Annotated in this window: 55 protein-coding genes; 29 read left to right on the top strand and 26 right to left on the bottom strand. The window is 72.1% G+C overall.

Translation table 11 applies throughout. From position 1 onward, the window contains the following. Positions 1-38 precede the first annotated feature (38 nt). Positions 39-995: a phosphotransferase family protein gene (locus tag HHX35_RS40070; protein WP_220506435.1), complete on the top strand. Its 957-nt coding sequence runs from the start codon at positions 39-41 to the stop codon at positions 993-995. A gap of 15 nt (positions 996-1,010) precedes the next feature. Here HHX35_RS40070 and HHX35_RS40065 read toward each other — a convergent pair whose 3' ends face one another. From HHX35_RS40065 to HHX35_RS40035, 7 genes are all read right to left on the bottom strand, one after another. Continuing rightward, a complete protein-coding gene (locus HHX35_RS40065; RefSeq protein ID WP_182903818.1) occupies positions 1,011-2,198 on the bottom strand; it encodes an alpha/beta hydrolase in 1,188 nt (395 codons plus the stop codon). Between the two features lie 46 nt (positions 2,199-2,244). Then, complete coding sequence (locus HHX35_RS40060; RefSeq protein WP_182903817.1) at positions 2,245-3,675, bottom strand: S41 family peptidase; 1,431 nt, start codon at positions 3,673-3,675, stop codon at positions 2,245-2,247. Then, entirely contained in the window at positions 3,672-4,733 is a 1,062-nt protein-coding gene (locus HHX35_RS40055) for an ABC transporter permease (protein WP_182903816.1), read from the bottom strand. Before HHX35_RS40055 ends, HHX35_RS40060 begins: the two co-directional genes overlap by 4 nt. Beyond that, positions 4,730-5,620, bottom strand: a complete 891-nt coding sequence (locus HHX35_RS40050; protein WP_182903815.1) for an ABC transporter ATP-binding protein — start codon at positions 5,618-5,620, stop codon at positions 4,730-4,732. The genes HHX35_RS40055 and HHX35_RS40050 overlap by 4 nt, the downstream gene beginning before the upstream one ends. Then, positions 5,617-6,009, bottom strand: a complete 393-nt coding sequence (locus tag HHX35_RS40045; protein ID WP_182903814.1) for a GntR family transcriptional regulator — start codon at positions 6,007-6,009, stop codon at positions 5,617-5,619. Before HHX35_RS40045 ends, HHX35_RS40050 begins: the two co-directional genes overlap by 4 nt. A gap of 80 nt (positions 6,010-6,089) precedes the next feature. Beyond that, positions 6,090-6,806, bottom strand: coding sequence for a MerR family transcriptional regulator (locus tag HHX35_RS40040; protein WP_182903813.1), 717 nt, complete (start codon positions 6,804-6,806; stop codon positions 6,090-6,092). A gap of 75 nt (positions 6,807-6,881) precedes the next feature. Further along, positions 6,882-8,138 (bottom strand): APC family permease, encoded by a 1,257-nt coding sequence (locus tag HHX35_RS40035; RefSeq protein ID WP_182903812.1) that lies wholly within the window; start codon positions 8,136-8,138, stop codon positions 6,882-6,884. A gap of 254 nt (positions 8,139-8,392) precedes the next feature. On the opposite strand from HHX35_RS40035, the gene HHX35_RS40030 reads away from it, so the two are divergent. The 3 genes from HHX35_RS40030 (at position 8,393) to HHX35_RS40020 (ending at position 10,406) form a co-directional block, all read left to right on the top strand. Next, positions 8,393-9,166: an ArsR family transcriptional regulator gene (locus HHX35_RS40030; RefSeq protein ID WP_182903811.1), complete on the top strand. Its 774-nt coding sequence runs from the start codon at positions 8,393-8,395 to the stop codon at positions 9,164-9,166. Further along, complete coding sequence (locus HHX35_RS40025; RefSeq protein WP_182903810.1) at positions 9,163-9,549, top strand: VOC family protein; 387 nt, start codon at positions 9,163-9,165, stop codon at positions 9,547-9,549. Before HHX35_RS40030 ends, HHX35_RS40025 begins: the two co-directional genes overlap by 4 nt. A gap of 149 nt (positions 9,550-9,698) precedes the next feature. Then, a complete protein-coding gene (locus HHX35_RS40020) occupies positions 9,699-10,406 on the top strand; it encodes a hemerythrin domain-containing protein (RefSeq protein ID WP_182903809.1) in 708 nt (235 codons plus the stop codon). Positions 10,407-10,524: 118 nt separating this feature from the next. Here the strand turns inward: HHX35_RS40020 and HHX35_RS40015 are convergent, their stop codons facing one another. From HHX35_RS40015 to HHX35_RS40000, 4 genes are all read right to left on the bottom strand, one after another. After that, positions 10,525-11,475 carry a sigma-70 family RNA polymerase sigma factor gene (locus tag HHX35_RS40015; protein WP_182903808.1) on the bottom strand — a complete coding sequence of 317 codons (951 nt, stop codon included), beginning with the start codon at positions 11,473-11,475 and terminating at the stop codon, positions 10,525-10,527. 100 nt (positions 11,476-11,575) lie between these two features. Continuing rightward, positions 11,576-12,802 carry an NAD(P)/FAD-dependent oxidoreductase gene (locus HHX35_RS40010; protein WP_182903807.1) on the bottom strand — a complete coding sequence of 409 codons (1,227 nt, stop codon included), beginning with the start codon at positions 12,800-12,802 and terminating at the stop codon, positions 11,576-11,578. A gap of 153 nt (positions 12,803-12,955) precedes the next feature. Continuing rightward, complete coding sequence (locus tag HHX35_RS40005; protein ID WP_182903806.1) at positions 12,956-14,200, bottom strand: RNA polymerase sigma factor; 1,245 nt, start codon at positions 14,198-14,200, stop codon at positions 12,956-12,958. Beyond that, positions 14,197-14,610 (bottom strand): YciI family protein, encoded by a 414-nt coding sequence (locus tag HHX35_RS40000; RefSeq protein WP_259405842.1) that lies wholly within the window; start codon positions 14,608-14,610, stop codon positions 14,197-14,199. The genes HHX35_RS40005 and HHX35_RS40000 overlap by 4 nt, the downstream gene beginning before the upstream one ends. A gap of 276 nt (positions 14,611-14,886) precedes the next feature. Here HHX35_RS40000 and HHX35_RS39995 point away from each other — a divergent pair, with 276 nt between their 5' ends. Then, complete coding sequence (locus HHX35_RS39995) at positions 14,887-16,443, top strand: alpha/beta fold hydrolase (RefSeq protein ID WP_182903804.1); 1,557 nt, start codon at positions 14,887-14,889, stop codon at positions 16,441-16,443. Between the two features lie 345 nt (positions 16,444-16,788). After that, on the top strand, positions 16,789-18,096 hold the full coding sequence (locus HHX35_RS39990) for an aspartyl protease family protein (RefSeq protein ID WP_182903803.1): 1,308 nt from the start codon (positions 16,789-16,791) through the stop codon (positions 18,094-18,096). 163 nt (positions 18,097-18,259) lie between these two features. On the opposite strand, the gene HHX35_RS39985 is transcribed toward HHX35_RS39990, so the two are convergent. Further along, positions 18,260-19,138, bottom strand: a complete 879-nt coding sequence (locus HHX35_RS39985; RefSeq protein ID WP_182903842.1) for an alpha/beta fold hydrolase — start codon at positions 19,136-19,138, stop codon at positions 18,260-18,262. 123 nt (positions 19,139-19,261) lie between these two features. On the opposite strand from HHX35_RS39985, the gene HHX35_RS39980 reads away from it, so the two are divergent. Further along, on the top strand, positions 19,262-21,295 hold the full coding sequence (locus tag HHX35_RS39980) for an AfsR/SARP family transcriptional regulator (protein ID WP_182903802.1): 2,034 nt from the start codon (positions 19,262-19,264) through the stop codon (positions 21,293-21,295). Between the two features lie 246 nt (positions 21,296-21,541). Here the strand turns inward: HHX35_RS39980 and HHX35_RS39975 are convergent, their stop codons facing one another. Together HHX35_RS39975 and HHX35_RS39970 are read right to left on the bottom strand one after the other, a co-directional pair. Continuing rightward, positions 21,542-22,405, bottom strand: coding sequence for a pentapeptide repeat-containing protein (locus HHX35_RS39975; RefSeq protein ID WP_259405840.1), 864 nt, complete (start codon positions 22,403-22,405; stop codon positions 21,542-21,544). Between the two features lie 213 nt (positions 22,406-22,618). After that, a complete protein-coding gene (locus HHX35_RS39970; protein WP_182903800.1) occupies positions 22,619-23,215 on the bottom strand; it encodes a TetR family transcriptional regulator in 597 nt (198 codons plus the stop codon). A 129-nt stretch (positions 23,216-23,344) separates the two neighbouring features. Here HHX35_RS39970 and HHX35_RS39965 point away from each other — a divergent pair, with 129 nt between their 5' ends. Continuing rightward, on the top strand, positions 23,345-23,752 hold the full coding sequence (locus HHX35_RS39965; RefSeq protein WP_182903799.1) for a nuclear transport factor 2 family protein: 408 nt from the start codon (positions 23,345-23,347) through the stop codon (positions 23,750-23,752). A 356-nt stretch (positions 23,753-24,108) separates the two neighbouring features. Here the strand turns inward: HHX35_RS39965 and HHX35_RS39960 are convergent, their stop codons facing one another. Beyond that, a complete protein-coding gene (locus HHX35_RS39960; protein ID WP_182903798.1) occupies positions 24,109-25,086 on the bottom strand; it encodes a cell wall metabolism sensor histidine kinase WalK in 978 nt (325 codons plus the stop codon). 267 nt (positions 25,087-25,353) lie between these two features. Here HHX35_RS39960 and HHX35_RS39955 point away from each other — a divergent pair, with 267 nt between their 5' ends. The 8 genes from HHX35_RS39955 to HHX35_RS39920 all read left to right on the top strand — a co-directional run bounded on the left by HHX35_RS39955 (position 25,354) and on the right by HHX35_RS39920 (position 32,323). Continuing rightward, positions 25,354-26,010 carry a TetR/AcrR family transcriptional regulator gene (locus HHX35_RS39955; protein WP_182903797.1) on the top strand — a complete coding sequence of 219 codons (657 nt, stop codon included), beginning with the start codon at positions 25,354-25,356 and terminating at the stop codon, positions 26,008-26,010. Between the two features lie 74 nt (positions 26,011-26,084). Then, positions 26,085-27,362 carry a cell wall metabolism sensor histidine kinase WalK gene (locus HHX35_RS39950; RefSeq protein ID WP_182903796.1) on the top strand — a complete coding sequence of 426 codons (1,278 nt, stop codon included), beginning with the start codon at positions 26,085-26,087 and terminating at the stop codon, positions 27,360-27,362. A gap of 209 nt (positions 27,363-27,571) precedes the next feature. Further along, positions 27,572-28,234 carry a DUF998 domain-containing protein gene (locus tag HHX35_RS39945; protein ID WP_182903795.1) on the top strand — a complete coding sequence of 221 codons (663 nt, stop codon included), beginning with the start codon at positions 27,572-27,574 and terminating at the stop codon, positions 28,232-28,234. Between the two features lie 48 nt (positions 28,235-28,282). Beyond that, the gene (locus HHX35_RS39940; protein WP_182903794.1) at positions 28,283-28,654 is read left to right on the top strand and encodes a YciI family protein; all 372 of its coding nucleotides are present in this window, start codon (positions 28,283-28,285) and stop codon (positions 28,652-28,654) included. 72 nt (positions 28,655-28,726) lie between these two features. After that, complete coding sequence (locus tag HHX35_RS39935) at positions 28,727-29,986, top strand: RNA polymerase sigma factor (RefSeq protein ID WP_182903793.1); 1,260 nt, start codon at positions 28,727-28,729, stop codon at positions 29,984-29,986. 80 nt (positions 29,987-30,066) lie between these two features. Then, positions 30,067-30,636 (top strand): transcriptional regulator, encoded by a 570-nt coding sequence (locus HHX35_RS39930; protein WP_182903792.1) that lies wholly within the window; start codon positions 30,067-30,069, stop codon positions 30,634-30,636. Next, on the top strand, positions 30,629-31,480 hold the full coding sequence (locus HHX35_RS39925) for an SRPBCC domain-containing protein (RefSeq protein WP_182903791.1): 852 nt from the start codon (positions 30,629-30,631) through the stop codon (positions 31,478-31,480). Before HHX35_RS39930 ends, HHX35_RS39925 begins: the two co-directional genes overlap by 8 nt. 54 nt (positions 31,481-31,534) lie before the next feature. Beyond that, the gene (locus tag HHX35_RS39920; RefSeq protein WP_182903790.1) at positions 31,535-32,323 is read left to right on the top strand and encodes a class I SAM-dependent methyltransferase; all 789 of its coding nucleotides are present in this window, start codon (positions 31,535-31,537) and stop codon (positions 32,321-32,323) included. On the opposite strand, the gene HHX35_RS39915 is transcribed toward HHX35_RS39920, so the two are convergent. Beyond that, positions 32,298-32,912: a helix-turn-helix domain-containing protein gene (locus HHX35_RS39915; RefSeq protein ID WP_182903789.1), complete on the bottom strand. Its 615-nt coding sequence runs from the start codon at positions 32,910-32,912 to the stop codon at positions 32,298-32,300. The two genes, HHX35_RS39920 and HHX35_RS39915, sit on opposite strands and share 26 nt — an antisense overlap. A gap of 117 nt (positions 32,913-33,029) precedes the next feature. On the opposite strand from HHX35_RS39915, the gene HHX35_RS39910 reads away from it, so the two are divergent. Together HHX35_RS39910 and HHX35_RS39905 are read left to right on the top strand one after the other, a co-directional pair. Further along, the gene (locus tag HHX35_RS39910) at positions 33,030-33,512 is read left to right on the top strand and encodes a cation:proton antiporter regulatory subunit (RefSeq protein WP_182903788.1); all 483 of its coding nucleotides are present in this window, start codon (positions 33,030-33,032) and stop codon (positions 33,510-33,512) included. Positions 33,513-33,521: 9 nt separating this feature from the next. Further along, a complete protein-coding gene (locus HHX35_RS39905; RefSeq protein ID WP_182903787.1) occupies positions 33,522-34,682 on the top strand; it encodes a cation:proton antiporter in 1,161 nt (386 codons plus the stop codon). Positions 34,683-34,756: 74 nt separating this feature from the next. On the opposite strand, the gene HHX35_RS39900 is transcribed toward HHX35_RS39905, so the two are convergent. The 3 genes from HHX35_RS39900 to HHX35_RS39890 all read right to left on the bottom strand — a co-directional run bounded on the left by HHX35_RS39900 (position 34,757) and on the right by HHX35_RS39890 (position 37,036). Beyond that, positions 34,757-35,578, bottom strand: a complete 822-nt coding sequence (locus HHX35_RS39900) for a cytochrome c oxidase assembly protein (protein ID WP_310739631.1) — start codon at positions 35,576-35,578, stop codon at positions 34,757-34,759. 10 nt (positions 35,579-35,588) lie between these two features. Then, a complete protein-coding gene (locus tag HHX35_RS39895) occupies positions 35,589-36,140 on the bottom strand; it encodes a DUF2243 domain-containing protein (protein ID WP_182903786.1) in 552 nt (183 codons plus the stop codon). 128 nt (positions 36,141-36,268) lie between these two features. Further along, on the bottom strand, positions 36,269-37,036 hold the full coding sequence (locus HHX35_RS39890) for a TetR/AcrR family transcriptional regulator (protein ID WP_182903785.1): 768 nt from the start codon (positions 37,034-37,036) through the stop codon (positions 36,269-36,271). 76 nt (positions 37,037-37,112) lie between these two features. On the opposite strand from HHX35_RS39890, the gene HHX35_RS39885 reads away from it, so the two are divergent. After that, positions 37,113-38,099 carry an ATP-binding cassette domain-containing protein gene (locus HHX35_RS39885; RefSeq protein WP_182903784.1) on the top strand — a complete coding sequence of 329 codons (987 nt, stop codon included), beginning with the start codon at positions 37,113-37,115 and terminating at the stop codon, positions 38,097-38,099. After that, positions 38,096-38,929: an ABC transporter permease gene (locus HHX35_RS39880; RefSeq protein WP_182903783.1), complete on the top strand. Its 834-nt coding sequence runs from the start codon at positions 38,096-38,098 to the stop codon at positions 38,927-38,929. Before HHX35_RS39885 ends, HHX35_RS39880 begins: the two co-directional genes overlap by 4 nt. Before the next feature lie 108 nt (positions 38,930-39,037). Here the strand turns inward: HHX35_RS39880 and HHX35_RS39875 are convergent, their stop codons facing one another. Then, entirely contained in the window at positions 39,038-39,481 is a 444-nt protein-coding gene (locus HHX35_RS39875; protein ID WP_182903782.1) for a helix-turn-helix domain-containing protein, read from the bottom strand. Positions 39,482-39,614: 133 nt separating this feature from the next. On the opposite strand from HHX35_RS39875, the gene HHX35_RS39870 reads away from it, so the two are divergent. Further along, positions 39,615-40,487 carry an aldo/keto reductase family oxidoreductase gene (locus tag HHX35_RS39870; RefSeq protein WP_182903781.1) on the top strand — a complete coding sequence of 291 codons (873 nt, stop codon included), beginning with the start codon at positions 39,615-39,617 and terminating at the stop codon, positions 40,485-40,487. A 96-nt stretch (positions 40,488-40,583) separates the two neighbouring features. Here the strand turns inward: HHX35_RS39870 and HHX35_RS39865 are convergent, their stop codons facing one another. Continuing rightward, entirely contained in the window at positions 40,584-41,051 is a 468-nt protein-coding gene (locus HHX35_RS39865) for a peroxiredoxin (protein WP_182903780.1), read from the bottom strand. A 48-nt stretch (positions 41,052-41,099) separates the two neighbouring features. Further along, positions 41,100-41,675 carry an RNA polymerase sigma factor gene (locus tag HHX35_RS39860; RefSeq protein ID WP_182903779.1) on the bottom strand — a complete coding sequence of 192 codons (576 nt, stop codon included), beginning with the start codon at positions 41,673-41,675 and terminating at the stop codon, positions 41,100-41,102. A 318-nt stretch (positions 41,676-41,993) separates the two neighbouring features. Here HHX35_RS39860 and HHX35_RS39855 point away from each other — a divergent pair, with 318 nt between their 5' ends. Beyond that, on the top strand, positions 41,994-42,698 hold the full coding sequence (locus tag HHX35_RS39855) for a Clp protease N-terminal domain-containing protein (protein ID WP_182903778.1): 705 nt from the start codon (positions 41,994-41,996) through the stop codon (positions 42,696-42,698). A 78-nt stretch (positions 42,699-42,776) separates the two neighbouring features. On the opposite strand, the gene HHX35_RS39850 is transcribed toward HHX35_RS39855, so the two are convergent. Beyond that, positions 42,777-44,210, bottom strand: a complete 1,434-nt coding sequence (locus HHX35_RS39850; protein WP_220506430.1) for a DHA2 family efflux MFS transporter permease subunit — start codon at positions 44,208-44,210, stop codon at positions 42,777-42,779. 79 nt (positions 44,211-44,289) lie between these two features. Here HHX35_RS39850 and HHX35_RS39845 point away from each other — a divergent pair, with 79 nt between their 5' ends. Further along, positions 44,290-44,859: a TetR/AcrR family transcriptional regulator gene (locus HHX35_RS39845; protein ID WP_182903776.1), complete on the top strand. Its 570-nt coding sequence runs from the start codon at positions 44,290-44,292 to the stop codon at positions 44,857-44,859. Positions 44,860-44,946: 87 nt separating this feature from the next. Continuing rightward, entirely contained in the window at positions 44,947-45,375 is a 429-nt protein-coding gene (locus tag HHX35_RS39840) for a glutaredoxin domain-containing protein (protein WP_182903775.1), read from the top strand. 6 nt (positions 45,376-45,381) lie between these two features. Here HHX35_RS39840 and HHX35_RS39835 read toward each other — a convergent pair whose 3' ends face one another. Continuing rightward, positions 45,382-48,429 (bottom strand): BTAD domain-containing putative transcriptional regulator, encoded by a 3,048-nt coding sequence (locus tag HHX35_RS39835; protein ID WP_182903774.1) that lies wholly within the window; start codon positions 48,427-48,429, stop codon positions 45,382-45,384. A 97-nt stretch (positions 48,430-48,526) separates the two neighbouring features. On the opposite strand from HHX35_RS39835, the gene HHX35_RS39830 reads away from it, so the two are divergent. Next, positions 48,527-49,480: a tyrosine-type recombinase/integrase gene (locus HHX35_RS39830; RefSeq protein ID WP_182903773.1), complete on the top strand. Its 954-nt coding sequence runs from the start codon at positions 48,527-48,529 to the stop codon at positions 49,478-49,480. Positions 49,481-49,507: 27 nt separating this feature from the next. Here the strand turns inward: HHX35_RS39830 and HHX35_RS39825 are convergent, their stop codons facing one another. Further along, on the bottom strand, positions 49,508-50,533 hold the full coding sequence (locus tag HHX35_RS39825; protein WP_220506429.1) for a LacI family DNA-binding transcriptional regulator: 1,026 nt from the start codon (positions 50,531-50,533) through the stop codon (positions 49,508-49,510). Positions 50,534-50,775: 242 nt separating this feature from the next. On the opposite strand from HHX35_RS39825, the gene HHX35_RS39820 reads away from it, so the two are divergent. From HHX35_RS39820 to HHX35_RS39805, 4 genes are all read left to right on the top strand, one after another. Next, the gene (locus HHX35_RS39820) at positions 50,776-52,044 is read left to right on the top strand and encodes an ABC transporter substrate-binding protein (protein WP_310739630.1); all 1,269 of its coding nucleotides are present in this window, start codon (positions 50,776-50,778) and stop codon (positions 52,042-52,044) included. Between the two features lie 69 nt (positions 52,045-52,113). Next, positions 52,114-53,040, top strand: a complete 927-nt coding sequence (locus HHX35_RS39815) for a carbohydrate ABC transporter permease (protein ID WP_182903771.1) — start codon at positions 52,114-52,116, stop codon at positions 53,038-53,040. 1 nt (position 53,041) lies between these two features. Beyond that, a complete protein-coding gene (locus HHX35_RS39810; RefSeq protein WP_182903770.1) occupies positions 53,042-53,932 on the top strand; it encodes a carbohydrate ABC transporter permease in 891 nt (296 codons plus the stop codon). Next, positions 53,929-55,371 (top strand): GH1 family beta-glucosidase, encoded by a 1,443-nt coding sequence (locus HHX35_RS39805; RefSeq protein ID WP_182903769.1) that lies wholly within the window; start codon positions 53,929-53,931, stop codon positions 55,369-55,371. The genes HHX35_RS39810 and HHX35_RS39805 overlap by 4 nt, the downstream gene beginning before the upstream one ends. Here HHX35_RS39805 and HHX35_RS39800 read toward each other — a convergent pair. Next, entirely contained in the window at positions 55,334-55,507 is a 174-nt protein-coding gene (locus HHX35_RS39800) for a hypothetical protein (protein ID WP_182903768.1), read from the bottom strand. The genes HHX35_RS39805 and HHX35_RS39800 overlap by 38 nt on opposite strands. Between the last annotated feature and the right edge of the window lie 362 nt (positions 55,508-55,869).

Below are 55,869 nucleotides of genomic sequence, written 5' to 3'. Positions count from 1 at the left end.
TTGATCGGCTTCGGGCGCCCCCGTCTATCGTCGGGGCCGTGCTATCCGACGTGCGGCTGCCTCAGGCCGAGACCCAGGAGCAGTTCATGGCCGTCCGGCGGGACGAGTCCCGTCTCGGCCCGGCCGTGTCGGCCCTGCTGGAACATCTCGGGCTCGGCGGCGAACGCGTCGAGCGCTTCGCCGACGGGTCGCTGCCGGTCTACGCGGTGGGCGACCGGCATGTGCTCAAGCTCTACCCCGAGGTCTACCTGCCTGAGGAATACGACACGGAGCTGACCGTCCTGCGGGCCGTCGAGGGACGCCTGCCGATCCCGACACCGCGAGTTATGGGGGCGGAGCATCTCGAGGGGTGGAGCTACATCCTGATGACTCGCCTGCGCGGCGAGAGCCTCGCCGGGGCCTGGCCGCACATCCCGCGAGACGACAGGATAGAGCTCGCCGCCGTCGTTGGCGAGACGCTGGCGGCGCTCCACTCCGTCTCCTCCCCCGCCGTCGACGCGGTCGTGGGCCCGCCCGACTGGGACGGCTTCATCCGTACGCGGCGGCAGGAGTGCGTGGCCCACCACCGGGCCGACGGGCTGGACGAGGTATGGCTGGCGCAGATCCCGGGCTTCCTCGACAGCGTCGAGCTCCCGCCGTCCGCGCCCGTGCTGCTGCACACGGAGGTGATGCGCGAGCACCTGAGGGTGGAGCGGGACGGCGACGGCTGGCGGCCGGCGGGCCTGTTCGACTTCGAACCGGCGATGCGGGGCGCGCGGGAGTACGAGTTCGCCTCGGTGGGGCTGTTCTTCTCCTGCGGAGAGCCGGAGATCCTGCGCCGTCTGCTCCTCGCGTACGGCTACCGCGAGTGCGACCTGGGCGAGGAGCTGAGCAGGAGGCTGCTGGCCTACGCCCTGCTGCACCGCTACAGCAGCCTCGCCTGGTATCTGACCCGGCTGCCCGCGCCGCCGCGGCCCACCCTAGACTGCCTGGCCGCGCACTGGTGGGCCTTGTAGGCCGGGGGCGCCGCGCTACCGGCAGGCCGCGGTGCCCGGGGTGCAGAACCGCACCTCGGGGTAGCGCGGAGACGGCTCGTCCAGCAGGGATTGCGGCTTGTGACGCAGGTGCCGGTCGAGGAACGCGCGGACGTACGTGCGGGTGATCTCCGTGGAGCGGGCCGCGGACAGGTCGCCCGGGACGGCGATGCCGAGAGCGCCCACCAGGAGCGGCACATCGGTGAAGGACTGGTGGTCGGCTCCGGGCAGGACGAGCCAGCGCTTCCAGCCGGTCAGAAGCTTCCAGTCGCGGTCCCAGGAGTTGTCGCGGCCCTCGGGCTGGTGTGCGGCCGAACCCATGAACAGGAACGGCCGCGTCAGCCCGCGCTTCGGGATCCGGGCGTAGGTGGTGCCGTCCATGTCGATCCCGGCGCGCACCCGGGAGTCCTTCAGCATGGCCGCCACGGCGCCGGCACCGCCGATCGACTGGCCGGCCATCGCGATCTCGGATGGGTCGATCAGGGAGGATCCCTCCCACTTCGCGTCCGGTCCGGTCAGCTGGTCGAGCACGAAGGAGACGTCGGCCGCGCGGACCCCGGCCACCTTCGTGCCGAAGCCGGGGTCGGTGTCGCTGTCGCACGCGACGCATTCGGCGACCCGCCCGTCCGGGAAGGTCGTCGCGTAGTTCTCGTAGGTGTGGTCGACGCCGGCCACCACATACCCCCTGCTGGCCAGTTCCTCGGCCAGGGCCGTGAGCGTGCTGCGGGGCATGGTGAACCCCGGCGACAGCACCACCAGGGGCAGGCCGCCTTCGCGCCCGGCCGGTTTCGCGTCCTTGAGGGCGTTGGTGCGGGTGCGGCTCAGCACGTCGTACGGCACGCCGGTCACCTTCTTGCCCTTCAGCGTGAGCTCGGACTCCTTGGCGGTCATGTAGGAGGCCCGCGGTCCCTCCCCCGCCTGGGCCGGATACCACAGGGTGACCATGAGCTCCCTGGCCTTCACTTCGGGCACCCACGGGTCGGGGCGGGAGGTGTCCTTCAGATACAGGGTGGTCGCGCCGACCGGATGGGGGCCGGTGGGCGCGGGCAGGGCCGCGGCGCCGGTGGGTGCGGCCGACGGGGAGGTCGCGGCGGCGACGGACCTGGGCGGGGCCGGCGCGGCGCAGGCGGCCGCGGCGAGGACGACCAGCCCGGCGACCGCCAGGTCCTTGACGGCATGACTCATGAAGCGGTCCGTCCTTTCATGCGGCACGTGCTCACGTGCGCGCCGGTCACTTGTGCAGCAGGTTCAGGGCCTCGTCGAGGGCGGGGTCGCGCCCTGCGGCGGCGTCCTGCGGGGTCAGCGGCACGTAGTGGTCGGGTGCCACGCCGACCCGGTCGATCACCTCACGGCTGGGCGCCAGGTGATGCGTCGACGGGAACGCCAGGGTGGTGTTGTCGCCGAGGAGGTACGGCCGCGCCGGGCCCGAGACGCCGCCCGCGGTTCGCGTTCCGACCAGCCGGCCGAGACGCAGGTCCTTGACGGCGGAGCTGAAGTGCTCGCAGGCCGAGGCGCAGCCGCGGTCGGTGAGCACCACCAGTGGCAGGCCGAGCAGCGCGACGCTGTCGTCGGTCCGCATGGGGTCGCACGTGCCGTCCGCCGCGCACTGGTAGGCCGTGACCTTACCGTGGGCGAACCCGCTCAGCAGCCGGATCGCCTCGCCGGGGCTGCCGCCGCCGTTGCCACGCAGGTCGAGCACGAGGCCGGTGAGCGTGCGGCTCGCACCCAGCCTGGAGATCGCCCGGAAGACCCGGTTCGCGGCGTCGGGCACGAACCCGCTCAGCCGTACGTAGGCGATGCCGTCTCGCAGCAGCTTCGTCGTCACCACTTGCAGGGTGGCCGGATCGGGCTGGTACAGCCCCGGCTTCAGCGTCACGGTCCGGCGCCGGCCGGTTTTCTGCCGCAGGATGTGGAGCCGAACCGCTCTGGCCTCCGGATATTGCGGGTACAGCGCGGCGACGGCGGCCGGGGTGACCTCTCCGTCGACGAAGGGCGCCGATCCGTTGACGGATTCGATGACGTCGCCGGGGCGCAGCCCCGCGTCCTTCGCCGGTCCGCCCAGGACGCCGGTGACGAACAGCGGGGGCAGGGCGGTTCCGGGGTCGATCCTCACCTGGGGGCCGACGTTGGCGCGCAGGCCCAGGCCGTACTGGTCGCCGTCGTAGAAGTCCGGCGGCCGCTTGCCGCCGTGCGTCCAGCGGGCGTGGTCGTCACCCAGACCGGCCACGATGGCCTGCAGGGTGGCGGCGGCGAGCTTCCCCTGGAGGCCGGCGTCGTCCGGCAGCCGGCTGGTGACGCGCCGGTAGGCCGCCTCGAACGCGGCCCAGTCTGCGTGACGGTCACCGGTCAACGCCGGCATCGTCGCCTCGGGCAGGTCCCGCCCGCCGCGGTTGAGCTCCCGGGTGAAGGCGGCGAATCCCGCGATCAGCAGTGAGCGGGCGTCCAGCGTGGCCCTGCCGTAGTAGTTGGCGAGGATGCAGAAGTACGCCTGCTCGACGACGTCGATCGTGGTGGGCGTCTCCGGTGGGGGATTCCCCTGGGGCTCGGCGCAGACGGACGATCCGCCGGCGGCCGTCGCGGCGGGCTGGGTGCGCGGCGGCGTCGCGGTGCAGGCGACCGCCAGGAGGAGCACGAGCCCGGCCGTCATGGACTTGGCGGTCATGACAGGCGCCTGCGGATCCACCGGAAACAGAGACCGGCGAGGCCGGCGGTGACGAGGACGTAGATCCCGGTCTCGATCCACTGGAGCGGCCAGAAGCGCTCGAACGGCTGGTAGATCGCCTCCTGCCGGTAGCCCAGCCGGTTGATCTCGGCGATGCAGGCGTCGAAGCCCTGTGCCGGATCCTGGGCCTGCTGGGACGGCGCGCACGGTCCTGACGTCATGGACACGCGAACGGTGACGGGGGCGCCGTCGCCGCCGACCACGTGTCCGGACGGATCGGTGAGGCGGCTGGACAGCACCCAGGCGCCCGTGTTACCGGGTATCGCCTTATTCAGGATCACTTGCGGAAACGCTTCGTCGCTGGACTTGTTGAACGAGTCCACGTTCTCCGGGGTGAGCTTGAAGGATGAGCTGACCGGAGGGAGGAGGTGGGGCCGGACCGTCAACGGCATGGCGATCTGAACCGCCGCGAAGACGGCCAGGGTGAGGGCCATGGCGGGCAGGGTGCGCCTGACGATCAGCCCCGCGGTCACGCCGAGCACGAACGCGAACGCCGCATAGGCCATGGGGACGATGGCGCGCGCGCCGAACACCAGGGGATCCATGAGCGTGAAGCCCGGCGCGGCGGACTTGTCGAGGGGGGCGGACCACCAGGTCACCGCGAGACTGCACAGCCCGGCGGCCGTCGCGGCGGCCAGGCCGGTGACCGTGAGCTTGACGGCCAGCCAGCGGGTGCGGGTGATGCTCTGGTTCCACACCAGCAGATGCGTGCCGGCCTCCAGCTCCCGGGTGATCAGCGGCGCGCCCCAGAAGAGACCGATCAGGGCAGGAAGAACCAGCACGACGACGGTGGCGGCCTGGAAGGGGGCCTCATAGTCGTCGAAGAACCGGGCGAAGAAGTGCGCGCAGCCGCCGTCCCGGGTGCAGGCGGTGATGCCGGCGGAGTAGTCGGAGGCCAGTTCCGGCCCGGTCAGTGCCAGGGCGACGGCGAGCACGACGAGCGCGGCGGCCGTCGTCGCGGCCGCGACGCGGAACTGGCGCCAGGTCAGCCAGATCATCGCTGCACCTCCAGGACCGGTCGCCCCTGGGCGGGAGCCGGCCCTTCCATGTAGGCCAGGACGAGGTCTTCCAGGGTGAGCCGGCTGACGGTCCAGGCGGGGTCGTGGATCGTGTCCTCGGTGCGGATGACGAACGTGCTCTGCCGGTCGGTGTGGCTGGCGGAGACGACGTGCTGACCGGCCGGGAGCCGGTCGGGGTCGCGGCGCGGGCCGGTGAGCCGGTGGTGGGTGGCCAGCAGGTCGTCCACCTGCCCCGCGAGCTGCACGCGCGAGCCGACCAGCACGATCAGGTAGTCGCAGGTCCGTTCCAGGTCGGAGACCAGGTGGGAGGAGAGCACCACGCTGAGCTCGTGCTCGGCGACGGCCTCCATCAGGCCCTGCAGGAACTCGCGGCGGGCCAGCGGGTCGAGCGCGGCGACCGGCTCGTCCAAGATCAGCAGCTCGGGCCGTTTGGCCAGGCCCAGGGTGAGGGCGAGCTGGGCGCGCTGCCCGCCCGACAGCTTCCCCGCCCGGTGCCGGGGATCGAGGCCGAGCCGTTCGACGCGTTCTCGCGCGAGCGCGGCGTCCCAGCCGGGGTTGAGCCGGGCACCCAGCCGCAGATGGTCGGCGACGCTCAGGCCCGCGTAGACGGGGGTGTCCTGGGCGACGAATCCGATCCTGGCCAGCTGCGCCGGGTCTCCCGTGGGACGGCCGCCGAGCACGGCGACGGTGCCCGAGGTCGGCGTCAGCTGGCCGGCCGCCAGCTTGAGCAGGGTGGTCTTGCCGGCGCCGTTGGGGCCCACCAGCCCGACGACGTGGCCGGCCGGGATGTCGACGGTGCACTCGCGCAGCGCCCATCGCTTGCCGTACTTCTTGCCCAGGTCCCGGGCCTGCAGGACGGCGCTCACGCGATGTCCTCCTGAGCGGCGGTCCGGAAGGTGGTCATGAACAGCGCCTCGATGCTCTCGTCGTCGAGGCCGGCCAGGCGGGCCTTGGTCAGCCATCGGCGCAGGTCCTGCCGCAGCCGGCCGTGCGCGGCCAGTGAGGCGTCGGCCAGCGTCCTGGTCACGAACGTCCCGACCCCCGGCCGGGCCGCCACCAGGCCCTCGTGCTCGAGTTCCCGGTAGGCCTTGAGCACAGTGTTCGGGTTGATCGCCAGCTGCGCCACCACGTCCTTGACGGTCGGAAGCTGATCGCCTTCACGCAGCAGGCCCAGCCGCAGCGCGTGCCGCACCTGCTGGACGAGCTGCAGGTACGGCGAGACGCCGGACCGGCCGTCCAGGTAGAACTCGATCATTACAACCTCTATTCATCTAGATTCCTAGCACTTTAGGTACGTAGATGTTAAGCGGTCGTAAGGATCACAGGATAGGTGTCTCAGCGCCCGGCGGCGCCGGTGACGTACTCGTGCAGGCGCGCCGATCCTTCCAGCATGGCGACGGCCGTGGAGGCGAGGGCGGCGCCGCGTTCGGCGAGGGCGTCGCGCAGCGCCTCGGTGCTGCCGGTGCGGCGCAGGCCGTCGAGCACGTCTCCGATCCGCGCCAGCGGATACCGTCCCTGCCGCAGCATGTGGATCATGCGGGCGTCGCGCACCTCGGCCGGGCCGTACCACCGGTAGCCGGTGCCGGGCTCGCGCTGCGGCGTCAGCAGCCCGGCGGCCTCCCACACCCGCAACGCCGAGGTGCGTACGCCGAGGAGGGCGGCCACCTCCCCGATGCGCAGGGCGGACCGCGGCGCGGCCGGGCCGCCGGGATCCTGCCCGGCCACCGCTTCGAGCGCCTCCCCCGTCGCCCGCAGGGCGAGCCGCTGCTGGTGCAGCGCGGCGTGGCAGGCGTCCACGAGGGCGAGCGCGCCCGTCAGGTCGCCGTCGTGCACGGCCAGCATGATCGTACGGGCGGCCTCCCACCCGTACCCCTTGGCCAGCGCCCGGTACGCGAGCAGGGCCTCGCGGTGCCGCGTGTCGAACCTGCGGTAGCCGGCGGCCGTCCGCTCGGCAGGCGGGAGGATTCCCGCGTCGGCGTAGTTGCGGATCTGCTGGGTGGAGACCCCTGCCTCCCGCGCCAGATCGACCGGGCGCAGCGCCCTGTGACTCACCTGTGGCTCACCGGACTTGAGGCTTCGGGTCGCATCCGCTCATGATAAGCGCCTGCGAGTCTCAAGTGCCGCTCGTCAGGTGACGGCCCGGCGCAGGGCGTAGACGGCGGCGCCTGCCGCCAGCACGGCGGCACCGGAGACCACCGAGGACAGCGGCAGGGCGAAGGCCAGGATCAGGCACCCGGCCAGGCCGACGGCGGGCACGGCACGCGGCGGCCGTCCCTCATCGCGGCCGAGGGTCCACGCGCCGGCATTGGCGATGGCGTAGTAGACCAGCACGCCGAAGGAGGAGAATCCGATCGCGCCGCGCAGGTCCGCCGTCGCGGCCAGGATCGCCACGACCGCGCCGACGGCCAGCTCGGCGCGGTGGGGCACCGCGAAGCGCGGGTGGACGGCGGCGAGCGCGTGCGGCAGGTGCCGGTCGCGTGCCATGGCGAGCGTGGTGCGGGACACCCCGAGGATCAGCGCGAGCAGCGAGCCGGTCGCGGCGAGCGCGGCGCCTGCCCGTACGACCGGGGCCAGGCCGGGCTGCCCGGCCTCCCGCACGACGGCGGCCAGGGGTGCGGCCGCGTCGCCCAGGGCCGCGCCGCCCAGCACGGCGAGCGCGGACACCGCGACCGCCGCGTAGACGACCAGGGTGAGCCCGAGCGCGAGCGGAATCGCGCGGGGGATGGTCCGCGCCGGGTCGCGCACCTCCTCGCCGAGGGTGGCGATGCGGGCGTAACCGGCGAAGGCGAAGAACAGCAGGCCCGCCGCCTGCAACACCCCGCCGGCGGTGGCGTCGGCTCCGACGTCCAGCCGGCCCGGGTCCGCGGCGCCGGAGGTCAGGCCCGCGACCACCACTGCGGCCAGGACCGCGAGGACCACCCCGACAATGAACCGGGTGAGCCAGGCGCTCTTGTGGATCCCCGCGTAGTTGACCGCGGTCAGCGCCACCACGGCCGCCGCCGCCACCGCGTGGGCCTGCTCCGGCCACACATAGGAGCCGACGGTCAGCGCCATCGCCGCACACGAGGCGATCTTGCCGACCACGAACGCCCACCCCGCCAGGTAGCCCCAGAAGTCCCCCAGCCGCTCCCGCCCGTAGACGTAGGTGCCGCCGGAGGCGGGGTAGCGCGCGGCCAGCCGGGCCGATGAGGTCGCGTTGCAGTAGGCGACCACCGCGGCCGCCGCCAGCCCGAGCAGCAGTCCGGACCCGGCCGCCCGCGCCGCCGGCGACAGGGCGGCGAAGATCCCCGCGCCGATCATCGAACCCAGCCCGATGACCACGGCGTCGGACAGGCCCAGCCGGCGCTCCAGCGGTCCCTGCCCAGCGCGGGCCGGTGTGCCCATGGCCACGCCACCTCCAGTGACATCGATCACCGTACTTCCCGGCCTGCGGGTGCGGACCGGCCGGACGTTCCGTCTCAGGGCCACAGGCGGTGCCGCACCGCGACGTTCTCCCCCACGATCACTCCTCCACTTCACGCCGCCGCGCTCACCACCGCGAGCCCGGCGCCCGTTCCGGATACGCCACGAGGCCGTGGCCCCGGAGCCCGCCTCTTCGGCAGTGTTCCATCAAATGGGTTTGATGTATTGTCCGGGTCATGGCGTCGTCCGAGCAAGCCCTTCCGGCGTTCGTGCGCCTGGCCGCCCACACGCTGCGCTGGCGGCTGTTGACCGAGCTCGCGGCGGGCGACCTGCGGGTCCGCGAGCTGATGACGCTGGTCGGGGCGCCGCAGAATCTGGTCTCCTACCACCTGCGGCTGCTGCGCGACGGCGGCCTGGTCACCGCCACACGCAGCAGCCGCGACGGCCGCGACAGCTACTACCGGCTCAACCTGGACGACTGCGCCCAGGCCCTGGCAGGCGCCGGGGCCGCCCTGCATCCCGCACTGCGCGGCGTCCCCGAGCCGCCGGCGCCTCCGCCGCGGTGGCCCCGTCTCTCGGTGCTGTTCGCCTGCACGGGAAACAGCGCCCGCTCACCGATCGCCGAGGCTCTGCTGCGCCATCACACCGCCGGTCGCGTGACCGTGACCAGCGCCGGCAGCCGGCCCGCGGCACGGGTGCACCCGCACGCCGTACGCGTGCTGCGTGAGCAGTACGGCATCGACATCGCCGACCGGCGGCCCCGCCATCTGGACACGCTGCGCGGGCGCCGGTTCGATTACGTCATCACCCTGTGCGACAAGGTCCGCGAAGCCTGCCCCGAGTTCGGCGACCACGCGCGGCGGATCCACTGGAGCACCCCCGATCCGGCCGCGGCGGGCCGGTCGGAGCAGGACGTCCATGCCGCGCTCGGCCGAGCGGCGGCGGACATCGACACGCGCATCCGTTACCTACTGCCCGTCCTGGCTCAGACTCCGGAGGCTCACTCATGACGGCGACCGGCCACTACGCCTGCGTCCGCTACCTCGTCGACGACGTCCGGGCGGCCGTCGGCTTCTACACCGCCCATCTCGGCTTCACCCTGAACAGCAGCGCCGCACCCGCCTTCGCCGACGTGGTACGCGGGCCGCTGCGGCTGCTGCTGTCCGGACCCGCCAGCTCCGGCGCCCGCGCCACACCCGCCGAGGCCGGCGGCGCGGGCCGCAACCGCATCCAACTGGTCGTCGACGACCTGGACGCCGAGATCGGCCGGCTGCACGCCGCGGGCCTGTCGTTCCACGGCGAGGTGGTCACCGGCCCCGGCGGCCGGCAGATCCTGCTCCCCGACCCCGCCGGCAATCTCGTCGAACTGTTCGAGCCCGCCGATCGGTCCTGATCTCGGCCGGCCAGGCTGGTCGCGTCACACGGATCGCCAGGCGAAGCGTTTACCCGCGCCGCCGCGTGGCGTCCGGCCGTGCGGGGGAGTCTCCGATCGCGTACGAGCACGCGGGCGGCGCCCGACGACCGGGCGAGAACGGAGACGGCGTGGACGATCGTGATTCACCGGCGGTGCGCCGCCGCGACCTGCTTGGCCTGTCCGCCGCCGCCCTCGCGGGGGCGGCGACCGTCACGGCCCCCGCGGCGGCGGCCGCGCCGCGAGCCCCTGAACAGGAGGCGGAGGTGACTCCGCCCGAGGACCTCATGCGCGAGCACGGCGTGCTGAAGCGTCTCCTGCTCGTCTACCGGGAAGGCATCCGGCGGATCGAGGGCGGCGAGCGGGCACCCACGCAGCCGCTGAACGCCGCCGCCCGCATCATCCGCGGCTTCATCGAGGACTACCACGAGCACCTGGAGGAGAAGTACGTCTTCCCCCGGCTGCGCGAGGCCGGCAGGCTCACCGGCACCGTCTCGGTCCTGCTGCTGCAGCACCGCCGAGGACGCGAGCTGACCGAGCGCATCCTCACCGCCACCCGGCATGCCAGGGGTGCCAGGGCCGCCCACACCCTGGTCGCCGACATGGCGGCGTTCGTCCGCATGTACGAGCCGCACGAGGCGCGGGAGGACACGGTGGTGTTCCCCGCCTTCCGTGGGGTCGTGCCCGCCAAGGAGTTCCTCCGCCTGGCCGAGGTCTTCGAAGACGAAGAGCACCGGCGTTTCGGGCCGCGCGGCTTCGAAGGGGTGGTCGACCAGGTCGCCGACATCGAGAAGGCGCTCGGCATCTACGACCTGTCCCGCTTCACTCCCCCCGGATGACGCGTCCCCGTCCCTGAAGCGGCGGAGCCTCGGCGACGAAGGCGGGCATCCGGTGCGGGCGGCGCCGCGGGAGCGGTAGGAAATGCGGGCGCTGCGCCTGGTTGCGGTCGGCGTCGGGTCACCACTGGCTGATGAGCGGCCTGTCCGGTCCGTGCTGCCGCCAGGCTTCGGTGAGGCGGACGAGGCGGGTGGGGGCGGCGATGCCGCGCACGGTCGCGATCTTGCCGCCCGCGATGTCGAACGTCACGGCGCCGATGACCTGGTCGCCGATCACGAAGAGAATGGCGGGGGCGCTATTGACGAGCGCGTAGTGGACGGCGGGCGTGCCGCCGGCGAATCGCCGCTTGGCGGGTGTGGGTTTGAAGCCGGCCCGCACGACGGCGGCGATGTGCTGCGGAGTGTCGTACCGCAGCAGCTTCTCGGCCAGGCCGGCGCCGTCGGAGATCGCGGTCGCGTCGTCGGTGAGCAGCGCCACCAGCCGTTCGGTGCGGCCCGAGGATGCGGCGGCGAGGAATTCCTCGACGACCCTGCGGGCGGATGCCGGGTCGACTTCGCCGCCGCGGCGCGCGGCGGTGATGCGGCGCCGGGCTCGGTGGAGGTGCTGCTGGCTCGCGAACTCGGTGATGTCGAGGATCTCTGCGATCTCGGCATGGCTGTGGGAGAACGCTTCGCGCAGAACGTAGACGGCCCGCTCGAAGGGCGACAGGCGCTCCATGAGCGTCAGCACGGCCAGGGAGACCGATTCGCGCTGCTCGAACGAGTCGGCCGGGCCGAGCATCGGGTCGCCGTCGAGGAGCGGTTCGGGCAGCCAGGCGCCGGCGGTGCGTTCGCGGCGGGCTCGCGCCGAGCGGAGCCGGTCGAGGCACAGGTTGGTGACGACCTTGGCCAGCCATGCTTCCGGCACCTTGATCCGTTGCCGGTCCGCGGCCTGCCAGTGCAGGAACGCGTCCTGCACGGCGTCCTCGGCGTCGGCGGCGGAGCCCAGCAGCCGGTAGGCCAGTGAGGCCAGCCGGCTCCGGCCGGCCTCGAACCGGCTGGTGCCGAAGCGATCAGTGGCGGTGCTGTCCACGCGGACCACCCTTCAGAAGTGAATCACGGGCCGTGCCCGCGTAGGCGCGTTCGTCACGGCCCCGATCGATGGCACGCCCTGCGCCGGCGGGCGCGAGGGGTCAGATCGTCGCGTGCGTGACCGGCTGTGCGGCGGTCTCTGCGGCGGTCGCGTTCGGCGCGGCGGCCAGGCGGTGCTTGCGCCTGGGCATGCCGAAGGTCGGGTGCAAGGTGGCCCACAGCGACATCTTGAGGATGCCCGCCTTGATCCGCGCGGGCTTCCGGCCGCCCATGTACGTCGGCTTTGCTCGCCCTTCGTCGTCGACCATCTGCAGGATCCCGTCCCGCCGCCCGAGGCTGATGTGGTTGTACGTGTAGACCAGCTTGGTGTTCGCGATCTTGCGGCCGGTCAGGCCTCCCACGATCGCCTCGACAGCCTGCCGGCCGGTGTAGCCGGCCGAAGCGCAGGACATCGGCAGCGGCCGGCCGTTGTCGCCGATGGCGTAGGCGCTGTCACCGACGGCGTAGATGTTCGGGTGCGAGACCGACCGCATGATGCGATCGACGACGATCTGACCGTTCTCGGTGACCTCCAGCCCGCCGGCGGCGGCGATGGGGTTGACCGCGAACCCGGCCGTCCACACGGTTGCGTCGGACGTCAGGGCGGTGCCGTCGGCGCACAGCACCCGCGTCGCTTCGACGGCTTCGACGCTGGTGTGCTCCAGGACGCTGATGCCCAGCCGGTCGCAGGCACGGCGCAGGTGACTGCGGGCCCCGGCGGAGAGCCGGGCACCCAGCTCGCCGCGCGCGACCAGCGCGACCGACAGGCCGGGCCGGGATTCGGCGATCTCGGTGGCGGTCTCGATGCCGGTCAATCCGTCGCCGACGACCACCACACGCCCGCCTTCGCCCCGCCTGCCCAGGCTGTCCAGGCCCTCGCGCAGGCTCAGTGCCGAGGGCCTGGCGGCGACGTCGAAGGCATGCTCGGCCGCGCCGGGGACAGTGTGGTCGGCACCGTGGCTGCCGAGCGCGTACAAAAGCGTGTCGTAGCCGAGTTCGCCGACGCCGCCGGCGGCGTCGGCCACGGCGACGACCTGGCGCTCGGGGTCGACGGCGGTGACGCGGGCCACGCGCAGCCGTATCCCCGTGCCCGCGAAGACGTCGGCGAGCTTCGGAGCCTCGATGTCCTGGCCGGCCGCCAGCTGATGCAGCCGCATTCGCTGGACGAAGTCCGGCACGGCGTTGACCACGGTGATCTCGGTGTTCGCCGGGGACAGCCGGCGGGCCAGTGTCCCGGCCACGTAGGCCCCGGCATAGCCGGCGCCGAGGACGACGATGCGGTGCTTCATGTGACGCTCCTGTCGGTCTGATCGCTCTCGGTGAGTTGAGCGGGACGTCGCCCCGATTGCTGACAGGAACTGGGTGTGGCATGGGTCACACAGCGGCAGGAGCTGACCGCGATCCGGCCGTGAGACGGTGTCGCCGGGACTCCGGCCGGCTCGTCAGGCGTCGTCACCCAGGTGGGCGGCGCGGGCGTTGAGGTAGCGCCGGCGCGGCAGGCTCGCCGCCCGCCGGGCCGCCGCCAGGTAGGCCTCGCGTGCCGCCGCCCGCTGTCCGGCCATCTCCAGCAGGTGCGCGCGCACCGCGGGCAGGCGGTGGTCGCGGGCCAGCCGTTCGTCGCCCTCCAGCCCGTCGAGCAGGGCCAGCCCCGCCCGCGGGCCCCGGCTCATCGCCACCGCGACCGCGCGGTTCAGCAGAGTCACGGGGTTGTCCGACATCCCCGCCAGCACCTCGTACAGCGCGGCGATCTGCGGCCAGTCGGTCGTGTCCGCGCTCGGCGCCTCGTCGTGCAGGGTGGCGATCGCCGCCTGGACCTGATAGGGCCCGGGCGCACCCCGCGCCAGGGCCGCGTCGACCAGCGCCACGCCCTCGGCGATGCGGGCGGCGTCCCACAGGGTCCGGTCCTGCTCGGCCATCGGAATCGGCGTGCCGTCCGGGGTGCTGCGCGCGGCGCGGCGTGCGTCGGTGAGCAGCATGAGCGCGAGCAACCCGGCCGCCTCGCCGTCGTCCGGCAGCAGCCGGTGGACGATGCGGGCCAGCCGGATCGCCTCGGCGGTCAGATCCTCCCGGCGAAGCCCGGCCTCCCCGGCGTACCCCTCGGTGAAGACCAGGTAGAGCACGTGGAGGACGGCGCTGAGGCGCGCGTCGTGGTCGGCTCGCGCAGGCATGCCGAACGGGAGGCCGCTGTCCCTGATGCGTTGCTTGGCCCGGGTGATGCGGCGGGTCATGGTCGCCTCCGGCACCAGGAACGCCCGGGCGATCTGCGCGGTGGTCAGGCCGCCGACCGCGCGGAGGGTGAGGGCGATCTGCGAGGCGGGCGACAGCGCGGGATGGCAGCACATGAACAGCAGGATCAGCGTGTCGTCGGGCCCAGACGTGGACGCGTCCGCGCCGGGCGCGAGCCGCCACTCGGGAAGCGCCCGCCTGCCGGCGGCGTCCTCCCGTTCGCGCCGGGCCTGCTCGGCGCGCAGCAGGTCGGTGAGCCTGCGGGCGGCGACGGTGACGAGCCAGCCCAGCGGGTTGTCCGGCAGGCCGTCCTCCGGCCAGCGGACGGCGGCAGCGAGCAGCGCCTCCTGCACGGCGTCCTCCGCGGTGTCGAAGTGGCCATACCGTCGCACGACCGCGCCGAGGACCCGCGGCGCCAGGCCGCGCAGCAGGTCCTCGGCCTCGCAGCGACGCGTCGTCACAGCTCCAGCTCGGCCTGCGACTCGGCGATCGGACGCACGTCCACGTACCACTCGTGCGTCAGAGCCGCGTCCTCGGGATGCGGGGTGTGCGCCAGGCGCGCGGCGATCTGCGTCGCCCGGTCGAAGCTGTCGCACTCGACGATCGTGTAGCCCGCCAGGACCTCCTCGCTCTCGGCGTACGGGCCGTCGGTGACGACGGGGACTCCCTCACGCAGCCGGATCCTGCGGGCGTGGACGGGGGCGGTCAGGCCCTGGGCGTCGACGAACTCCCCCGACTTCACCAGGTCGTCGTTCCACTCCGTCATGAACGCGTGCATGGCCGCGGCGTCCTCGGCCGACCAGGCGGGTCCGTGGCCCGGCCGTCCCGCCAGGACGTCGTAGTCCCGCTGCGAGCCGTACAGCATGATCATGTACTTCACGGTTCGTTCCTCTCCGGCGGGCATCTTCGGCACCGCTTCACCAAGGACGTCGAAGCCGGCCCCCTGATCCGGACACACCCGTGGCCGGGAAAGCCCGTCCGGCCACTGTGCCGGAGCGGCGGCGGGCCCTGTCAAGCGAGGGAACGCTGGGAAAGTTTCACGCGCGGGCACGGGGGCCGTGCCCCGGAGCAGCGCGCACTCCCCGCCGGACGGCACGCAGGGCCGGACCGTTGGCGCGCGCGGCTCCCGTTGATCAGTGTGTGCGGCATGACGTACTGGGCAGGCGCGGCGCGGATCGCGGCCGTCGCGGCATCGATCGTGCTGCTCTCGCCGGCGCTCCCGGCGCCGGCGGCGGGCGTGGCGGGCCTCTCCTCGGGCCGGAATCCGCAGCAGAATCCCCTGCAGGACCCACAGCAGGACCCACAGCGGGATCCGCGCCGGCATCCGACGCGGGATCTGCGCTGGGGCGACTGCGCGGGGGTCGACGATCCCGCCCTGCGCTGCGCCGAGGTCACCGTGCCGCTTGACCACCGCCGTCCCCGCGGCCGGACGATCACGATCGCGATCTCGCGGCTGCCCGCGACCGACCCGGCCCGGCGCCGCGGCGTGCTGCTCACCACCGGAGGCGGCCCCGGCGGGCCGGGCGTGCCGCTGCCGTCGAGCCTGGCACCCCTGCTGTCCCCCGAGGTGCGGGCGCGCTACGACCTGATCGGCTTCGACATCCGATTCGTCGAGCGGAGCACGCCCATCGGCTGCGGCCAGGAGGTGGAGGAGCCCGGCGGCTACTGGGTCCGCACCGCCACCCCCGGAAGCTTCCCGGCCGACGCGGCCGAGGCCCGCGCGTACGCCCGCGACTGCGTGCGCGCCGCCGGGTGGGCCCTGCCGTACGCCACCACGGCGAACGCCGCCAGGGACATGGACGTCATCCGGGCCGCGCTCGGCGAGGAGAAGATCTCCTACCTCGGCGGATCGTACGCGGGGATGCTCGGGGCGGTCTATGCCGCCTTGTTCCCGGGCAGGGTGGACAGGTTCGTGCTGGACAGTCCGGTCAACCCGGACAACGCGTGGCGGCCGTACGAACTGGACCGCACCCCGGCGTTCGAGGCCGGGACGGGCGCCTTCGCCGCCTGGACGGCCGAGCGAAACGCCGTGTACGGCCTCGGCGGCACGGCGCGGGAGGTCACCGACGCCGTCGCGGGGCTGATCCGGCGCGCCGCGACGGCCCCGGTCGTCGTCGCGGGTCACGCCTGGACGTCGGGCGAACTGGGGACGCTGCTCGTGGCGGGCATCTACGACGAGCGCTCCTTCGGGCTGGTCGCTGCGGCGTTCGCCGACATCGCCGCCGGGCGGGAGCCCTACGTGCCGTTCCCCGTCCGCCCGCTACCGCCCGCGGGGGTGCCCGGCGTCCCGGCCGACAACCACACGGCGACCAACATGGCCTACCGGTGCGGGGACGGTCCCTGGCCGCGTGACCCCCGCGACTACCAGCGTGATCTCGCCTCCTACAGCGCACGGTATCCGCTGTTCGGCCCGGCCAACGCCAACATCACGCCGTGCGCCTTCTGGCCCCGGATCAAGGACGAGCCGGTGCGGCTGCCGGCCGACCGGGCGCCCGGAGTCCTGGTGACCGCCGCGCTGCGGGACGTGGCGGCGCCGGTGGCCAACAGCCGCGCCGTGGCGGCAGCCATCCGGGGCTCGCGCCTGGTCACCATCGACGCGCACACCCACGCGCCGTACCCCGCCTTCGGCAACGCCTGCCTCAACGGCCAGGTCGACGCCTTCCTCACCACCGGGACGCTCCCGCCCGCCGACGTCGCCTGCTGACCCCGTCGGGCCGGGTCGGCCCGGCACAGGGCGCCGCCCCCTCCGCGGACATGGGCTGAACACCGTCGTGTGGCCCCCATCCCCCGAACAGTTCGCGGAACACCTGCAGCGTTGTCTGCCGCATGCCGGGTTTCTCGCCGGCCGCCACCGTCGGTTGCGGCCGTGACACGACCATGACACGGCGCGGACGAGGCGGGGACACGGCTGGCCGACAGTGGGTGGGGCCGGCGGTCGAACTGCGGGTGAGTTGCCGAACCAAGCACGGCGAGATGAGCCGGCCGGGGCTGCTGTGACCATCCGCTGGATGAGAGTTCCGGCGAAGGTGATCACGAAGAGGAGAAGGCGTTGGTAAATGACGGAGAATGGGACCGGCGTTCGGTGTTGCGGGGCGCCGCGGTGCTGGCCGGTGCGGCCGCGACGGCGCCGCTGTTAGGCGGGGCGGCCACGGCTCTGGCCGGCGGCGGTGACGCGGACGCGCTGTTCAAGGCCGGGAAGTTCGAGCAAGCCGGCCGCGCGTACGAGGAGATTCTGAAGACAGACCCCACGAACCTGCACGCGGCCCGACGGCGCGGCTATGTAGCGTTACTGGCCAACAAGTTCCCCGACGCCGAAAAATACCTCAAGATGGCCGTCGAGCTGGCACCCGACGACAAGGACGCCAACTACTTCCTGGCCGACTGCTACATCCGGCAGGACAAATTCTCCCTGTCCGCACCACACTGGCAAGCAGCCGGCGAGGACAGCTACGCCAAGTGGTTCGCGGCGGTCAGCGGGGAGCCGTATCAGATCCACGGCGACATCGCGCGTGTGCCATTCCAGCAGATGGACCCGATTCCGCTGGTGGAGGCCTCGGTCAACGGCGGGCCGCCGAAGCGCTTCATGTTCTACACCGGCGCCCCGAATCTGAGCATGCGCGCGTCGGTGGCAAAGGAGGCCGGGCTGAGCCCGGTCGCCAGTCAGAAAATCGAGTACGAGAACGACACCATATGGGCGTACTACGGGGTGCTGGACTCCTTCAAGCTGGGCGGCATCGAACTGCGCAACGTACCCGTGGGCTGGTCGTCGAGGGAGTCGGGCGAGGATGTCGACACTGACAGCGACGGCCTGATCGGCACGTGGGTCTTCTACCACTTGCTGACCACCTTCGACTACGCGGGGCGGTCGCTGATCCTGCGCCGCCGGACCCCCGAAACGGCCAGGAAGGCACGCGCCGACGCCATACGGGCGGGTGCCGAACCCCTGCCGCTGTGGCTGGCCCGTGAGCAATATCTGCACAGCAGGGGCAGCATCGCCGGCGTCGCCGGCTCCGGCACAGGGGTGGTGGGCGTGAACTTCGGCGGAAGGGGCGAGATGGCCGCGGTCGTGTTCGGGGACACTGCCAAGCAGTTGGGGATCCGCACCGACCACGACCGCCCCATCGGGACTTTCGCCCACAGCCACCCAGCCGTCACCTACCCCTGCTACCCGAAGGAGATCCGCCTCGGCAACGCCACCGCCAAGGAGATCTACTGCGAGAACCACCCAGGGGCCGAGCTCGCCCCCTTGGGGTTCGACGTGCCGACCGCCTTCTTCCACTGCTTCTACAAGCCCTACAACGTCACTCTCGACTTCACCGACATGAACCTCTACATCGCCCGCGGTAAGGCCACCTAATCAGTGCGACTGCACGGGCGTCATGAGAGCGGTCTCGCCCGTGGCCGCTCCGGCGATGTCCGCGGTGGCGTTGGTGATCCCGCCGTTCGCCGTCATCATCGCCGACCGCGGTGACCGTCGCGACTGACGTGGGGCCGATCCCGCGGGCGTACCGACACCTCGATCAGCGGGTGAGGAGGGCGCGCAGGGCCCCGGCGACGCCGGCCGGGTCCTCCTCGGCCATGAAGTGCCCGCATTTGACCGTCGTGTGCACCAGGTCGGAGGCCCAGGCACCCCACAGCGCCTCGGCGTCGTACCCGAGGGCGGCCCCCCAGTCCTGCTGGAGCACGGTCACCGGCATCCGCAGCCGGTTCCCCGCCTCCAGGTCCGCCCGGTCGTGGTCCACGTCGATCCCCGCCGACGCGCGGTAGTCCGCCACGATCGAGGGCACCGCCGCGCGGCAGGCGTCCAGGTAGGCGGCGCGTACGCCGGCGGGGATCGCCTCTCGGTCGAGGGTCCAGACGTCGAGGAAGTGGCCGAAGAAGGCGTCCGCGCTCGCGCCGATCATCCGCTCGGGCAGGCCGGGCGGCTGGGCCATCAGGTACAGATGGAATCCGACGGCGGCGCCTGCGCCGTGCATCACCTCCCACATGTCCAGCGTGGGCAGCACGTCGAGGCACGCCAGGTGGCTGATCGAGGCCGGGTGGTCGAGCCCGGCGCGGAAGGCGACCAGCGCGCCGCGGTCGTGCCCGGCCAGCGCGAACCGTTCATGTCCCAGCGCCCGCGCCAGGGCGACGACGTCGGCGGCCATCGTGCGCTTGGAATAGGTCTCGCGACCGGCCTCGGCCGGCTTGTCGCTGTCGCCGTAGCCGCGCAGGTCGGGACAGATCACGGTGTGGTCGGCGGCCAGGTCGGCGGCGACGTGCCGCCACATCAGGTGGGTCTGGGGGAAGCCGTGCAGCAGCACGATCGGGCTCCCCGACCCGGCGACGGCCGCGTTCAGCGACACACCGTCGGCGACCGGCACGCGAAGGTAGTCGAAACCGGGAATGACAGGCGCCATCATGCGCCCCTTTCTGTGCGGGATCAGATGCCCCCAGGCTGCCGGGCGTGAATGAGCATCCGGTCAGCGCGCTACCGTGGCAGTTGCTTTGACCTGGGGGTACGCGCGGAAAGGGGGACGCAGGTGGGCATCGCGTTCGGAGTGCTGGGGCCGGTGACGGCCTGGGACGGCACCGGCGGCGCGATCGCCCTGAAGGGGCCGCGGCACCGCGCGGTGCTGGCCCGGCTGATCGTCGCCCGCGGCCGCGTCGTTCCGGTCACCCGCCTGATCGACGACCTGTGGGACGAACCGCCGGCGGGCGCGGTCGGGGCTGTGCGGACGTTCGTCGCGGCGCTGCGCCGCGCGCTGGAACCCGACAGGCCGCCCCGCACCCCCGCTCGGCTGCTGGTCACCGAGGGACCGGGGTACGCGCTGCGGGCCGGCGCCGACGCGGTGGACGCCTGGCGATTCGAACGCGCGGTGGCCGCCGCCGCGGATCTGTCCCCCGAAGACGGCCTCGGACGGCTGGAGGAGGCGCTGGGGTGGTGGCGCGGCCCCGCCTATGCGGAGTTCGCGGACCAGGACTGGGCCCGCGCCGAGCGCTCCCGCCTGGCCGAGCTCCGGCTGCACGCGGTCGAGCGTCACGCGGAGATGCGGCTGGCCCTGGGACGGGCGGCCGAGGCGGTGCCCGACCTGGACGCGCACGCGGCCGGGCACCCCTGGCGGGAGGAGGCCTGGCGGCTGCTCGCGCTCGCGCTGTACCGCAGCGGGCGGCAGGGCGACGCGCTCGCCGTGCTGCGCCGGGCGCGGGCACTGCTGGTGGACGAGCTGGGAGTGGACCCAGGCCCGGGGCTGCGCCGCCTGGAGAACGACATCCTGCGCCAGGCCGATCACCTCGACTCCTCGGTGCGCGGCGCGGCCGGCCGGGTGTGGGCCGAGGCGACCGCCGCCTACGACCGGGCTGTCGCCTCCGGGGCTCGGGCCCGCCTTGAGACGACGGCAGGACTCCTGCGCGATCTCGCCGTGACCGGGGGCGGCGGCCTGCGGGCGGCGCGCGAGCACCGCGTGGCCGCCGTCGAGGCGGCCGAGGAACTCGGCGACGCGGAGCTGACCGCCCGGGTGATCGGCGCCTTCGACGTCCCGGCCATCTGGACCCGGTCCGACGACCCCGGGCAGGCGGCGCGCATCGTGGCGGCGGCCGGGCGCACGCTGGCCGCCCTGGTCCCCGGTCACGCGGCCGCCGGTCACGAGGCGGCCCGGGTTCGCCTGCTGGCCACGATCGCGCTGGAGTCGCGCGGCGACCGCTCCGGCCGGGGGCCGCGAGCGGCGCGGCAGGCCGAGGAGATCGCCCGCCGCCTGAACGACCCCGCGCTGCTGGCGTTCGCGTTGAGCGGCCTGTTCATCCAGACCTTCGATCGAACGGGCCTGGCCGCCCGCCGCGACGAGATCGGCGCCGAACTGGTGGAGCTGTCCGATCGGCACGGCCTGGTCACCTTCGAGGTGCTCGGGCATCTCATCCGGATGCAGGCCAGGTCGGCGCTCGCGGACTTCACGACCGCCGACGCCCACGCCGCCGAGGCCGAGCGCCTGGCCGTACGGCACGAGCGGCCCCTGGTGGGCGTGTTCACCGCCTGGTATCGGGCGCTGCGCCTGGACGCGACCGGCCGGGGGACGGTGGAGGAGGCCGAGGCCGCCTACCGGGAGGCCGCCGCCCGGCTGGAGGGCGCCGGCATGCCCGGCATGGAGCGCGGCCTGCTGCCGCTCGCGTTGCTGTGCCTGCGCCTGCGGCACGGGCAGACCCCGCCCGACGTCGAAGATGCCGATTGGGGGCCGTACGCGCCGTGGGTCCGGCCTCTGGTGCTGCTGGCGCGTGACCGCCGCGCCGAGGCGGCCGCAGCGCTGCGCGCCCTGCCCGAGCCGCCGCGCGACCTGCTGACGGAGGCCCTGTGGTGCCTCGCCGCCCGCGCGGCCCTCACACTCGGGGACCGCACGACGATGGAACGCGCCCACGCCGCGCTGCTGCCCGCCGCGGGCGAGCTGGCCGGGGCGGGCAGCGGCGTGCTGACGCTCGGCCCGGTGGCCGCGCACCTGAACGACCTCTCCGCCGCTCTCGGCCCTTCGTCAGGCAGGGTTACCCCTTCATCTAGGGAGCTTCCCTACCAGATCAGGCCGGGATGACCTACATCTACGGATGGGAGGCGGATGCGGCAAGCGCGGACAAGACGTCATCTACCTCAACGAACGGTTCTGGCTGGTGCGTCACACACCCGCCTCACAGGCACCCGGAAAGATCGTCGCGATGCCCGCCACGACCCCGTGGGCTTCGGCTCCTCCAGAGACCAAGACCAACCCCAGATATTCATCCGTGTTCCGCGAGATAACCCCGGGCTCGCCGCCCGCCTAGGCCGGCGACAGGGGGACACCCTAGCCGCCGCGCCCCCGGCGGGGGCGCGGGCGGCGGGTGGAGGCCCGGCCCGTCGCGGCGGCCGGGCGGGCCGCCGGCCCCGACCAGTGCGCCGGACGAGTGAGGGCCGGGGGCAGCTTCGTGGCGTCGTCTCCCCTTGCCGCGTTCACCTGGACCTGGGTGAGGAAGACGCTCCCCGTGAGGTCGGCGCCGCCGAGGTCGGCCCCGCGCAGATCCGCCCCGATGAGATCCGCGCCGCGCAGATCGGCCTCGCGCAGATCCGCGCCGATGAGGTAGGCGCCCCTCAGGTTGGCTCCGCGCAGGTCGGCCTTCCTGAGCCGGGCGCCGATGAGGTCGGCTCCCCTGCGGTCGGCGGCACGGCCCCCGGCCGACGCCCGCACCAGCTCGCTCGTCCGCAGCAGCAGCACGTTGACCTTCTCGCGGTGGGCGGCGACGTCCACGCCCAGCAGGTCGTCGGGGGTGCCCATGGTCAGGCGTTCGGTCTCCTCGAACGCGCCGCGCAGCTCGGCGTGGATCGGGCGGGTCACCGGCAGGGACATCGCCTCGTCCAGGTACCACAGCAGCTCGTGCAGGTGCCGTACGACGGGGAAGACCTCGAACATCCGCGCCGCGGTCCGCGGATCGCCCCGCCAGCTGCGCCCGAAGGTGACCTGCGAGACCTTCTGCCCCGCGCCGAAGCAGTCGTAGACGGTGCAGCCGGGAAAGCCGCTGTCTCGCAGACGCGAATGGATGCCGCAGCGGAAGTCGTCCCGCAGGTTGGGGCACGGCCGCCCGGCGTCCTTGCTGATCGCGAAGTCGGCCGAGGCGGCGAAGGGCAGCGCGACACAGCACAGCCCGAAGCAGTTCGCGCAGTCGGCCCGCAGGTCGGTCCGTCCGCCGCCGGAGTCGGCCGGGGCCTTTCCACGGGCGTCCCCGCGGTCGTGCGTGTCGGGCAACGTGCCTGATCTCCTCGTGTTCCGTGGGCGCGCGGCCGCTCGCCGTTCCGGCGCCCAGCTAGAACGTATCCCACCGAACGAGCGCCCGGCGCCCGGCTTCAGCCGGGGTGGCGACTCACGCGTGCAGGCTCCCGTCCCGGATCAGTCCTCAGCGGAAGCGGTGAGGCGGCGAACCATCCGGACCAGCCCGGCGCGCCGCGCGGCCGGGCTGTCGCCTTCGGCGCCGGCCATGATCATTCGTACGACCTGGGGAGCGGTGAACCACCAGGTCGCCAGCGCGTACACCGCGTAGACCAGGTGTGCGGGCTCGACCTCGGCCGTGAGGAGGCCGTTCTCACGCGCGGCGGCGAAGGCGGCGACCTTGCCGGCGTAGTGGGCGGCCCGCTCGTCCTCGGCGGCCACCCCCGTCCGGCCGTCCTCCAGCCCCTCCCAGGCGAGCAGGCGCAGGAAGTGGGGGTGGGCGCAGTGGTAGTCGAACACGCGCCCGGCGTACTCGCCCAGGTCGGCCATCTGCTCGGCGGTGAGGGGGACGGCGCCCGCCACCCTGGCCAGCTCGGCCTCAAGGACGGCGGTGAACAGCTGCCGCTTCCCGCCGAAGTACTGGTAGATGCGCTCCTTGTTCACCCCCGCACGCGTGGCGACGCGGTCCACCCGCGCGCCCTGCGGGCCGTGCTCGGCGAACTCCTCGACCGCCGCCTCCAGCAGCAGCCGTTTCGTCCTGGCGGTGTCCCATGCCATGACCGGCAGCCTACACAACTCCAACTCACCAGTTGGATTTATGTGGCACCCGTGCCATACTCCAACCGATCAGTTGGAGATTTGCCGGCCGGCCTCGCTCCACGCCACCACGACAGATCGGACAACGGCATGACCGCCACACCCCCGACCACCCGCGAGGTCGTCGACGCCTTCTTCGCCCGCTTCGCCGCCGGTGACATGCCGGGGCTGCTCGACCTGTTCGCCGACCGGGTGGACTTCCTCGTCCCGGGCGACCCGGAGGTGCCCTGGACGGGGGCCCGCTCCGGCAGGGACGAGATCGCCGAGTTCTTCACGGTGCTCGGCACCGAGCTCACCCCCGAGGAGTTCACGATCGACACCACCCTCGTCGAGGGCGGGCACGCGGTGACGACCGGCCGCAGCCGCTTCTGCGTGCTGTCGACCGGCAGGTCGTTCCTCAACGAGTTCGCCCTGCACTTCACCGTCGCCGACGGCAGGATCACCGGTTATCGCATGCACGAGGACAGCCACGCGATCAGCGCGGCGTTCGCGGCCTGACCCGTCCCGCATCGGCCGGTCCGGCCGCGGGCATCACCTGGCATTCCCCGTCCGGCGGCCGGCCCGTGAGCGGCCGGTCGCCGGACAGGGACACCGGTCACACGGCCGCGCGGCCGCCGTCCACGTGAAGGGTCGTCCCATGGATGAAGCTCGCCCGCGGCGAGGCCAGGAACACGACTGGCTCCGCCGTGGTCGGCGGCGACCGGTCGCGTGTGCAGCCGGCGCGCCGCGGCCGACATACCCCCCTCCTCGGCCGCCACGACGAACGCGCGCAGTTCCCGCGATTCCCTGCCGCCCACGGCATCACACCCGGCGGGAGCGGCGTGGCGCGCCCTCCGACGCCAGGGCCGGGCGGATCACGTGCGGCGGCCCGGCGAGAGCGGCATCCGCAGGACGAAACACGCTCCGCCCCATACGGACTCCTCGACGTGGAGGCTGCCGTGATGTGCGGAGGCGATGCCGCGAGCGACGGCCAGGCCGAGTCCGGCGCCTCCCCTGTCCCGGCTGCGGGCGGCGTCCAACCGCACGAAACGGTGAAAGATCCGCTCGCGGTCGGCCAGGGGGACGCCCTCTCCGTCGTCGGCGACCGTCAGCTCGGCGCCGTCCCTCGTGCGGCGCAGGCCGATCCGTATCGTGCGGGCGGCGTGCCGCCGGGCGTTGTCGAGCAGGTTGCCGAGCATCCGGATGATCTGCTCGGGATCGCCGTCGACGATCACGCCGGGATCGAGCCGGAGGTGGATGTGGTGCCCGTCCACCTGCCGGGCGGCCTCCACCTGGACCAGCGCCGTGAGGTTCACCCGCTCCACTCTCCGAGGCGCGGTCCCCAGCCGGGTCAGGAGGAGCAGGTCGGTGACGATGGCCTGCACCCGGTCGAGGTCATGCAACGTGTGGCAGAGGAGGTCGTCCAGATCGGTCTCGTCCGGATGCAGCTGCGCCTCCTCCAACCGCATGCGCAGCGCGGCGATGGGGGTGCACAGCTCGTGCGAGGCGTCCGAGGCGAACTGCCGCTGCCGTTCCCGGGCGCGTTCGGCGCGATCGCCGGCCTCGCGCAGCCGTTCCAGCGTCCTGTTGACGGCCCGGGCGAGCCGGGCGACCTCCTCACCCCCGTCTGTCTCGGAGACCCCGGTGCTCACACCCGTGAGGTTGATGGCGTCCAGTTCGAGGCGGATGGACGCCACCGCTCGCAGTGACCCGTCGTCCCCAGCTCGCCGCGCCTTCAAGGCCGCCGGGACCCCGATCAGGAGGGCGCCGGCGACCCGCCCGGCGCGGACCCTCCGCAGGCGGCCGGCGAGTGCCCGTACGTGCCCGTTGCCGCTGCGAAAGATCACTGTCATGACCGCGCTCCTGCCCACCACTGGTCGTACTGTCGGGGAGTCGAGTTCGCGGCCTGCGGGCGCAGGCCGTCGAGCACGGTGTCGCCCGGCGTGGTGTCGGCCTCCCCGCACACCGGCGTGGTCGTGACCGCAACGGGCGGCCGTCAGGTGATCCCGGCGGAGGACTGGACGATTTCGTCCAGTTTGTGGTGGTATGTCTTAAATTGTCAATACTGTTCCTCCGGCATGGCTCCGGCGGGCTCCCACACCCGAAGGTGGGGTTGTCACATGGCCGTTCGAGGGCCGAGGAAGGATTCTCCGAGGCTCACCGCACGCGGCGCGGCCACTCGTGAGCGCATCGTCGCGACCGCCGCGGACCTCATGTTCCGGCAGGGGGTGACGGCGACGACCCTCGATCAGGTGGTGGACGCCTGCGGCATCAGCAAATCGCAGCTCTATCACTACTTCCCGGACAAGGAAGCACTGATCACCGAGGTGATCGCGATGCGGGAGCGCCGCATGGTCTCCTCCCAGAAGCCGCAACTCGACCAGGTGCGCTCGATGCGGGATCTCGAGAGGTGGCGCGACTCGCTGGTGACGGGCCATCGGGAGCGCGGCATGCCCTACAGATGCCCCATCGGCTCCCTGGCCAACGAGCTCTCCTGCTACGACGACGCCCGCCAGTCCCTGGCGGCCATCTTCTGCAGGTGGCAGGGATTGCTCGCGGACGGTCTCGCCCGGATGCGGGAGAGCGGCGAACTCGACCCCGGCGCGGACCCCGCGGAACTCGCCGTCGCCGTCATCGCCGCCCTGCAGGGCGGCTACCTGCTCGCCGAGACCATGCAGAAGGAACGACCCTTCCTGGTCGCCCTCGACATGGCACTGGACCACGTGAAAGCCCACGTCAGGACCCCTGTCGCCAATTTGACACAACCGGACACCTAACCGCAAAGTGGACGAAATCGTCCAATTCCCCTTGGTGGTGGTCCACCGGGTGCGGCAGGAGAATGGTGAGACCGATGCCGTCTCTGCACTCGATGCAGGCGCGCTACACGACAGCGGCGACGATGTTGTTGCTCCTGCTCACGGTCCTGGGCGGCGTGAGCCTGGACCTGGCGATCCGATACAGGGTCCAGGACCAGGTGTTCTTCGACGCCGAGCAGGTCGCCGCCCAGTGGAGCGCGCAGGTGCGCGGCGGCGCGCTGCCGAGTCCCGCCTCCGTCTCCGGCATCGTCGACCTGGTCCAGTTGGTGGACGCGCGGGGCAGCGTCGTGGAGGCCAGCCCGGGCGCGGCGGGGCGGCCACGGCTGAGCACGTTCAGGCCCGCACCCGACGACCGGCTCCAGCGGCGCGTGGAGTGCCGCCCGGGCGAGCCGTGCGTCCTGCTCATGGCCAACCGGGTGTCGCCGGCCCCCGACGCCCCCGTCGTCTACGCCGGAACCGTCGAGCCGCCCCTTATCGCGTCACACCGCCTCGAATACCTCATCGCCGGGGCCGCACTCCTCATCGTCCTGCTGGGCGGCCGCCTGATGTGGTGGATCATCGGCCAGGCGCTGCGCCCGGCGGAGCAGCAGTGCAGGCTCGCCTCCATCACCTCCCACGAGCTCAGGACACCGATCGCCGGACTGCGGGTCCAACTGGAGGAAGCGCTGCTCCACCCCGATCACGTCGACCCCCGCGACACCATCCAGGGGGCGTTGTCGGCCACGGGCCGCCTGGAGGCGATCGTGCAGGACCTGTTGACGATGGCCAGGCTACGCGGGGGTCAGCCGGCGCCGCACGAGCCGATCGATCTCGCCGCGCTCGTCTCCGAGGAGGCGGACGCCCACTCCGGCGGCACACCGGTGGAGATTCACACGACCGGGGACGTGTGGGTGCACGGCTCACGGATCCAACTGATCCGGCTGGTGGGCAACCTGCTGAGCAACGCGCGACGCCACGCGGCGACCGGCGTCACGGTCTGCGTCGGATCCGCCGACGGCCAGGCGGTCCTCGCAGTGACCGACGACGGGAAGGGCATCGCGCCCGCCGACCGTGAGCGGGTCTTCGAGCGATTCACCCGTCTGGACGAGGGGCGGCGCCGGGACGCCGGCGGCACAGGGCTGGGGCTTGCCATCTCCCGCGACATCGCCCACGCCCATCGCGGAACCCTGCGCATCGAGGACTCCCCCCGCGGAGCGCGGTTCGTCCTCCGACTGCCGCTCCTCGACCGGAACGCGATCGGCGGGCGGCCTCTCGTCCGCACCGAGCGGACGACCGCAAGACAGACCGCGAGACAGACCGCTGACGACCGGTGACCGCCGGCAGGCGCCACCGCTCCGCCCTGGCATCACGCCGCTCACCAGGCCGTGTGCGCGCCCACAGCCGGGCACGGCGCTCCCTGGGAAGGGCCGCCCGAAAAAATCTTGGAAAAAATCCCGGAGGCGTGTCGATCCGGGGGCGTCCCGTTCGAGGCGTGGGTGAAGGGCCGGTGAAGGACCGGCCCCGGCCCGAGGGAGAACCGCCCATGACCACCGCCACCGCTCACGCCGGCGCCACCGCCCGCACCTGCGACCGTGAGACCAGCGTCACCCGCAGCCTGCTGGGGTACGGCGTGATCGCAGGCCCGGTCTACGTCGGGGTGTCGCTCACCGAGGCGCTGACCCGGGAGGGCTTCGACCTGACCCGGCACGCCTGGAGCCTGCTCGCCAACGGCGACCTCGGCTGGATCCACATCGCGAACTTCGTGCTGGCCGGGGCGATGACCATCGCCTTCACCGTGGGCCTGCGCCGGGCCCACGGCGGCGGCTGGGCCCCCCGCCTGCTGGCGGTGTACGGCCTGAGCCTGCTGGCGGCCGGGGCCTTCCGGGCCGACCCGGCCGGCGGCTTCCCCCGCGGCGTGCCGGCGGGAGAGGTGAGCTGGCACGGCCTCGCGCACCTGGCCTCCGGCGGCGTCGGGTTCGCCTGCCTGGTCGCGGCCTGCTTCGTCCTCGCCCGCCGTTTCGCCCGGCGCGGGCGGGCGGCCTGGGCGTGGAGTTCGCGTGCGACCGGCGCGCTGTTCGCGGCCGGATTCCTGGCCGTGGCCTCCGGCGCGGGCGCGGCCTGGGCCAACCTCGCCTTCACCGGCGCCGTGGTGCTCGGCTGGGCCTGGATCAGCGCCCTGGCCGTGCACACCTACCGGAACGCCTGACCCGTCCCACGTTTACCTGATAAATCATTGACCGGAAGGAGACGACCGATGCGTTACATGGTTCTGCTCAGGGCCGCCCAGCCCGGCACCCCGCCGCCGGCCGACCTCATGGAGGCCATCGCCAAGCTCGGCCAGGAGGCGACCGTCGCCGGGGCGCTGCTCGACACCGCCGGGCTGGCCCCCAGCGCGTCCGCGGCTAGGGTGCGCATCGCCGAGGGCGAGCTCAGCGTGACCGACGGCCCGTTCACCGAGTCGAAGGAACTGATCAGCTACGCCCTGTACGACGTGCGGTCGAAGGAGGAGGCGGTCGAGTGGACCGCGCGCTTCATGCGCCTGCACCGCGACCTGTGGGCGGGCTGGGAGGGCGAGGCCGAGGTGGTCAAGGTGTTCGGCCCCGAGGATTTCGCCCCGCCGGCCTGACCGTCCCCCTGCCTGACCGTCCCCCCGGCCTGACCACCCGACGGCCTGAGCCCCTGTGAGCTGAGCATTCCGATGACCGGCACCGAGGCGCTGCTCGCGGCGCACCGCGCGATCGAGGCGGTCTGGCGGATCGAGTCCGCCAGGCTCGTCGCGGGGCTCGCCCGCCTCGTCGACGACGTCGGCCTGGCCGAGGAACTCGCCCAGGACGCGCTGCTCATCGCGCTGGAGCAGTGGCCGGAGGCGGGCGTGCCGGACAACCCGGGCGCCTGGCTCATGGCCACCGCCAAGCACCGCGCGATCGACCACCTGCGACGGCGCAGCCGCTACGAGCGCAAGCTTCAGGAGATCGGCCGTGACATCGACAGCAGGCCGCAGCCGGACCCGGACGCCGACATGGACGACCACATCCGCGACGACATGCTGCGGCTCGTGTTCACCGCCTGCCATCCCGCGCTGACCACCGAGGCGCGGGTCGCGCTCACGCTGCGCCTGCTCGGTGGCCTGACCACCGGGGAGATCGCCCGGGCGTTCCTGGCCACCGAGCCGGCGGTGGCGCAGCGGATCGTCCGCGCCAAGCGCACCCTGGCCGCCAGAGGGGTCAGGTTCGAGATGCCTGCCCCCGACGACCTGGCCGAGCGGCTGGCCTCGGTGCTGGAAGTCGTCTACCTGATCTTCAACGAGGGCTACTCGGCCACGGCCGGAGACGACTGGACCCGCCCCGACCTCTGCCACGAGGCACTGCGCCTGGGCCGTCTCCTGGCCGGCCTGCTCCCCGGCGAACCGGAGGTGCACGGCCTGGCCGCACTGATGGAACTGCAGGCCTCCCGCCTGAGCGCCCGCACCGGACCGGACGGCGCGCCGGTGCTGCTCCCCGACCAGGACCGGCGCCTGTGGGACCGGCTCCTGATCCGCCGGGGGCTGGAGGCACTGGAGCGGGCCGAGTCGCTCGGCGGCGCCTTCGGCCCGTACGCCCTGCAGGCGGCCATCGCCGCCTGCCACGCCCGGGCCGCCCGCGCCGGCGACACCGACTGGGAGCGCGTCGCCGCCCTCTATCGGGTGCTCGCCCATGTCTCGCCCTCCCCCGTGGTCGAGCTGAACCGCGCCGTCGCGGTCGCGATGGCCGGCGACCCGGCACGCGGGCTGGAGATCGCCGACGCCGTCGCCGGCGACAAGGCCCTGCGCGGCTACCCCCAGCTGCCCGCCGTACGCGGCGACCTGCTGGCCAGGCTGGGCCGCACGGACGAGGCGCGGCGGGAGTTCGAACGGGCGGCGTCCCTGACCGGCAACGAGCGGGAGCGGGCCCTGTTCCTGGCCCGCGCCGGCCGCGGGTAGCCGACCCCCTGCCTGGTGCCCCCTTCCTCTTCCACAGGTCATTGACAAAGAGAGTTTTTACGTACAACATTGTTTTCGCGATGAGAGACGTCTTGTATCTGGAGCAGATCGAGCAGGCCGAGGCACTGCTCAAACCGCAGCGCATCGAGGTGCTGCGGCAACTGGCCGAGCCGCGCACGTGCACCGAGGTGGCGGCGGTGCTCGACCAGACGCCGCAGCGGGTCTACTACCACGTCAAGCGCCTGGTGGAGGCGGGCCTGGTCGACCAGGTCTCCGAGCGGCGGGTGCGCGGCATCACCGAAGGCATCTACCAGGCGAGCGCCCGCTCCTACTGGCTGTCGCCCAGCCTGGTGGGCCGCATCGGCGGGCTGCGCCGGCGGCAGGACGAGCTCAGCCTGGGCTACCTGCTCGACCTCATGGAAGAGGTGCAGGCCGACATCGCCGCCCTCGACCGGACCGCGCCGGAGCTGCCGTCCATCGGCGTGTCCGGCGAGGTGCGCGTGCCCCCGGAACGACGCCAGCAGTTCCTGGCCGACCTGCGCACCGCGCTGCAGGACCTGTTCACCCGCTACGGCGGCGCCGAAGGCGACGCCTTCAAGCTCGTCGTGGCCTGCTATCCCCACTACCCACAGGGAGACGACCGTGAGTGAACCGATGATCGTCCGCGTCCGCCTGGCCGCCCCGGTGAAGGAGGTGCGCCACGCGCTGACCGACCCCGCCGCGATGCGGGTGTGGCTGGCCGAGCACGCCGAGGCCGACCTGCCCGGCCGCTACGCGTTCTGGGGCCGCCGCACCCCCGAGGGCGACGCCCCCCATCAGCGCCCCCTGAACGCCGACGACCACACGCTGCGCTTCGCCTGGCTGCTGGACGGCGTGGAGACGACCACCGAGATCACGCTGGCGGAGGAGTCCCAGGACACGACCGTCCTGACCCTGTCGCAGAGCCACTTCGACTTCCAGGACGTCATCACCGGGGCGAGCATCCGGGGCGTGCTGCAGACCTTCTGGTCGCTGGCGCTGTCCAACCTGGCCGACTACGTGGAGGGGCGCGAGATCGGCCCCCAGCCCGACTTCACCTCCGCCGACTTCCGCGGCGAGATGCTCGTCGACGTGCCGGTCGAGCAGGTGTACGACTCCCTGGTCGACTCGGACAAGGCGAGTGACTGGTTCGGATACCCCATCGGCATCGAGCCGTACGTCGGCGGGCGCTTCGCCATGGGCGGCCTGGACGCCGACCCGAACCCCGCGAAGATCATCGACCTGGTCCCCGGCAAGACCATGTCGGCCGACTGGGGACCGGGGGGCGTCGTCACCTGGGAGCTGGAGGACAGCGGCGGCAAGACCCGCCTGACGTTCGTCCAGAGCGGCTTCGACACCGGCAACCCGCCGTACGCCGCCTGGATCGGCTGGCTCAGCGGCCTGGCCGCGCTGCGCCGTTACCATGAGGTGCCGGGCCGCCACCAGATCTGGCTCCCCGCCGAGACCGCGGCCTGACCTCCATCCCCGCACCACGACCAGCCCCCTCACCAGCCGGAGTGTGATCGGTCAATGACGGTGACCCGGGAAGTGCTCGCCTACTACGAGCAGGGCAAGGAGGACGGCAGGCTCCGTACGGGACGGGGCCGGCTGGAGCTGTGGCGGACGCAGGACGTGCTGCGCCGGGCCCTGCCGTCACCGCCCGCCCGGGTGCTCGACGTCGGCGGCGGCACCGGAGTGCACGCCGAATGGCTGGTCGCCGACGGCTACGAGGTGGAACTGCTGGACCCGGTCCCGCTTCACGTCGAGCGGGCCGCGGCCCTGCCGGGATTGACCGCGCGGCTGGGCGACGCACGCGACCTGCCCCTGCCGGACGCGAGCGCGGACGCGGTCCTGCTGCTGGGGCCGCTCTACCACTTGGCCGACCGCGCCGACCGGGTCACCGCCCTGGCCGAGGCGCGCCGCGTGGTGCGCCCCGGAGGACTGGTGGCCGCCGCCACCATCAACCGCTACGCGGCCGTGCACGACATGGTCTACCTGGGGGTCTACGAGCAGGAACCACACCGCCGGGCCGCGCGCCAGGCCATGGAGGACGGCCGCCTGCTGGGTCCCGTGCAGGGTTTCTCCGCCTACCTGCACGACCCCGACGAGGTGCCCGGGGAGTTCGCCGACGCCGGGCTCCCCGACGCCGAGCGGTACGGCCTTGAGGGCACCTTCTGGCTGTACGGCGACGTGAACGACTGGCTCGACGACCCCGAACGCCGCAGGCTCATGCTCGACGCCCAGCGCACGCTGGAACGCGTGCCGTCGCTTCTCGGGGTCAGCGGCCACATGCTCACCCTCGCCCGCCGGCCCGCGTAGGCTCCTGCTTCGCCTTCGGGCGGGCGCGCAGGTGGGCGCGCTCGCCCTGGCTGCCGAACAGGACGAGGAACTCGACCGCCTCGGCGTCGGCGGCGCCGAACCAGTGCGGCAGCCGGGTGTCGAATTCGGCCGCCTCACCCGGTGACAGCACCAGATCCTGCTCGCCGAGGACCATCCGCAGCCGCCCGTTGAGCACGTAGAGCCACTCGTAACCCTCGTGGGTCTTCGGCTCCGGCGTCCTCCTGGCGCTGCCCGCCGGGATCACCAGCTTGTAGGCCTGGATGCCCCCGGCCCGGCGGGTCAGCGGCAGCATGGTCATGCCGTTGCGGACGACCGGGCGCAGGTGGATGCGCGGATCCCCGGTCAGCGGGGCGTCGACGAGCTCGTCCAGCGTGACACCGTGGGCCCTGGCCAGGGGCAGCAGCAGTTCGAGGGTCGGCCGCCGTGCGCCCGACTCCAGCCGCGACAGCGTGCTCACCGAGATGCCGGTCGCCGCCGACAGGCCGGCCAAGGTGGTCTCGCGCTGCCGGCGCAGCGCCCGCAGCCGGGGCCCGACCGAGACGAGCGCGTGTTCGAGGTCGTCGTCCACGCCGTCAGCTTGCCATAGCGGCAACTACACGTGCGAATACGGCCGAAATGAGACCCACGTCCATTATTGGTAGGTTCCTGGATAAGTGTTGACTTATCGGAACGGAGGAGCGGCGCCGTGGATGTCGAGCAGACGGTGTTGCCGGGGATCGGGTTGCGGCACGAGTTCACCACGCGCTCGGGACGGCGCATCGGGGTGGTCTCCCACCGCACCGGGCGGCGCGACCTGGTGATCTACGATCCCGACGATCCCGACAGGGCCTGCGAGACAGTGAAACTCAACGACGAGGAGGCGGACGCGCTCGTCGAGCTGCTCGGCGCCCCCCGCATCGTCCAGCGGCTCAACGCCCTGCACCGCGAGGTCGAGGGACTGGTCAGCGTCCAGCTGCCGATCGCGCCGGGCTCCCCCTACACCGGCCGTCCCATGGGAGAGGCGCAGGTGCGCACCCGCACCGGAGCCTCCATCGTGGCCGTCGTCCGCGCCGCCAACGTGTTCGCCAGTCCCGCCCCCGACTTCGTCCTCACCGGGGACGACATCGTGGTCGTGGTGGGCAGCGAGGACAGCACCGCCGCCGTCGCCGACATCTTCGCCAGCGGCTGAGGGCAGCGCGTGCACAATACCGCCATACTTTTCCTGGAATTCGGCGCCGTCGTCCTCGGACTCGGCATCCTCGGAGCACTGGCGCTGCGCGTCGGCATCTCCCCCATCCCCCTCTACCTCATCGCGGGCCTCGCCTTCGGCACCGGTGGCATCCTCCCGCTGGCCACCAGCGAGGAGTTCACCGCCACCGGCGCCGAATTGGGCGTCATCCTGCTGCTGCTCACCCTCGGCCTGGAATACAACGCCGACGAGCTGATGACCAGCCTCAAGGGCAACGCCCGCGCCGGACTGGTCGACCTCGTGCTCAACGCGGCGCCCGGCGCGGTCTTGGCGCTGCTCCTCGGCTGGGGGCCGGTCGCCGCCGTCGCCATGGCCGGCGTCACCTACGCCACCTCCTCCGGCATCACCGCGAAGGTCCTGTCCGACCTGGGCTGGATCGGCAACCGGGAGACCCCGGTGGTGCTGTCGCTGCTGGTGTTCGAGGACCTCACGATGGCGGTCTACCTGCCGGTCCTGACCGCCATGCTGGCGGGCCTGAGCCTGGTCGCCGGGGCGGTCACCGTGGCCATCGCACTCGCCGCGGTGAGCGTGGTCCTGCTGGTCGCGCTGCGCTTCGGCCGCTACATCGAGGCGTTCGTCGCCAGCCCCAACTCCGAAGTGCTCGTGCTCAAGGTGGTCGGGCTGGCGCTGCTGGTGGCCGGGCTGGCCCAGCAGTTGCAGGTGTCGGCCGCGGTCGGGGCGTTCCTCGTCGGCATCGCGCTGTCGGGCGAGCTGGCCGAAGACGCCCAGGCGCTGCTCGCGCCGCTGCGCGACCTGTTCGCCGCGGTCTTCTTCGTGTTCTTCGGCCTGCAGACCGACCCCACCAAGATCCTGCCCGCAGCCGGCCTGGCCGCGGGCCTGGCGCTGGTGACGATGACCACCAAACTGATGACCGGCGTCTATGCCGCGCGCCGGGCCGGCATCGCCCGCGCCGGACGGGTCCGCGCGGGCATCGCGCTCATCCCCCGCGGTGAGTTCAACATCGTCATCGCCGGGCTGGCGGTGGCCGCCGGCGCCCATCCCGACCTGGGCGCGCTGGCGGCGACGTACGTCCTGATCCTGGCGGCCTTCGGTCCCCTGGCGGCCCGTCTGGTCCAGCCGCTCCTCACGCGAGTGGCGAGCCGCGCCTGACGCCGTCGCACTCCCCTACATCGGCCCGCACTGTCACCGGCCTGCCCCGCATCGCGGCGGCAGGCCGGTGCGTTTCAGGCCCGTACGGCCCGGCCGGCGACGGGCCGGGACCGGCGTTCCGGACGCCAGGTGGAGACGAGGGCGGCCGCGAGGAGGAGTTCGGCGATGTCGCCGCCGTAGTACATGATCTCCGCGCCGCCCCGGACCTCGGGGATGGGCGCGTGGACGTCCACCCAGAAGCCGCCGTACATCAGCTGTGCGACGACCGCGTGCACGGCGATGGCGCAGCCGAGGTAGACCAGGCGGGCCCGGACGCCCGGCCGCGCGGGCGCGGGGTCGGGACCGGCGATGACGTGCGCGAACAGGCAGCCCGACAGCAGGAAGTGCGCGTGCAGCAGCCAGTGCCCGGCGGGCAGGGCCGTGGCCGCGTTGTAGAGCGGGGTGAAGTAGAGCACGACGAGGCCGCCGGTGGACAGCAGCAGGGCGGTCGCCGGATGGGTCAGCAGCCGGCCGGGACGGCTGTGCACGACGGCGGACAGCCGTCGCGCGCCGGCGGCGGGCAGGGTCCGCAGCAGCAGGGTGACCGGGGCGCCGAGCACCAGGGCGAGCGGGGCGTACATGCCGATGAGCATGTGCTGGACCATGTGGCCGCGGAAGTCGGCGTGGGCGAAGGACGCGAGGGGCGGCAGGAGCGCCACGACCACCAGCGCGAGCCCGGTGGCGAAGCCGGCCGTACGCCACCGGCTCCAGCCCACGACCGGGTTGCGGCGGCGCGCTCGCTGGACCAGGTGCAGATAGGCGAGCAGGGCGAGGACCGGCGGCAGCACGCCGGACAGACCCGCGGAGTGCGTGCCGTGACCCATCAAGCTGTGGTCCATCACGTCGTGACTGATCACGCGGGGTCCGTCACGCCGGGGTCTCAGCCGGGAGCTCGGCCGGGTCGAAGGACCGGCCGCTGCGCGCGAGCAGGTAGCCCCCGGCGAGCAGCAGCGCGCCCAGGACGAGGAAACCGATGTCCCACCAGAGCTGGTGGGGACCGCCGTGGACGTGGTGGATGGCCAGGATGTGGTGGTCCAGGACGCCTTCGACGAGATTGAAGATCCCCCAGCCGGCCAGGATCCACCCCCACAGCACCCGCGAGGTCCACACCCGGCGCCGGTCGCGGGTGACCCTGGAGTACAGGATCGCGAGGCCGATGAGCACCGCGAGCCAGCACACGGCGTGGAAGACGCCGTCCCACACGGTGTTCATCTCCAGCCCGGAGACGGTGCGGGGGTTGTAGTACTTCACCCCGATGCGGTCGCTGTCGGTGCTGCTCAGCATGTGATGCCACTGCAGAAGCTGGTGCAGCAGGATGCCGTCGACGAAGCCGCCGAGTCCCACCCCGAGCACGATGCCCGGCAGCCGCAGACTGACCGGCGTCACGCCGGCCCGGGCCTCGCCCGCGGTGGTCGCCATCGCCGTGCCTCCGTCCCCTTCGCGCCGCTGTGCGGACTCCGCCAGGGCAGGTTCCCCGGACTCGAGGGTGTAGTCACGCAGGCACGCGCGGATCCGCCGCCGGGCCTACCGACTCTTTGAACAGCGCGTCACCCGGCGGTGCGGGCGGCGACGAACGCCTCGATGCCGTCGAGCACGCGCTGCAGGCCGAACTCGAAGGCCTGGTCGGGGTCGTAGGCCGCGTTGTACGCCTCACCCGCCGCCGCACCCACCCGGGCGGCGACCGGGTGACGCCGGGGGTCGAACACCTTGGCCAGGTAGGGCGCGTGCGCGTACCACCACTGCTCGTCGGTGACGCCCGTGTCGCCCGGCGCCTGCGCCGCCTCCACCGCGCCCCGCGCCGTGCCGCTCACGTAGCCGTTCAGCAACGTGACGACCGAGTCCATCTCGAGGTCGTCCAGGCCGATGCCGTCGACCGCCCGCAACTCGTAGTCGTACTTGGCGATGAGGTTGGGGCCCAGGGGGGGCCGGGTGACCGACGACACCTGCAGCATCCACGGGTGCCGCCGGTAGAGCGCCAGGTTCTCCCGCGCGATCAGCTCCAGCCTGCCCCGCCAGCCGCCCGGCACCTCCGCGGGCGCGGGCAGCTCGCCGTACGCGGTGTCGAGCATGACGTCGATCAGCTCGGCCTTGCCCGGGACGTAGGTGTACAGGGACATCGTCCCCACCCCGAGCTGTTCGGCGACCTTGCGCATGGACAGCGCGGCCAGGCCCTCGGCGTCGGCGACCTCGATCGCCGCGCGCACGATCTTGTCGACCCCGATCTCCGGCTTGCCCTTGCGCCCGGTCCGCTCGCCCGTGCGCCACAGCAGGGCCAGACTCCGCGCCGGGTCTCCCTGCGAGCTGTACTCCGTCATCGCCTGCGAATTCTATGCGCACCCTGATTCCGTATGCTGTACGGTACAGCGTACCGAAGTCTCGGGAGGAATCACGATGACGTACGCGATCGCGGCCGAAGGGCTGCGCAAGCGATATGGGCACACCCTCGCCCTCGACGGCGTCGACCTGGCCGTCGGCGAGGGCACGGTGCACGGCCTGCTCGGGCCGAACGGCGCCGGCAAGACCACCGCCGTCCGGATTCTCACCACGCTGTTGCGCCCCGACGGCGGCACGGCCCGGGTCGCCGGCTTCGACGTCGTACGGCAGGCCGCCGACGTACGCCGCGGCATCGGCCTGGTCGGCCAGCACGCCGCCCTCGACGAGGTTCTCAGCGGCAGGCAGAACCTCGTCATGTTCGGCCGCCTCCACCACCTGCGCCCGGCCGCGGCCCGCGCCCGTGCCGACGAGCTGCTCGCCCGGTTCGGCCTTGCCGACACCGGGACCAAACCCGTCGGGCACTACTCCGGTGGCATGCGCCGCCGCCTCGACCTGGCGGTCGGCATGATCTGCTCCCCGCCGGTGCTGTTCCTCGACGAGCCCACCACCGGCCTGGACCCGCGCGGCCGCACCGAGGTGTGGGAGGCCGTCCGCAACCTCGTCACCGAGGGCACCACCGTGCTCCTCACCACCCAATACCTGGAGGAGGCCGACCAGCTGGCCTCCCACGTCTCGGTCGTCGACGCCGGCCGCGTCGTCGCCGAGGGTTCCCCCGACGAGCTGAAGTCCGCGCTCGGCGGCGACCGCCTCGACGTCGTCGTGCGCCACACCGCCGACCTGCCCGCCGCCGCCGCGATCGCCGGCCGGGTTACCGGCGCCCGGGGTGATGTGTCCGTCGACGTGGACGCCGACTCCCGCCGCGTCGGCGCACCCGTGCGCGACCGGTCCGCCGCGCTCCCCGAGGTCCTGCGCGCCCTCGACGCCGCAGGCATCACCGTCGAGGACATCGCCGTGCGACGGCCCACCCTGGACGAGGTCTTCCTCCACCTGACCGGCACGGAGAACAGCACGGAGAACGGCACGAGAAAGGGAGCCGCGGCATGAGTATGACCGTCACCGCACCCGAGGTCCCCCGCACCGCCGCCGCGCGGCTGCGCTGGGCCCTCACCGACGGCTGGACCGTCACCCTGCGCGACCTCACCCACTGGGCCCGCAAACCCGGCCAGGTCGTGGCCGGCCTGCTGTTCCCCGTCATGATCGTGCTGATGTTCGGCTATGTGTTCGGCGGCGGCATGGCCGTACCGGGCGGCGGCGACTACCGCGAATACCTCATGCCCGGCATGTACGCCATGACCATGCTCTTCGGCATCGAGGCCACCTTCACCGCCGTCGCCCGCGACGCCGCCAAGGGCGTCACCGACCGTTTCCGCTCCCTGCCCATCGCCTCCTCCGCCGTCGTCCTGGGTCGCAGCGTCGCGGACATGCTCAACACCGTCCTCGGCCTCCTCGTCATGATCGCCTGCGGCCTGGCCGTCGGCTGGCGCTGGCACGAAGGCCCCGTCCGCGCGGCCCTCGCCGTCGGACTGCTGTTGCTGCTGCGCTTCGCGTTCCTGTGGGTCGGCATCTACCTCGGGCTGAGCCTCGGCGGCCCGGAAGCCGTCATGGCCGTCCAGATCCTCGTGTGGCCCATCGGCTTCCTGTCCAGCGCCTTCGCCTGGACCGGCACCATGCCCGGCTGGCTCGCGGCGGTCGCCGAGTGGAACCCCCTGTCGGCCACCATGGCCGCCACCCGCGATCTGTTCGGCAACCCCGGCGCGGGCGGCACCACCTGGATCGCCGAGCACGCCGCGGTCATGGCCCTGGGCTGGCCGCTGCTGCTCATCGCGGTCTTCCTCCCGCTGTCGGTCCGCCGCTACCGCCGCCTCGACCGCTGACACCCGGGGCCCATGCGCCGGCCATCGTCCGGCTTCTCGTGCCGGGACGAGGCCATCGGCATGGGCAGGCTCCCGCCTGCTTCTCAACCGCCGATGTGTGACGGCGGCTCAGGCGGTGCGGGTGTCGTACGTCGCACGGTTGGCGAGCACATCATCCATGTGCGTCTCGGCCCAGGCCTTGAGACCACGCATCATTTGATGCAGGGACAGACCGAGGTCGGTCAGCTCGTAGGAGACCGTGACGGGCACGGTCGGCGTCACGGTGCGGGTGATCAGCCCGTCACGCTCCAGGGAGCGCAGCGTCTGAGTGAGCATCTTCTGACTGACGCCGGCCAGCAGGCGGGACAGCTCCGAGAAGCGCATCGACCGGGGTTCCCCGGCGCAGTCGGCGCCTAGCTGATGCGAGCCGTCGCTGCCCAGCGCGGCCAGGATCAGCGTGACCCATTTGTCGGAGATCCGGTCGAGCAGCTTGCGACTGGGGCAGGCCGCCACGAAGGCGTTGTACTCCGCCTTGGCCTGTGCCTTCTGCTGGGCCGCCGTCATCGTCGCCATCTGCCGCTCCTCTAACCTCTGGACGCCTTACGCACTCCGAAGTGCCTACTTCCCGTCAGGAAGTTACCTATCCATACTGCAGCAAGGGGCCGTTGAGGCACCACCATCCAGCTCAACCAAGAAAGACAGAGGCATGAGCACGCTCTCCACTTCGCTTCCCGGCGGCACCTGGACCCTGGGTGACCTGACCGTCACCCGGTTCGGCTACGGCGCCATGCAGCTCGCAGGCCCCGGGGTCATGGGCCCGCCCGCCGACCACGACAGCGCACTCGCAGTCCTCCGCGAGGTCGTCGACCTCGGTATCACCCACATCGACACCGCCGACGCCTACGGACCGCGCGTCACCAACCAGCTGATCCGTGAAGCGCTGCACCCATACCCGGAATCGCTGCACATCGTGACCAAGGTCGGTGCGATCCGCGACGAGCAGGGAGGCTGGCCCCCGGCCCGTAAGCCCGAAGACCTGCGCCGCGCCGTCCACGAGAACCTCGAAACCCTCGGCCTCGAGGTGCTCGACCTGGTCAACCTCCGGCTCGGGGACGCCCGGGGACCCCAGCCCGGTTCGCTCGCCGAGCCCTTCGAGACGCTCGCCGAACTCCAGCAGCAGGGCCTGATCCGCCACCTCGGAGTCAGCAACGCGACGCCGGAACAGGTCGCCGAGGCACAGGCGATCGCGCCGATCGTATGCGTGCAGAACATGTACAACCTCGCCTACCGCCAGGACGACGCCCTGATCGACGAGCTCGCCGAAGAGGGCATCGCCTACGTGCCCTTCTTCCCGCTCGGCGGCTTCAGCCCCCTGCAGTCCTCGGCGCTGTCGGCCGTAGCCGCCCGGCTGGATGCGACGCCGATGTCTGTCGCCCTGGCCTGGCTGCTGCAGCGGTCGCCGAACATCCTGCTGATTCCCGGCACCTCGTCGGTGGCGCATCTGCACGAGAACGTCGCCGGCGCCGGACTCTCGCTCTCCGACGAGGAACTCGCCGAGCTCGACAAGATCGGCAACTAGCGGGGCATCGACGGTCTTTCGTTCTTGGCTGTTTGATCGGGCTGTCGCCTCCCGCAGAGGCGCTACCCGGCCTCGAAAAAGCCGCCCTGATGTAGATCAGCCGTGTGTGGGGAGGGCCTGGACGGCGGCGGTGATCGCCTTCCTGTGGTAGCCGTTGGTGGGCATGGTGGCGCTGTGGGCGTGGCGGATGACGCCCTGGGAATCAAGGAGGATGCTGCCTGACTGCTGCAGCGAGCCGAAGACCTTTCTGCTCAGGCCGATCATCTCGTGCGGGGTGCTGTGGCGGCCGGTGAGGACGGGGAACGGGATCTGACGCCTGGCCTTCCACTCGGCCGCTGCTCGGCGGTCCTCGGGAACCGCGACAAGCACTCGGACGTTGCCGGCAGCGAGCTCGTCGCGGCGCCGGATGAGGTCGTGGACGTGTCGGTTACAGACCGGGCAAGACGTCGACCGCATGAAGTAGATGAGCACAGCATGATTGCCCTGGTAGTCGGACAGGCGGACGGCCTGGCCGTCGGTGTCCTCGAGCACGACGTCGGGCGCGGGCGATCCGATTTCAAGCATGGTGGAGCTCCTCTTCAACTCGGGCTACGGAAATACGGTCTGCTCAGGTCAGGCGCCAGTGGGTTCCGGGGTCGTGCGGCCGCCCGTGACGTCGGTCCTTCCGCCCAGGCCGAGCCGCACCGCGCTACGTGCCCGGTGCAGCTGGGACTTCATCGCGGCGTTGCTCAGGCCGAGCTTGTCTGCGACTACCCGCCCCGGGTAGCCCAGGACGTCCCGCATGATCAGGACTCTGCGCTGAACGTCCGGCAGCTCCCTGATCGCCTGCGCGACGATCTCGGCTTCCAGACGCCGGATGACCTGCTCCTCGGCCGACGTCACCAGACCAGCGCCGGCCTCGTCATAGCGATCGAACAGCAGCCGAGCCCGTCGCAGGCACTCATTCCGGACGATTCGGAACATCCACGATGCCAGTGCCCCGGTAGCGCGGAGTGAGCCGATCTTCCGGTAGAGGATGATCAGCGCTTCCTGCGCGGCATCCTCAGCATCCTGCGGGGACGCACAAAGATGTTCCGCAAAGCGCCGGACATGAGAATGGGCACCATGGACCACCGCAGCGATCGACTCTCGATCACCGGCCTGTGCGGCCTCGATGAGCCGCGTGCTCACCCAGCCGCGGTCAGCCACGTCCCCGCCCTTGCCGCCGGAACGAGGTCGTGAACAGTGCCTGCCGCACAGCCGGCATCACGACGTCACTCATCCGAATCTCCCTCCCAGCGTGACCGTCATCCCATAAGAGCCCCCCACACCGCGAAAGGATTCACCGTCTCAGGATCGATTTCGCTCGGTGCACCCCGAGTAGTACGCCGACAAGCGGGCGGGCGGACTACCTGCTCGGCGTCGGCCCCCCGCCGGACGACGAGTTCGCGGGCCCTGCCGAGCACATCCGGAACGTCCGTCAACTACAGCTTGACGAACAGAGAATCGTCAATCTACGGTTGACGCATGAGCCCACTCAACATCAGCCTCGCCGACCTGATCGCCCGCCTCGACGAGGAAACCCCCGACGCCGACAACCTGGCCCGCATCAGCGAGGCGCACCTACGTGCCCAAACCCTTTCCGACCTCGGTGACCAACTCGTCGACCACTACGTCCGCAAGGCCAGGCAGGCCGGCGCGTCGTGGAGCGAGGTCGGCGACGCCATCGGGGTGTCCAAACAGGCGGCCCAGCAACGCCACGCGCCCAAGGCGTTCGAGCGGTTCACCGACCTGAACCGGCACAGCATCGTGCTGGCGCAGGAGGCCGCCCGAACGCACAAGCACGACTTCATCGGCACCGAACACATCCTGCTCGGCCTGCTCGGCGAACCGCGGGGCCTGGCGTACGAGGTGCTGATGGCGAAAACCGAGTCGGAGCAACGCATCCGCGACGCGATCGAGGAAGCGATGCCGCCAGCCGGGCAGAAGGCGTTGCGGGGTCACATCGCGTTCCGGCAGGAGAGCAAGGAGGCCGTCGAGCAGGCATCCCGCGCGTCCGCCGACCTCGGTCACGACTGGGTCGGCACGGAACACACGCTGCTGGGCCTGATCCGCGCCGAGGAGAGCCTGGCCGCGCAGATCCTGCGCAACCTCGGCTTCACGTCGGACGAGTTGCACGAGACGGTCAAGACCGAGATCGCCAAACGATCCGCCGCGCGCGACAAGCAGTAACGAAACGATCAGTCGCCGCGGCCGACCGCCGGGCTCGTCGGCCAGGCGCGGATGTGCAGGGTCTTGGCGATGAGCGGCTCAAGACGGGGGCCGACGGGGAGGGGCTGTCAGCAGCGGCTCACCGACTGCTTGGCCTCCTGACTGTTCGACCTGGAAGGCCCTCGGCGTCCGGGCCGCGGTCAGCCGCAGGCCGGTGAATACGGCGCAGGCCAGCGTTACAGCACCCGCCGTGAGGAAGGCGCTGTTGAGGCCGGATTCGAAGGAGGCGCCGCCGGACTCCCGCGCGTGGACGATCACCCCGAGCACCGCCACTCCGAGCACCGCGCCGATCTGCCGGGTGGTGCTGCTGACGCCCGAGGCGAGGCCGCCCTCCTGCGGGCTGACCGCCTGGATGGCGGCCCCGGTCAGCGGCGACATGGTGAGAGCGAACCCGATGCCGACGACCGCCAGCCGCCACCACACGTTCCCGTAGCCGGTATCGGCGTGGACGGAGTCCAGCGCCAGCAGCCCCAGCCCGGCCAGGGCCAGGCCGATGCTGACGACGACGCGGAAGCCGTACCTGGCCGCGAACCGGCCCGCGTACGGGCTGACGATCACCATGGCCAGCGAGGTGGGCAGGGTCCGCAGCCCGGCGACCAGGATCGAAGTGCCCTGGACATAGACGAAGAACTGGGAGAAGAAGAACGACGACCCCATCAGCGCGAACCCGACCACGACCATCGCCGTGTTGGACACCGTGAACAGCCGCTGACGAAACAGCCGCAGCGGCAGCATCGGCGTCGACACACGACCTTCGACCACGACGAACGCGGCCAGGAGCACCAGCCCGGCGGCGAAGCTGCCCAGGATCACCGGCGAGGTCCAGCCTCGGGAACCGCCCTCGATCAGGCCGTAGGTCACAGCGCCCACGCCCGCGACGGACAGGACCGTGCCGGGGACGTCGATCGGCGGCGCGCCCGGGTTGCGGGACTCCCCCAGCACGCGCAGCCCGGCCAGCAGCAGGACCGCCCCGATGGGCACATTGACCAGGAAGATGGCGGGCCAGCCGAAGGCCTCCACCAGGATCCCGCCCGCCAGCGGTCCGGCGGCCAGGCCGATGCCGCTGAACCCGGCCCACAACCCGATCGCTCTGACGCGCTCCCCCGGGGCGGGATACGCGGCGGCGAGCAGCGCCAGCGAGGCGGGGCTCAGCGCCGCGGCCCCCACACCCTGCAACACCCGCCCGACGATCAGCCAGCCGATCGAAGGCGCGAGCGAACACACCACCGACGCGGCCGTGAACACCACCACCCCGGCCAGGAACACCCGCCTGCGGCCGAACCGGTCGGCGAAGACGCCGCCCGACAGCAGCAGCATGGCCACCAGCAGCACGTAGGCGTCGACGATCCACTGCAGGCCGGTCAGCCCGGTGTGGAGCCGCTGCTGCATGTCGGGCAGGGCGGCGCCGACGATCGTGTTGTCGAGCAGCACCATGAACTGACCTGCGCAGGTCAGAGTGAGCAACGCTTTCACACACATCCCTCCTAAAAGCAGTCACCGACTGCGTTAACAGAGACTCTAACGCAAGTCTCGACTGCGTTAAGGTGGAGGTATGGACGAGCAGGGGCGGGCCAGGCGGCCCGGCGGGCGCAGCGCCCGGGTCCGCGCAGCGGTGCACCAGGCCGTTACCGACCTGGTCAGCGAGCGCGGCTACGGAAACTTCACCATCGGCGAAATCGCGGCCCGCGCGGGCGTGGCCGACACCAGCCTCTACCGCCGGTGGGGCAACCTCCAAGCCCTGCTCAGCGATGTGCTGCTGACCCGGCTCAACGCGCAGGCGCCGATGCCTGACACCGGCAGCCTGGCCGGCGACCTGCGCACCTACGCCGCCATCGTGGCCCGCGAGGTCACCGGACCCGACGGCCTGGCGGTGGTGCGGCTGACCATCGCGCTGTCAGGCGAGGGTCAGCAGGGCCTTCAGGCGCGCGACGAGCTCCTGGCCGACCGCACCAGACAGTTGCAGGCCATGCTCGACCGCGCCCGCGACCGCGGCGAGGACCCGCCCGACGCACTGGAGGTGCTGGACCATCTCCTGGCGCCGATCTACATGCGCGTCCTGTTCGACGCGGGCCCGCTCACCCCCGAATACCTCGACGGGCTGGTCGACCGGTTGCTCGCCTGATCCAGTCCGGCGCGGACGCGTGACTGCTCTACGCGGTCGCCCACCTCCACCGCCGGCACCACGGACCGGTGCGCTAGCGTGATCGCCATGCTGCGCCGATGGATGCTGCCGATCCTCTTCGTGGCCGTCGGGCTCGCCGCGGCGGCGCGGCAGGTCACCAAGGGGCTCCCCGGCGCCGCCGTCACGCTGCTCCTGATCTTCCTGCTGGCCGCAGCCCTGCTGTCCCCACTCGTCTTCCCGAGGTCCGTCAGCGCGGCGGAGGCGCAGCGCCGCAGCGAGACCGACGGCCGCCCGATCGTCTACTGGCGCCCCGGCTGCCGCTACTGCCTGCGGTTGCGCACGCGGCTCGGCCGCCACGCCTACCGGATGCACTGGGTCGACATCTGGCGCGACCCGGACGGCGCCGCGGCGGTCCGGGCCGCCACCGGCGGCGACGAGACGGTGCCGACCGTGGTGGTTGCGGGCGAGCCGCACGTCAACCCCGACCCTCGATGGGTGCGCGCGCAACTGCCCTGACGAACCTCAGCCGCTGCTCCGGACACGCGACGTAAGTTCCAATCCCCGCAGCGACCGCGCCGCACCCGCGAGCAGCGCGGCACGCGACAGGTCTCCGCCCCCGGCGCACCACTCCGCGACCGCCTCCAGCACCATCGCCCGCACCGTCTCGTCACCCGCGCGCCCCGACGACTCCAGCGCCGAACGCAACGACCGCCACGCCGCCTCGCGGTCACCACGCCCCGCCCGCACCCGCGCCAGCTCGACATGGACCGTGGCCAGGAACTGCGCGGGCACGCCCGCCTGCCCGCCGACCAGCTCCAGCGCCTCCACCAGCAGGCCCTCCGCCTCGCCGAGCGCCCCCCGCCGCCGCGCCAACTCCCCGGCGGCCTGCCGCACCCGCGCCGCCGCCACCCGATCCCCCGTACGGCCGGCCACCTCGCCGGCCCGCGCCAGCTCCCGCTCCGCCCCCGCCAGGTCACCCGTACGGGCGCGCAACTGGGCCAGCCGCACCCGCAGCATCAACGGGACGGGAACCGCGTCCACCCCGCCGATCAACCCCGCCAGCTCCGCCGCCTCCTCCAGCAGCGTCAGCGCCTCCGCCGCGTCGTCCCGGTTCTCCGCCGCCAGCGACAACCAGTACAGCGTCAGCGACAGCCCCCACCGCTCCCCGAGCGCGCGGTAGCCCGTCAGCGCCTCCCGCAACCACGCCTCGGCCGCCCCCGCCCCCGCCCTGCCGTACTCGAACTCCCCGATCCCACCCATCAGCAGCGCCGTCGCCCGCGCCCACGGGTCCTCGTGATCGCCGAACGCCCGCATCGCCGCAAGCGCCCTGCGCCAGTGCTCCACGCCCCCGCCCGAAGGCCTGACCCCCACGATCCAGGCCCACAACGCCACGGGATGGCCCGACTCCTCGACCACACGCAGCGCCTCCGGCGACGCGTACGGCCCCTCGGACGCCAGCAGCGCGCACAACGTGTGCGACAGCTCCAGCCCGGGCGGCGCGGCATCACCCAGCACCGCCCGGATCGCCCGCGCCCACCCGGCCGCCTCGTCGCCCCGTCCCCGCACCGTCCACGCCCACAACCTGGCCGTGAACAGCCGCAGCGCCCGCCATTCCTGCCCGGTCCGCACGGCGTGGCCCAGCGCCGCGTCGAGGTTTCCCCGCTCGGCGTCCAGCATCGCCAGCAGGCGAAGCTGATCGGCCGTACGCAACCCGGGCTCGGACTCCTCCGCCGTCTCGAGGAAGAAGCCCAGATGCCGGTCCCGCACGGCCCGCGCCTCGCCCGCCTCCTCCAGCCGCTCGGCCGCGTACGCCCGGACGGTCTCCAGCAGCCGGTAACGCACCCGCGCGGCCCGGTCGGCAGGCCCGTCCGGCTCGGCCACCACGACCAGCGACTTGTCCGCCAGACAGGCCACCGTCTCCAGGTCGGCCCCGCACACCCGCAGCGCCGCCTCCGCCGTCGCCCCGCCCGTGAACACCGACAACCGGCGCAACGCCACGCGCTCCCCCGGCGACAGCAGACCCCAGCTCCAGTCGATAACCGCCCGCAGCGTCCGGTGCCGCGGCCCCGCCGTACGGCCGCCGCGCAGCGTCAGCCGTTCCCCCACCGCCTCGGCGAGCTGCCGCACCGTGAACGACCGCAGCCGGGCCGCCGCCAGCTCGATCGCGAGCGGCAGGCCGTCCAGCTCCCGGCACACCGCGACCACGTCGGCCACCACGGAGTCGTCCACGGCGAACCCCGGACGCGCCGCCGACGCCCGCTCCGCGAACAACGCCACCGCCGGGAACTCCAGCGCCCGCGCCGCGTCCACCCCGTCGCCGGGCAGCGCCAGCGGCCGCACCGGATGGAGATGCTCGCCGGGGACGTCCAGCGGCTCCCGGCTGGTCGCCAGGATCCGCAGCCCCGGCACCCCCGCCAGCAACCGCTCCGCCACCGCCGCCGCGCCGTCCACCACGTGCTCGCAGTTGTCCAGCACGAGCACGAGCTCCCGGCCTGCCAGCGCCTCCGCCAGCGCGTCGAGCGGCGAGGCGGCCGGCCGCGTGGTGACGTCCCCGTCCGGCTCGGGCGTGGCCGGGGGTATGGTCGCCCGCACGGCGGCGGCCACGTCCGCCGGATCACCGGCAGAGGCCAGCTCGACCAGCCACACGCCCGATGCGGCGGTGAGCCCGCCCGCGACCTCCACCGCCAGCCTGGTCTTGCCCGCGCCGCCCGGTCCGGTGAGCGTGACCAGCCGTGCGGCCGACAGCAGGCTCCGCACCCGTCCCACGTCCTCTCGCCGCCCGACCAGCCTCGTCACCGGCGCCGGCACGTTCCCCCGTACGGCCCGCTGCGGTGAGGCCGGCGCCGCGGGCGGGTCGCGCAGCGCCTCAAGGTGTGCCGCGCGCAGTTCCGGTCCGGGATCGACGCCCAGCTCGTCCGCCAGCCGCCGCCTGACGCGTTCGAACGTGTCCAGCGCGTCCCCGCGTCGCCCCGCCGCGCGCAGCGCTCGCATCAGCAGGGCGTGGAACGGCTCTCGCAGTGGGTGCGCGGCGACGAGCTCCTCCAGCTCCGCCACCAGCGCTCCGGCCGCCCCCGCGTCCGCCACGGCGAGATCGGCCGTCACCCGGGCCTCCAGTGCGGAAAGGCGCAACTCCTCCAGGCGCGCCGCCGCCGCCCGCGCGAACGGCAGGTCCGCCGCGTCGGCGAGCGCCGCACCGCGCCAGAGCGACAGGGCGGACCGCAGGAAGTCGGCGGCATGCCGGGGATCGCGCTCGGCCCGGCCCGCGCGCACCAGGTGTTCGAACTCCGCCGCGTCCACCTCCTGTGGCGGGACGTCGAGCAGGTAACCGGCCGGATGCGACACCACGGCACCCGACAGTCCCTCCCGCAGCTCACGACGGAGCCGCGACACCAGGGAGTGCAGGGCCGCCGCCGGGTTCGCCGGCGGCTCCTCCCAGAGGTCGTCGGCGAGTCTCTCGGTGGTGACCACCCTGCCGGGCTCCAGAGCGAGCCGAATCAGCAGCACGCGCAGGCGCGCGCCCCTGATCTGGGTGCCGGTCACCCGCAACGGCCCGAGAATCCCGATTCGCATGGTTCCCTCATTGTCGTCGAGGGTTTGATCGGTAGCGTAAATGATCTTGGATCGACCGCCCGCCTTTACAATGTAGATTCATAGTAGGATCGAGGCGATGAACACCCCCGCCGTCCCCGAGCGGAACACCCCCGCACGGCCAGAGCGCGATCCTTACCAGGTGTATCTCGACGCGCTGCAGAGCCCCGAGTCCAAGCGCACGATGAAGGGCTGTCTCGACCGCGTCGCCCGCCTCATCACCGGCGACCCGGAGGCGACCGGCGCCGGCCAGCCCTGGGAACTGCTCCGCTACGAGCACACCATCCGGCTGCGGACGCTGATGCGGGAGCAGGGCTGGTCGCCCTCCCACGTCAACAAGCACCTGGTCGCCCTGCGCCGCGTGCTGAAGGAGGCGTGGCGGCTCGGCCTGATGAGCGGCGAGGACTACCAGCGGGCCGCCGACCTGCCCGCCTACAAGCACACCCGCGTCCCGGCGGGACGGCACGTCGAGGCCGAGGCGCTGGCGGCCACGCTCGAGGTGTGCGACGGCGACCACTCCCCCGCCGGCCGCCGCGACGGCGCGATGCTGGCGGCGCTCTACTCCACCGGCTGCCGCCGCGCCGAGATCGCCGGGCTCACCCTGGCCGACTTCGATCCCCACGCGCGCTCCCTGCGGGTGCGCGGCAAGGGCGACAAGGAACGGCTGGTCTACCTGACCGCGGAAGCCGTCGAACGCCTCGACCTCTGGCTCGCCGTACGCGGCCGGGCGACGGGCCCCCTGTTCTGCCCCATCAACAAGGGCGGGCGGCTGCGGCTGGCCCACATGACCGGCCAGGCCATCGCCGACATCGTCTCCCGGCGTCTGGCCGCCGCCGGGGCGTCCCCCCGTACGCCGCACGACTTCCGGCGCACGTTCATCGGCGAACTGCTCGACGCCGGGGTCGACCTCGCCACCACCCAGGCCCTGGTGGGCCACGCCTCCCCCGCCACCACCGCGCGCTACGACCGGCGGCCCGAGCGGCGCCGCCGCGAGGCCGTCGACCGGCTTCGCGTCCCCGGCGCCGCCCGCTGACCCGATGTGGCGGCACTCGCCCGTGTCTCACAGCGGGGGCGTGCTGGAGCCGCGCACGACGAGTGTCGTCGGCAGGATCCGGGGCGGCGGGGCGTCCGCATCGTTGATCATCGAGACCACCGCCTCCGCGGCGGCGGTGCCGAACCCGGCCTTGTCCTGCGCGACGGTCGTCAGGCCCGGCGGCACGAGCGCGGCCACCTCGATGTCGTCGAACCCGACAAGAGCGATGTCCTCGGGCACCTTCAGACCGGCCTCGCCGATCGCGCGCAGCGCGCCGACGGCCATCTCGTCGCCCGCGACGAACACGGCGTCGGGCCGGTTGTCGGCCTGCAGCAGGCGGCGCATCGCGGCGTGGCCGCCCGACAGGTAGAAGTCGCCCTCGACCACGAACTCGGGCCGGCGGGGCAGCCCCAGCCGGGACATCTCGTCCTGGTAGCCCCGCAGGCGCTCGGCGCCCGGTCGGGTGTGCGCGGGGCCGGTGATCGTGGCGATGGCCCGGCGCCCCTGCTCGTGCAGGTGCCGTACGGCCAGGCGGGCGCCGCCCGCGTTGTCCGAGGTCACGTACGTGGCGCGGGAACCCTCGACGGGACGGTCGAGGCTGACGCACGGGACGCCCGATTCGGACAGCCGCCGCAGTGAGGGATCCCAGATGCCGCTGTCGATCATCACCACGCCGTCGAGGTTGTGCCTGCGCACGGCGCGCACGAAGGCGTCGTCGGTCCGCTCTCCGTTCATGTCCCCGCTGGTGGCGAGCATGAGGAGGTGATAGCCGCGCCCGCTGAGCGCCGTCTTCAGGCCGATGAGGATTTCCTGGAAGAACGGGTGCCGCCAGCCGGGGCGGCGGTGGTCGGTGTCCCATACCAGGCCGACCATGAAGGACTTCTTGGTGGCCAGCGTGCGGGCCGACTCGTTGGGCAGGTAACCGATCTGACGCGCCGCCCGCAGAACCTGTGTCCTGGTCTTCGCGTTCACTACCTCCGGATTGTTGAAAACGCGGGAGACGGTTGCCGGGGACACGCCGCACAGGCGTGCCAGCTCTCTGATCGTTGCCACGGATCGAACGCTATCGCATCTCGCTGCAACCGGTTTCATGTAACCGGTTTCGAGGAAATTACGCAATCTCGGGGAAGTCTGTCAAGGTGGCCGGAGATTTCATCGGCGTTACGTTTTCGTGATTTGACATCGCGTGCTGCTGTTATGTCTTATGGCGGGCGTATCGGTCGATTCTTCTCGTTGCCACGGCTCGACCGTCGCATCTCGCAGCCACCCCCCTTCTCCCTGCCAAGGAGTTCACGGTGTCTGCTGCGAAACTTCGTCTGCTCGTGGGTGTGCTCGCCGTCGGCGTGCTCACCGCCGGCTGCGGCGGCTCGTCCGGCTCGTCCGGCGACGGCCACATCACCCTCACCCTGAACCTGTTCGGAAACATGGGGTTCAAGGAGTTGTACGCCAAGTACGAGGCCGCCCATCCGAACATCAAGATCGTCGAGCGTACTTCGGCGTACAACGACCACCACCGCAACCTGGCCGCGCATCTGGCGACGGGCAGCGGCGCGGCGGACGTGGAGGGCATCGACACCGGCTTCATCGCCCAGTTCAGGGCGCAGCCGGAGCGCTTCGTCGACCTGCGCAAGCATGGCGCCGACGGGCTGAAGGACCGGTGGTTGCCGTGGAAGTGGCAGGCGTCGGTGGCCAAGAACGGGGCCCAGATCGGATACGGGACGGACGTCGGCGGTCTGGCCATGTGCTACCGGCGGGACCTGTTCGAGAAGGCCGGCCTGCCCACCGAGCGCGACGAGGTGAGCAAGCTCTGGCCGGACTGGGCGTCGTACTTCGAGGCCGGCAAGAAGTACACCGCGAACAAGCCGGCGGGCGCCGGCTTCTTCGACGGCGCCGCGCAGATCTTCAACGCCATGATCGGACAGGCCGAAACCGGCTACTACGACACCTCCGACCAGGTGATCGTCGCCTCCAACCCGGCGGTCCGCTCGGCGTACGACGAGGTGCTCAAGGCCGTGGCCGACGGCGAGTCGGCCAAGCTGGTGGGCAGCTCCCCGGCGTGGAACACCGGTTTCGCTAAGAGCCAGTTCGCCACCGTCGCCTGTCCCGCCTGGATGCTCGCGAAGATCCAGGACCAGGCCAAGGCATTCGCCGGCAAGTGGGACATCGCGGCCATCCCCGGCGGCGGCGGCAATTGGGGCGGCTCCTACCTGACGGTTCCGGCGCAGAGCAAGCACGTGAAGGAGGCGGTGGACCTGATCACCTGGCTGACGGCTCCCGAGCAGCAGATCGAGGTGTTCAAGGCGCACGGCATCCTGCCCTCGACCGTGGCGACGTACGAGAAGCCCGAGGTCAAGAACCTGAAGAACGCCTTCTTCAACGACGCCCCGGTCGGGCAGGTCTTCACCACCGCCGCGCTGAACCTGAAGCCGCAGTACCAGGGGCCGCGGGCCGGCGACATCCAGACCGCCATCCGCGACGCGATCAACCGGGTGGAGGAGGGCAAGCAGGACGGTCCGCAGGCCTGGGAGCAGATGCTCAAGGACGTCGCGCGCATCGAGCAGTAGCCGCCCAGCCAAGCCGGGTGACGGCGGGAGGTCAGGGCCCGCCGTCACCCCTTCCCCCGGGATGGATCCATGACCCTCGCACGATCCGGGCCGCGGCGCCGCTGGGCCTACCAGCTCGACGTCAAGGGCTCGCCGTACTTCTACATCGCCCCGTTCTTCCTGCTGTTCGGTGCGGTGGGGATGTTCCCGCTGCTGTACACCGCGTACGTCTCGCTCACGAACTGGAACCTGCTGGAGCCCACCCGGCACTGGGTGGGGCTGGCGAACTACGCCGAACTGCTTACCGACGACTACTTCTGGAACGCGCTGTTCAACACCGTCAGCATCTGGCTGCTGTCCACCGTGCCGCAGCTGCTCGCGGCCCTGTTCATCGCGCACATGCTCAACCGCAGCCTGCGTGCCCGCACGTTCTTCCGGATGGGCGTGCTGCTGCCCAACGTGACGTCCATCGTCGCCGTCACGATCATCTTCGCCCAGCTCTTCGGCCGCGACTTCGGCATGGTCAACTGGGCGCTCGATCTGGTGGGGCTCGAACCGGTTGACTGGCAGGCGGGCACCCTGTCCTCGCACATCGCCATCTCGCTCATCGTCATCTGGCGGTGGACCGGCTACAACGCGCTGATCTACCTGGCCGCCATGCAGACGATCCCCGACCATCTGTACGAGGCCGCGACGCTGGACGGGGCCGGCCAGTTCACCCAGTTCCGGAAGATCACGATCCCGATGCTGCGACCGACGATCATCTTCACCGCCGTCGTGTCCACCATCGGCGGCTTCCAGATCATCGCCGAGCCGCTGCTGTTCCAAGCCGGCACGGGCAACCCGACGGGAGGCTCGGACCGACAGTTCCAGACCGTCGGCCTCTACCTCTACGAGCAGGGGTTCAGCCTGTACAAGTTCGGCTACGCCTCGGCCATCGCATGGACCCTGTGCCTGATCATCGTGGTCATGGCGCTGGTCAACTACTCGGTCACCCGCCGGATCAGGAGAAGCTGACGTGACGACGATCATCACCGAGGCGCCCCGGCAGGCGCGCGTGCCCCGCTCGCGGGCGGCCCGCTCCCACAGCGGGCGCCGCTCGGCCGGGTTCTGGACCTATGCGGCGCTGGTCGCCGTCCTGCTCGGCTCCCTGTTCCCCGTCTACTGGTCGCTCATCGTGGCGTCGCACGACAACGACGCCATCGCCCGCGTGCCTCCCGTCCTGACGCCCGGCGGGCACCTGTTCGAGAACATCGCGCGGGTCTTCGACACGACCGCGTTCGGTAAGGCGATGCTCAACTCCTTCATCGTCTCCGGCTCGGTCACCGTCTCGGTCGTGCTGTTCTCCACGCTGGCCGGGTTCGCCTTCGCCAAGCTCCGCTTCCGGGGCCGGACGTCGCTGCTGGTCATGGCCATCGCTACCACCACCGTGCCGCACCAGCTCGGGATCATCCCGCTCTACATCCTCATGGCGGAGCTCGGCTGGACCGGTCGACTGGAGGCGGTGATCGTGCCCGGCCTGGTCACGGCGTTCGGCGTCTTCTTCATGACGCAGTACCTGTCGAGCGCGGTGCCGGACGAACTCCTGGAGGCCGGACGGATCGACGGCTGCTCCACCTTGCGCCTGTTCTGGCACGTGGTGGTGCCCGCGGCGCGGCCGGCCGCGGCCGTGCTCGGGCTGTTCACGTTCATGCAGGCATGGAACGACTTCTTCTGGCCGTTGGTGGTCCTCACCCCGGAGAACCCGACCGTGCAGGTCGCGCTCTCCTCGCTGGCCAGCGGTTACACGACCGACTACGCGCTCGTGCTCACCGGCACGGTGCTTGCGACCGTGCCCGTCGTGGCCGTCTTCGCGGCCCTGGGCCGGCAGATCATTGGAGGAATCATGTCAGGGGCGATCAAGGGATGACGGCGATCGAGGAAAGCCTCACCCGGCCGCGGACCTTTCCCGCCGGCTTCGTGTGGGGCACGGCCACCGCGGCGTACCAGATCGAGGGGGCCGTCGACACCGACGGCCGGGGGCCTTCGATATGGGACACCTTCTGCCGGGTGCCCGGCGCGGTGGCACGGGGCGAGTCGGGCGAGTTCGCCTGCGACCACTATCACCGCTGGCAAGAGGATGTCGATCTCATGAAAGACCTGGGGGCGGGGGCCTACCGATTCTCTGTGGCCTGGCCGCGGGTGCTGCCCGACGGCCGTGGACCGGTGAACCGGCGCGGGCTCGACTTCTACCGGCGGCTCGTGGACGCCCTGCGCGAGGGCGGCATCGAGCCGTACGTGACCCTCTACCACTGGGACCTGCCGCAGGCGCTGGAGGACCGCGGGGGCTGGCGAGTCCGCGACACCGCCGAGCGCTTCGCCGACTACGCCGAGGTCATGTACGACGCCCTCGGCGAGTCGGTCTCGAACTGGATCACGCTCAACGAGCCGTACTGCTCGGCCATCGTCGGCTACGGCGAGGGCCGGCACGCCCCCGGGGCCAAGGAGGGGCACGGCGCGCTGGCCGCGGCCCACCACCTGCTGCTCGGCCACGGCCTGGCCGTCGCCCGCCTGCGGGAGCTGGCCAGACCCGATCAGCAGATCGGGGTGACGCTCAACATGTCGCCGACAGTGCCGGTGACCACCTCACCGCAGGACGTCCGGGCCGCGCGGCGGATGGACCTGCTGGTCAACCGGCAGTTCACCGAACCGCTCTTCGGCGGGGACTACGCCGCCGACATGGCCGAGACGTTCGGCCGGATCACCGACTTCTCCTTCCGGCAAGACGGTGATCTGGACATCATCGGCGCGCCGGTGGACTTCCTCGGGGTGAACTACTACTACCGCCTGCACGTGGAGGCCGCGCCGTACGAGGAGGCCGACCCCGCCCGGCGCTCGGCGTTCGACCTGGGCGTGCGCACCGTCACGCCGGAGGACGCGCGCACCAGCGGGCTGGGCTGGGTGGTGGAGCCCGAGGGGCTGTACGAGACCCTCGTCGGGCTGACCTCCCGCTATCCGGACCTGCCGCCCGTCTACATCACCGAGAACGGGTACGGCGACGACGGCGTGCTCGAAGACAGCGGGCGCGTCGACTACCTGCGCGACCACCTGGCCGCGACCCGCGACGCGATGGAGGCGGGCGCGGACGTGCGGGGTTACTTCTGCTGGTCGCTGATGGACAACTTCGAGTGGGCCCGCGGCTACTCCGCCAGGTTCGGCCTGGTGCACGTGGACTACGACACCCAGGTGCGCACGCCGAAGGCCAGCTTCCACTGGATGCGCGACTTCATCGCCGACCCGGTCGTCACCGCACCCGTCACCGCGGGCCCGGTCACCACGCCCCCGGGCGGCGGCCGAGAAGCTCATTGAGCTGGCCGCTTATCCCGATCGTGTCGCGCAGCAGCCCGCCGATCCGCTCGTCCGGGATCGCCAGGTCGGCGTGCACCGGCAAGATCACCTCCAGCGGCGATTGACGGGCCTCGCCGGCCTCGGCCCGTTCGATCAACGCCTCGTCGCCTGCGTCAGTGCAGGTCAGGCAGATCCGTTGGAAATCTCCCCACGACCACAGCGAGGCGTGACCGGCAAACCGCGAGCGGCGTCGGCCGCGACGAACTCCAGGAGATCGCCGACGCCGCTCTGCACAACTGGCCGCCCCTCTGAGAACGGCCCGCACCGGTAGAGCGGCCTCGCGTACGAGTGACCGCCCGTGGCCGGTCCGCCCTGTCTCAGACTTCGTCGATGGTCATCGCGCCCTCGTGGGGACGCCGGGACAGGTCGATGCCGAGCTCCTCCGCCGCGCGGAAGACGTCCTCGTCGGTGTCCCTCATCTCGATCGACATGCCGTCGCTGGAGAGAACCTCGACGTTC

It is taken from the genome of Microbispora sp. H10830 (genome assembly GCF_014161375.1).
Taxonomy (GTDB): domain Bacteria; phylum Actinomycetota; class Actinomycetes; order Streptosporangiales; family Streptosporangiaceae; genus Microbispora; species Microbispora catharanthi.
This window is presented reverse-complemented; position numbering and strand designations above follow the sequence as displayed.

Excerpts from the sequence above, each read along its gene's own strand:
- HHX35_RS40065 (WP_182903818.1), bottom strand. The coding sequence starts at position 2,198 with ATGAGTCATGCCGTCAAGGACCTGGCGGTCGCCGGGCTGGTCGTCCTC.
- HHX35_RS40060 (WP_182903817.1), bottom strand. The coding sequence starts at position 3,675 with ATGACCGCCAAGTCCATGACGGCCGGGCTCGTGCTCCTCCTGGCGGTC.
- HHX35_RS40055 (WP_182903816.1), bottom strand. The coding sequence starts at position 4,733 with ATGATCTGGCTGACCTGGCGCCAGTTCCGCGTCGCGGCCGCGACGACG.
- HHX35_RS40045 (WP_182903814.1), bottom strand. The coding sequence starts at position 6,009 with ATGATCGAGTTCTACCTGGACGGCCGGTCCGGCGTCTCGCCGTACCTG.
- HHX35_RS40035 (WP_182903812.1), bottom strand. The coding sequence starts at position 8,138 with ATGGGCACACCGGCCCGCGCTGGGCAGGGACCGCTGGAGCGCCGGCTG.
- HHX35_RS40030 (WP_182903811.1), top strand. The coding sequence starts at position 8,393 with ATGGCGTCGTCCGAGCAAGCCCTTCCGGCGTTCGTGCGCCTGGCCGCC.
- HHX35_RS40025 (WP_182903810.1), top strand. The coding sequence starts at position 9,163 with ATGACGGCGACCGGCCACTACGCCTGCGTCCGCTACCTCGTCGACGAC.
- HHX35_RS40010 (WP_182903807.1), bottom strand. The coding sequence starts at position 12,802 with ATGAAGCACCGCATCGTCGTCCTCGGCGCCGGCTATGCCGGGGCCTAC.
- HHX35_RS40000 (WP_259405842.1), bottom strand. The coding sequence starts at position 14,610 with ATGATCATGCTGTACGGCTCGCAGCGGGACTACGACGTCCTGGCGGGA.
- HHX35_RS39995 (WP_182903804.1), top strand. The coding sequence starts at position 14,887 with ATGACGTACTGGGCAGGCGCGGCGCGGATCGCGGCCGTCGCGGCATCG.
- HHX35_RS39985 (WP_182903842.1), bottom strand. The coding sequence starts at position 19,138 with ATGGCGCCTGTCATTCCCGGTTTCGACTACCTTCGCGTGCCGGTCGCC.
- HHX35_RS39970 (WP_182903800.1), bottom strand. The coding sequence starts at position 23,215 with ATGGCATGGGACACCGCCAGGACGAAACGGCTGCTGCTGGAGGCGGCG.
- HHX35_RS39965 (WP_182903799.1), top strand. The coding sequence starts at position 23,345 with ATGACCGCCACACCCCCGACCACCCGCGAGGTCGTCGACGCCTTCTTC.
- HHX35_RS39960 (WP_182903798.1), bottom strand. The coding sequence starts at position 25,086 with ATGACAGTGATCTTTCGCAGCGGCAACGGGCACGTACGGGCACTCGCC.
- HHX35_RS39955 (WP_182903797.1), top strand. The coding sequence starts at position 25,354 with ATGGCCGTTCGAGGGCCGAGGAAGGATTCTCCGAGGCTCACCGCACGC.
- HHX35_RS39950 (WP_182903796.1), top strand. The coding sequence starts at position 26,085 with ATGCCGTCTCTGCACTCGATGCAGGCGCGCTACACGACAGCGGCGACG.
- HHX35_RS39945 (WP_182903795.1), top strand. The coding sequence starts at position 27,572 with ATGACCACCGCCACCGCTCACGCCGGCGCCACCGCCCGCACCTGCGAC.
- HHX35_RS39940 (WP_182903794.1), top strand. The coding sequence starts at position 28,283 with ATGCGTTACATGGTTCTGCTCAGGGCCGCCCAGCCCGGCACCCCGCCG.
- HHX35_RS39935 (WP_182903793.1), top strand. The coding sequence starts at position 28,727 with ATGACCGGCACCGAGGCGCTGCTCGCGGCGCACCGCGCGATCGAGGCG.
- HHX35_RS39930 (WP_182903792.1), top strand. The coding sequence starts at position 30,067 with ATGAGAGACGTCTTGTATCTGGAGCAGATCGAGCAGGCCGAGGCACTG.
- HHX35_RS39920 (WP_182903790.1), top strand. The coding sequence starts at position 31,535 with ATGACGGTGACCCGGGAAGTGCTCGCCTACTACGAGCAGGGCAAGGAG.
- HHX35_RS39895 (WP_182903786.1), bottom strand. The coding sequence starts at position 36,140 with ATGGCGACCACCGCGGGCGAGGCCCGGGCCGGCGTGACGCCGGTCAGT.
- HHX35_RS39890 (WP_182903785.1), bottom strand. The coding sequence starts at position 37,036 with ATGACGGAGTACAGCTCGCAGGGAGACCCGGCGCGGAGTCTGGCCCTG.
- HHX35_RS39885 (WP_182903784.1), top strand. The coding sequence starts at position 37,113 with ATGACGTACGCGATCGCGGCCGAAGGGCTGCGCAAGCGATATGGGCAC.
- HHX35_RS39880 (WP_182903783.1), top strand. The coding sequence starts at position 38,096 with ATGAGTATGACCGTCACCGCACCCGAGGTCCCCCGCACCGCCGCCGCG.
- HHX35_RS39875 (WP_182903782.1), bottom strand. The coding sequence starts at position 39,481 with ATGGCGACGATGACGGCGGCCCAGCAGAAGGCACAGGCCAAGGCGGAG.
- HHX35_RS39870 (WP_182903781.1), top strand. The coding sequence starts at position 39,615 with ATGAGCACGCTCTCCACTTCGCTTCCCGGCGGCACCTGGACCCTGGGT.
- HHX35_RS39865 (WP_182903780.1), bottom strand. The coding sequence starts at position 41,051 with ATGCTTGAAATCGGATCGCCCGCGCCCGACGTCGTGCTCGAGGACACC.
- HHX35_RS39855 (WP_182903778.1), top strand. The coding sequence starts at position 41,994 with ATGAGCCCACTCAACATCAGCCTCGCCGACCTGATCGCCCGCCTCGAC.
- HHX35_RS39845 (WP_182903776.1), top strand. The coding sequence starts at position 44,290 with ATGGACGAGCAGGGGCGGGCCAGGCGGCCCGGCGGGCGCAGCGCCCGG.
- HHX35_RS39840 (WP_182903775.1), top strand. The coding sequence starts at position 44,947 with ATGCTGCGCCGATGGATGCTGCCGATCCTCTTCGTGGCCGTCGGGCTC.
- HHX35_RS39835 (WP_182903774.1), bottom strand. The coding sequence starts at position 48,429 with ATGCGAATCGGGATTCTCGGGCCGTTGCGGGTGACCGGCACCCAGATC.
- HHX35_RS39830 (WP_182903773.1), top strand. The coding sequence starts at position 48,527 with ATGAACACCCCCGCCGTCCCCGAGCGGAACACCCCCGCACGGCCAGAG.
- HHX35_RS39815 (WP_182903771.1), top strand. The coding sequence starts at position 52,114 with ATGACCCTCGCACGATCCGGGCCGCGGCGCCGCTGGGCCTACCAGCTC.
- HHX35_RS39805 (WP_182903769.1), top strand. The coding sequence starts at position 53,929 with ATGACGGCGATCGAGGAAAGCCTCACCCGGCCGCGGACCTTTCCCGCC.